The organism is Pseudomonas sp. SED1, assembly GCF_034044025.1.
Lineage (GTDB): Bacteria > Pseudomonadota > Gammaproteobacteria > Pseudomonadales > Pseudomonadaceae > Aquipseudomonas.
The window spans coordinates 1-56,118 of record NZ_JAXCIS010000007.1; the positions used below are offsets into that span (position 1 = coordinate 1).

The 56,118-nt window shown below is 60.0% G+C and carries 55 protein-coding genes (1 of these 55 only partly in view); 33 read left to right on the plus strand and 22 right to left on the minus strand.

Annotated elements, in window-relative coordinates:
- Positions 1–92 precede the first annotated feature (92 nt).
- The 5 genes from SNL23_RS00845 to moaE all read left to right on the plus strand — a co-directional run bounded on the left by SNL23_RS00845 (position 93) and on the right by moaE (position 4,270).
- Entirely contained in the window at positions 93–1,217 is a 1,125-nt protein-coding gene (locus tag SNL23_RS00845) for a polysaccharide deacetylase family protein (protein ID WP_318301345.1), read from the plus strand.
- Positions 1,218–1,566: 349 nt separating this feature from the next.
- Positions 1,567–2,961, plus strand: a complete 1,395-nt coding sequence (locus SNL23_RS00850) for a PhoH family protein (protein WP_318301346.1) — start codon at positions 1,567–1,569, stop codon at positions 2,959–2,961.
- Positions 2,962–3,105: 144 nt separating this feature from the next.
- Positions 3,106–3,579 (plus strand): cyclic pyranopterin monophosphate synthase MoaC, encoded by a 474-nt coding sequence (gene moaC / locus SNL23_RS00855; protein ID WP_010170404.1) that lies wholly within the window; start codon positions 3,106–3,108, stop codon positions 3,577–3,579.
- Positions 3,576–3,818 carry a molybdopterin converting factor subunit 1 gene (moaD, locus tag SNL23_RS00860; RefSeq protein ID WP_076015690.1) on the plus strand — a complete coding sequence of 81 codons (243 nt, stop codon included), beginning with the start codon at positions 3,576–3,578 and terminating at the stop codon, positions 3,816–3,818. Before moaC ends, moaD begins: the two co-directional genes overlap by 4 nt.
- A gap of 2 nt (positions 3,819–3,820) precedes the next feature.
- Complete coding sequence (moaE, locus tag SNL23_RS00865) at positions 3,821–4,270, plus strand: molybdopterin synthase catalytic subunit MoaE (RefSeq protein ID WP_318301347.1); 450 nt, start codon at positions 3,821–3,823, stop codon at positions 4,268–4,270.
- 101 nt (positions 4,271–4,371) lie between these two features.
- Here moaE and SNL23_RS00870 read toward each other — a convergent pair whose 3' ends face one another.
- From SNL23_RS00870 to SNL23_RS00880, 3 genes are all read right to left on the minus strand, one after another.
- Positions 4,372–5,508, minus strand: a complete 1,137-nt coding sequence (locus SNL23_RS00870) for an NAD(P)/FAD-dependent oxidoreductase (RefSeq protein ID WP_318301348.1) — start codon at positions 5,506–5,508, stop codon at positions 4,372–4,374.
- 127 nt (positions 5,509–5,635) lie between these two features.
- Complete coding sequence (rhlB, locus tag SNL23_RS00875) at positions 5,636–7,123, minus strand: ATP-dependent RNA helicase RhlB (protein WP_318301349.1); 1,488 nt, start codon at positions 7,121–7,123, stop codon at positions 5,636–5,638.
- Between the two features lie 96 nt (positions 7,124–7,219).
- Complete coding sequence (locus SNL23_RS00880) at positions 7,220–7,876, minus strand: alpha/beta hydrolase (protein ID WP_318301350.1); 657 nt, start codon at positions 7,874–7,876, stop codon at positions 7,220–7,222.
- Positions 7,877–8,223: 347 nt separating this feature from the next.
- On the opposite strand from SNL23_RS00880, the gene SNL23_RS00885 reads away from it, so the two are divergent.
- From SNL23_RS00885 to SNL23_RS00900, 4 genes are all read left to right on the plus strand, one after another.
- The gene (locus SNL23_RS00885; protein ID WP_076015685.1) at positions 8,224–9,255 is read left to right on the plus strand and encodes an amino acid ABC transporter substrate-binding protein; all 1,032 of its coding nucleotides are present in this window, start codon (positions 8,224–8,226) and stop codon (positions 9,253–9,255) included.
- 72 nt (positions 9,256–9,327) lie between these two features.
- Positions 9,328–10,509: an amino acid ABC transporter permease gene (locus tag SNL23_RS00890; protein WP_167662858.1), complete on the plus strand. Its 1,182-nt coding sequence runs from the start codon at positions 9,328–9,330 to the stop codon at positions 10,507–10,509.
- A 10-nt stretch (positions 10,510–10,519) separates the two neighbouring features.
- Positions 10,520–11,617 carry an amino acid ABC transporter permease gene (locus tag SNL23_RS00895; RefSeq protein WP_318301351.1) on the plus strand — a complete coding sequence of 366 codons (1,098 nt, stop codon included), beginning with the start codon at positions 10,520–10,522 and terminating at the stop codon, positions 11,615–11,617.
- Positions 11,618–11,627: 10 nt separating this feature from the next.
- On the plus strand, positions 11,628–12,392 hold the full coding sequence (locus SNL23_RS00900; protein WP_003171943.1) for an amino acid ABC transporter ATP-binding protein: 765 nt from the start codon (positions 11,628–11,630) through the stop codon (positions 12,390–12,392).
- Between the two features lie 61 nt (positions 12,393–12,453).
- On the opposite strand, the gene SNL23_RS00905 is transcribed toward SNL23_RS00900, so the two are convergent.
- Together SNL23_RS00905 and SNL23_RS00910 are read right to left on the minus strand one after the other, a co-directional pair.
- Positions 12,454–12,936 carry a type II toxin-antitoxin system MqsA family antitoxin gene (locus SNL23_RS00905; RefSeq protein ID WP_318301352.1) on the minus strand — a complete coding sequence of 161 codons (483 nt, stop codon included), beginning with the start codon at positions 12,934–12,936 and terminating at the stop codon, positions 12,454–12,456.
- On the minus strand, positions 12,933–13,244 hold the full coding sequence (locus SNL23_RS00910; protein WP_318301353.1) for a type II toxin-antitoxin system MqsR family toxin: 312 nt from the start codon (positions 13,242–13,244) through the stop codon (positions 12,933–12,935). The genes SNL23_RS00905 and SNL23_RS00910 overlap by 4 nt, the downstream gene beginning before the upstream one ends.
- Positions 13,245–13,403: 159 nt before the next feature.
- On the opposite strand from SNL23_RS00910, the gene SNL23_RS00915 reads away from it, so the two are divergent.
- Complete coding sequence (locus SNL23_RS00915) at positions 13,404–14,063, plus strand: FadR/GntR family transcriptional regulator (RefSeq protein ID WP_076015682.1); 660 nt, start codon at positions 13,404–13,406, stop codon at positions 14,061–14,063.
- Positions 14,053–15,342 (plus strand): CynX/NimT family MFS transporter, encoded by a 1,290-nt coding sequence (locus SNL23_RS00920; protein ID WP_318301354.1) that lies wholly within the window; start codon positions 14,053–14,055, stop codon positions 15,340–15,342. Before SNL23_RS00915 ends, SNL23_RS00920 begins: the two co-directional genes overlap by 11 nt.
- On the opposite strand, the gene SNL23_RS00925 is transcribed toward SNL23_RS00920, so the two are convergent.
- The 8 genes from SNL23_RS00925 to SNL23_RS00960 all read right to left on the minus strand — a co-directional run bounded on the left by SNL23_RS00925 (position 15,329) and on the right by SNL23_RS00960 (position 23,098).
- Complete coding sequence (locus tag SNL23_RS00925) at positions 15,329–15,979, minus strand: DUF1120 domain-containing protein (RefSeq protein ID WP_076015680.1); 651 nt, start codon at positions 15,977–15,979, stop codon at positions 15,329–15,331. The two genes, SNL23_RS00920 and SNL23_RS00925, sit on opposite strands and share 14 nt — an antisense overlap.
- An 11-nt stretch (positions 15,980–15,990) precedes the next feature.
- A complete protein-coding gene (locus SNL23_RS00930; RefSeq protein ID WP_318301355.1) occupies positions 15,991–17,124 on the minus strand; it encodes a DUF1120 domain-containing protein in 1,134 nt (377 codons plus the stop codon).
- Positions 17,125–17,134: 10 nt separating this feature from the next.
- Positions 17,135–19,600 carry a fimbria/pilus outer membrane usher protein gene (locus tag SNL23_RS00935; protein WP_412104132.1) on the minus strand — a complete coding sequence of 822 codons (2,466 nt, stop codon included), beginning with the start codon at positions 19,598–19,600 and terminating at the stop codon, positions 17,135–17,137.
- A 92-nt stretch (positions 19,601–19,692) separates the two neighbouring features.
- On the minus strand, positions 19,693–20,415 hold the full coding sequence (locus SNL23_RS00940) for a fimbria/pilus chaperone family protein (protein ID WP_076015677.1): 723 nt from the start codon (positions 20,413–20,415) through the stop codon (positions 19,693–19,695).
- 29 nt (positions 20,416–20,444) lie between these two features.
- The gene (locus tag SNL23_RS00945; RefSeq protein ID WP_318301357.1) at positions 20,445–21,071 is read right to left on the minus strand and encodes a DUF1120 domain-containing protein; all 627 of its coding nucleotides are present in this window, start codon (positions 21,069–21,071) and stop codon (positions 20,445–20,447) included.
- Positions 21,072–21,152: 81 nt separating this feature from the next.
- Positions 21,153–21,785 carry a DUF1120 domain-containing protein gene (locus SNL23_RS00950; RefSeq protein WP_318301358.1) on the minus strand — a complete coding sequence of 211 codons (633 nt, stop codon included), beginning with the start codon at positions 21,783–21,785 and terminating at the stop codon, positions 21,153–21,155.
- A 40-nt stretch (positions 21,786–21,825) separates the two neighbouring features.
- The gene (locus tag SNL23_RS00955) at positions 21,826–22,443 is read right to left on the minus strand and encodes a DUF1120 domain-containing protein (protein ID WP_318301359.1); all 618 of its coding nucleotides are present in this window, start codon (positions 22,441–22,443) and stop codon (positions 21,826–21,828) included.
- A gap of 43 nt (positions 22,444–22,486) precedes the next feature.
- A complete protein-coding gene (locus SNL23_RS00960) occupies positions 22,487–23,098 on the minus strand; it encodes a DUF1120 domain-containing protein (protein ID WP_318301360.1) in 612 nt (203 codons plus the stop codon).
- Between the two features lie 424 nt (positions 23,099–23,522).
- Between SNL23_RS00960 and SNL23_RS00965 the strand changes: the two genes are divergently transcribed.
- The 7 genes from SNL23_RS00965 (at position 23,523) to dacB (ending at position 31,470) form a co-directional block, all read left to right on the plus strand.
- A complete protein-coding gene (locus tag SNL23_RS00965; RefSeq protein WP_076015672.1) occupies positions 23,523–24,344 on the plus strand; it encodes a response regulator in 822 nt (273 codons plus the stop codon).
- Positions 24,345–24,544: 200 nt separating this feature from the next.
- Positions 24,545–25,180 (plus strand): response regulator transcription factor, encoded by a 636-nt coding sequence (locus SNL23_RS00970; protein ID WP_076015671.1) that lies wholly within the window; start codon positions 24,545–24,547, stop codon positions 25,178–25,180.
- Positions 25,181–25,281: 101 nt separating this feature from the next.
- A complete protein-coding gene (locus SNL23_RS00975; RefSeq protein WP_076015670.1) occupies positions 25,282–25,761 on the plus strand; it encodes a nuclear transport factor 2 family protein in 480 nt (159 codons plus the stop codon).
- Positions 25,762–25,952: 191 nt separating this feature from the next.
- Positions 25,953–26,243 carry a GIY-YIG nuclease family protein gene (locus SNL23_RS00980; protein WP_318301361.1) on the plus strand — a complete coding sequence of 97 codons (291 nt, stop codon included), beginning with the start codon at positions 25,953–25,955 and terminating at the stop codon, positions 26,241–26,243.
- A gap of 75 nt (positions 26,244–26,318) precedes the next feature.
- Positions 26,319–27,260 carry a glutathione S-transferase family protein gene (locus SNL23_RS00985; RefSeq protein ID WP_318301362.1) on the plus strand — a complete coding sequence of 314 codons (942 nt, stop codon included), beginning with the start codon at positions 26,319–26,321 and terminating at the stop codon, positions 27,258–27,260.
- Positions 27,261–27,481: 221 nt separating this feature from the next.
- Positions 27,482–29,908 (plus strand): TonB-dependent siderophore receptor, encoded by a 2,427-nt coding sequence (locus tag SNL23_RS00995; RefSeq protein ID WP_318301363.1) that lies wholly within the window; start codon positions 27,482–27,484, stop codon positions 29,906–29,908.
- Positions 29,909–30,009: 101 nt separating this feature from the next.
- A complete protein-coding gene (gene dacB, locus SNL23_RS01000) occupies positions 30,010–31,470 on the plus strand; it encodes a D-alanyl-D-alanine carboxypeptidase/D-alanyl-D-alanine endopeptidase (protein ID WP_318301364.1) in 1,461 nt (486 codons plus the stop codon).
- Positions 31,471–31,605: 135 nt separating this feature from the next.
- On the opposite strand, the gene SNL23_RS01005 is transcribed toward dacB, so the two are convergent.
- Positions 31,606–32,481: a helix-turn-helix domain-containing protein gene (locus SNL23_RS01005; protein ID WP_167662847.1), complete on the minus strand. Its 876-nt coding sequence runs from the start codon at positions 32,479–32,481 to the stop codon at positions 31,606–31,608.
- A 137-nt stretch (positions 32,482–32,618) separates the two neighbouring features.
- On the opposite strand from SNL23_RS01005, the gene SNL23_RS01010 reads away from it, so the two are divergent.
- Positions 32,619–33,530, plus strand: a complete 912-nt coding sequence (locus SNL23_RS01010; protein ID WP_318301365.1) for a DMT family transporter — start codon at positions 32,619–32,621, stop codon at positions 33,528–33,530.
- A 139-nt stretch (positions 33,531–33,669) separates the two neighbouring features.
- Here SNL23_RS01010 and norR read toward each other — a convergent pair whose 3' ends face one another.
- On the minus strand, positions 33,670–35,214 hold the full coding sequence (norR, locus tag SNL23_RS01015; protein WP_076015663.1) for a nitric oxide reductase transcriptional regulator NorR: 1,545 nt from the start codon (positions 35,212–35,214) through the stop codon (positions 33,670–33,672).
- A 147-nt stretch (positions 35,215–35,361) separates the two neighbouring features.
- Here norR and hmpA point away from each other — a divergent pair, with 147 nt between their 5' ends.
- The 8 genes from hmpA to queC all read left to right on the plus strand — a co-directional run bounded on the left by hmpA (position 35,362) and on the right by queC (position 43,799).
- The gene (gene hmpA, locus SNL23_RS01020) at positions 35,362–36,543 is read left to right on the plus strand and encodes an NO-inducible flavohemoprotein (protein ID WP_318301366.1); all 1,182 of its coding nucleotides are present in this window, start codon (positions 35,362–35,364) and stop codon (positions 36,541–36,543) included.
- Between the two features lie 236 nt (positions 36,544–36,779).
- A complete protein-coding gene (locus SNL23_RS01025) occupies positions 36,780–37,286 on the plus strand; it encodes a disulfide bond formation protein B (protein WP_076015661.1) in 507 nt (168 codons plus the stop codon).
- Between the two features lie 801 nt (positions 37,287–38,087).
- A complete protein-coding gene (gene cyoA, locus SNL23_RS01035; protein ID WP_076015660.1) occupies positions 38,088–39,029 on the plus strand; it encodes a ubiquinol oxidase subunit II in 942 nt (313 codons plus the stop codon).
- Between the two features lie 3 nt (positions 39,030–39,032).
- Complete coding sequence (gene cyoB / locus SNL23_RS01040; RefSeq protein ID WP_318301367.1) at positions 39,033–41,051, plus strand: cytochrome o ubiquinol oxidase subunit I; 2,019 nt, start codon at positions 39,033–39,035, stop codon at positions 41,049–41,051.
- Positions 41,052–41,054: 3 nt separating this feature from the next.
- Complete coding sequence (locus tag SNL23_RS01045; protein WP_008435616.1) at positions 41,055–41,681, plus strand: cytochrome o ubiquinol oxidase subunit III; 627 nt, start codon at positions 41,055–41,057, stop codon at positions 41,679–41,681.
- A complete protein-coding gene (gene cyoD, locus SNL23_RS01050; RefSeq protein WP_003216374.1) occupies positions 41,681–42,016 on the plus strand; it encodes a cytochrome o ubiquinol oxidase subunit IV in 336 nt (111 codons plus the stop codon). The genes SNL23_RS01045 and cyoD overlap by 1 nt, the downstream gene beginning before the upstream one ends.
- An 11-nt stretch (positions 42,017–42,027) precedes the next feature.
- Positions 42,028–42,915 (plus strand): heme o synthase, encoded by an 888-nt coding sequence (gene cyoE / locus SNL23_RS01055; protein WP_017480052.1) that lies wholly within the window; start codon positions 42,028–42,030, stop codon positions 42,913–42,915.
- A 191-nt stretch (positions 42,916–43,106) separates the two neighbouring features.
- Entirely contained in the window at positions 43,107–43,799 is a 693-nt protein-coding gene (gene queC, locus SNL23_RS01060; protein ID WP_076015658.1) for a 7-cyano-7-deazaguanine synthase QueC, read from the plus strand.
- A 112-nt stretch (positions 43,800–43,911) separates the two neighbouring features.
- Here the strand turns inward: queC and SNL23_RS01065 are convergent, their stop codons facing one another.
- On the minus strand, positions 43,912–44,808 hold the full coding sequence (locus tag SNL23_RS01065) for a queuosine precursor transporter (RefSeq protein ID WP_076015657.1): 897 nt from the start codon (positions 44,806–44,808) through the stop codon (positions 43,912–43,914).
- Entirely contained in the window at positions 44,795–45,400 is a 606-nt protein-coding gene (locus tag SNL23_RS01070) for a helix-turn-helix transcriptional regulator (protein ID WP_318301368.1), read from the minus strand. Before SNL23_RS01070 ends, SNL23_RS01065 begins: the two co-directional genes overlap by 14 nt.
- Before the next feature lie 278 nt (positions 45,401–45,678).
- Here SNL23_RS01070 and glyA point away from each other — a divergent pair, with 278 nt between their 5' ends.
- From glyA to ptaA, 5 genes are all read left to right on the plus strand, one after another.
- The gene (gene glyA, locus SNL23_RS01075) at positions 45,679–47,034 is read left to right on the plus strand and encodes a serine hydroxymethyltransferase (protein ID WP_076015656.1); all 1,356 of its coding nucleotides are present in this window, start codon (positions 45,679–45,681) and stop codon (positions 47,032–47,034) included.
- A gap of 256 nt (positions 47,035–47,290) precedes the next feature.
- Positions 47,291–47,827 (plus strand): sugar dehydrogenase complex small subunit, encoded by a 537-nt coding sequence (locus SNL23_RS01080; RefSeq protein ID WP_318301369.1) that lies wholly within the window; start codon positions 47,291–47,293, stop codon positions 47,825–47,827.
- Between the two features lie 14 nt (positions 47,828–47,841).
- Positions 47,842–49,431, plus strand: coding sequence for a GMC family oxidoreductase (locus SNL23_RS01085; protein ID WP_318301370.1), 1,590 nt, complete (start codon positions 47,842–47,844; stop codon positions 49,429–49,431).
- Between the two features lie 3 nt (positions 49,432–49,434).
- Entirely contained in the window at positions 49,435–50,877 is a 1,443-nt protein-coding gene (locus SNL23_RS01090; RefSeq protein ID WP_318301371.1) for a c-type cytochrome, read from the plus strand.
- 149 nt (positions 50,878–51,026) lie between these two features.
- Entirely contained in the window at positions 51,027–52,103 is a 1,077-nt protein-coding gene (ptaA, locus tag SNL23_RS01095) for a pyoverdine biosynthesis transaminase PtaA (RefSeq protein ID WP_076015652.1), read from the plus strand.
- 110 nt (positions 52,104–52,213) lie between these two features.
- On the opposite strand, the gene SNL23_RS01100 is transcribed toward ptaA, so the two are convergent.
- The 5 genes from SNL23_RS01100 to SNL23_RS01120 form a co-directional block, all read right to left on the minus strand.
- Positions 52,214–52,918: a hypothetical protein gene (locus tag SNL23_RS01100; RefSeq protein ID WP_076015651.1), complete on the minus strand. Its 705-nt coding sequence runs from the start codon at positions 52,916–52,918 to the stop codon at positions 52,214–52,216.
- Positions 52,919–53,020: 102 nt separating this feature from the next.
- A complete protein-coding gene (locus SNL23_RS01105) occupies positions 53,021–53,275 on the minus strand; it encodes a Txe/YoeB family addiction module toxin (protein WP_076015650.1) in 255 nt (84 codons plus the stop codon).
- Complete coding sequence (locus SNL23_RS01110) at positions 53,272–53,526, minus strand: type II toxin-antitoxin system prevent-host-death family antitoxin (RefSeq protein WP_076015649.1); 255 nt, start codon at positions 53,524–53,526, stop codon at positions 53,272–53,274. The genes SNL23_RS01105 and SNL23_RS01110 overlap by 4 nt, the downstream gene beginning before the upstream one ends.
- Before the next feature lie 77 nt (positions 53,527–53,603).
- A complete protein-coding gene (locus SNL23_RS01115) occupies positions 53,604–54,089 on the minus strand; it encodes a GNAT family N-acetyltransferase (protein WP_076015648.1) in 486 nt (161 codons plus the stop codon).
- A 39-nt stretch (positions 54,090–54,128) separates the two neighbouring features.
- The gene (locus SNL23_RS01120; RefSeq protein ID WP_318301372.1) at positions 54,129–55,331 is read right to left on the minus strand and encodes a pyridoxal phosphate-dependent aminotransferase; all 1,203 of its coding nucleotides are present in this window, start codon (positions 55,329–55,331) and stop codon (positions 54,129–54,131) included.
- Between the two features lie 223 nt (positions 55,332–55,554).
- Here SNL23_RS01120 and SNL23_RS01125 point away from each other — a divergent pair, with 223 nt between their 5' ends.
- On the plus strand, positions 55,555–56,118 hold the beginning of the coding sequence (locus SNL23_RS01125; protein ID WP_318301373.1) for a c-type cytochrome. Its footprint extends 1,461 nt past the window's final position; 564 of the gene's 2,025 nt are visible here — the first part of the coding sequence; its start codon is at positions 55,555–55,557; the stop codon falls past the right edge of the window.

Sequence of the window (56,118 nt, forward strand, 5' to 3'; positions counted from 1 at the left end):
AAGTGGCCGTTACCGCAGCAACGGATATGCACACAAACCAACCCAATGTGATCGGCTATAGTGCCCGACGACTCTGGAAAGGGAGACCCTCCGTGCGAATTGCGCTTTTACTGTCAGCCTGGCTCATCTGCCTGGGCGCCCAAGCCGCCCCCGTGGACGTCGCAACCCTGGACCGCGGCACCTGGCCCGAACGCCTCAGCAACCCCGCCCTGTTCGACGTCGCCTCACGCGCAGAAATCCTGATGTTCGCCCACACCCTGCTGGCCAGCGAATCCCTCGACGAGCCTGCCCTCAAGCAGCGCCTGGGCCTGAAGATCATCAACCTGGCCGCCATCGACGACCTGCGCCGCCAACTGTGGCAACGGCTATTGGAGAACTACACCTTCGCCCAACAAAGCTGCGAACAGGACGCCTCCTTCTGCTACCTGGTGGAAAACATGGACGACCTGCGCGAACAAGCCGCCAAATTCGAAGTGAACGACGACTCCTTCTATATAGGCTGGGCCGGCCCCAGCCGCACATTCCACGAACGCTACCTGGATGAACAGTTGCGCAAGGCCGCCCTGTTCCCCCAGATCAGCAGCGAAATCGCACGCTTCGGCGATCACGAACGCAACGGCGACGAACTCAACGACCGGATGTTCCTGCTGACCTTCGACAGCGGCCCGTCCCCCGTGAGCGGCAACACCGACTGGCTCACCGACTACCTGCGCAAACAGAAAATGCACGGCCTTTTCTTCGTGCTCGGCAACAGCCTGCAAACCCGCGTCGAGAAAAGCTCGGCCACCGATGTGCAGGCGCTGTACCAGGGCCAGTGCGTCGGTACCCAGGGCTGGCAATACCGCTCCCATAGCCACTGGGTCGACTGGCAGTCGTCCATCACCCGCAGCGCTTCCCTGGCCCAAAACCTGATGCCGGAAAACTACCTGCCGCTGTTCCGCCCACCCTACGGCCAGCGCCGCTCCGACAGCCAAGGCTTCTTCCAGGCACAAGGGCTGCAAGTGGCGTTGTGGGACATCGATTCAGAAGACGAGCCCGGCAAGCTCAAGGCCGATGAGTCGGCCAACCGCGTGCTCACACTGATGCTGCTGTGGCGGCGCGGAGTGATCGTATTCCACGACACCCAGGACAAGGCGCGCATCGCATTACCCTGGCTTTTACACGCTACGGCAGAAAGTGGACTCGGCTGGCAGGATTGCCGCGAAGCGTTTCGCTGAAAAAGCACAAAAAGCCCGGCCCTGTTGGGGCTGAGGTTTTTTAGGAGAGAATTTGCGAGATATTTCGATACAGGCGGACTTCCGACTTTAACGGTGCAATGCCGGCTCGCCTAGTGCTATTCGTCATCCTGAAAAATAAACTTCAAAAAAGCGTCAAAGTGCTTTTTCCTGTCATGTGTTTTGCGGTATTACGAAGACAGACAGCCGAAACCTGCAACACAGGTGGCGTCTTCCAAGACACCTCTTGTGTGCACCGCACTTGACGCCCCTCACGTGCGTTCGACGGTCGAATCGAGGCGCAGCACTGTCGTGGTATTGCGTCGACTGGCTCCCACAAAGGTGACCGAGTATGGATGATCATGGACGTAACCCTTCTTCCGACCAGCCAATCCTTTATGTGCTTGATACCAATGTACTGATTCACGATCCAAACGCACTGCTTAACTTCGAAGAACACCACGTCGCCATCCCGATGATCGTGCTTGAGGAACTCGACAAACTCAAAAGCGGGCACCACAGCGTTGCCGCCGAATGCCGCCAGGCCATCCGCCTGATCGACAAGACCCTCGGCGAAGCCTCCCCCGACGATGTCGAGGTGGGCGTACCGATCCAGCGTGGCAAAAGCGGGCCCAAGGGCTTGCTGTCGATTCTGATGAACAAGCGCGGCGAGCCCAACAGCCTGCTGCCGGAGCATCTGAACGACAACAAAATCATCAACCAATTGATCGACCTGCACGCGCGCGACAAGGACCTGCGCCTGGTGCTGGTGACCAAAGACATCAATATGCGCCTCAAGGCACGAGCGTGTGGGATCGCTGCCGAGGACTACAGTACCGACCAACTGGTCGACGACGTGTCGATGCTGTCTCGTGGTTATCACACCATGACCGGCTCGCTCTGGGATCGCGTCAGCAAGGTTGAAACCCGTCAGGACCATGGCCGCACCTGGCACCAGGTACAGCTGATCGACAACCTGCCGGCTGTGCACATCAACGAATTCATCATCGACGAACAGGGTTTTGTGGGCTGGATCAAAGAGATCCAGGTCGACAAGCTGCTGATCCTCGACCTGCATCAGGAACCGCTGTTGCACCAGGAAGCCTGGGGCCTGAAACCGCGTGATATCTACCAGAGCCTGGCGCTGTATGCCTTGCTTGATCCGGACATCCACCTGGTCAACCTGACCGGCGCCGCAGGCTCGGGGAAAACAATCCTCGCCCTGGCTGCCGCCATCGAACAGACCATGGTTACCAAGCGCTATCGCCGCATCATCGCCACCCGCAGCGTGCAGGGCCTGGACCAGGAAATCGGTTTCCTGCCAGGCACCGAAGCGGAAAAAATGGAGCCGTGGCTGGGGGCGATCACCGACAACCTCGAAGCCTTGCACATGGATGACGAAAATACCCATGGCAGCGTCGACTACATCCTCAGCAAAGTGCCGTTGCAGTTCAAATCCCTCAACTACATTCGAGGTCGCAGCTTCCAGCAAAGCCTGATTTTGATCGATGAATGCCAGAACCTGACGCCGCACCAGATGAAAACCATCATCACCCGTGCGGGCGCCGGTTCCAAAGTGGTGTGCCTGGGTAACCTGGCACAGATCGACACCCCTTACCTGTCCGCGACCAGCTCCGGGCTGACTTACCTGACGGAACGCTTCAAGGACTTCCCGAACGGCGTGCACATCGCGCTGCAAGGGGTACCTCGCTCGATTCTGGCTGAATACGCCGAATCTCACCTGTAACCATTCCTGTAGGAGCGAGCTTGCTCGCGAAGGACGTCAACGAAAACGCGGGGCATCGGGTGCCCCGCGTTGTTCTCTGGTTTTTCGCGAGCAAGCTCGCTCCTGCAGGGTTTACAATCGGGGCTCCTGATCAGGAGTATCCCTGTGCTGACTCATCTCGATTCCCAAGGTCGCGCCCACATGGTCGACGTCACTGAAAAAGCCGTGACGTTCCGTGAAGCCGTGGCCGAAGCGCGGGTGCGCATGTTGCCCGAGACCCTGAAAATGATTGTCGACGGCGCCCACCCCAAGGGCGACGTGTTTGCCGTGGCCCGTATCGCCGGGATCCAGGCCGCGAAAAAAACCAGTGATCTGATTCCCCTGTGCCACCCTTTGATGCTCACCGGGGTCAAGGTTGAACTCAGCGCCGATGGCCTGGACGCGGTGCACATCGTCGCCCGTTGCAAACTCTCCGGCCAGACTGGCGTGGAGATGGAAGCGCTGACCGCGGCCAGTGTCGCCGCCCTGACGATCTACGACATGTGCAAGGCCGTGGACCGTGGCATGACCATCGAAAACATTCGGCTGCTGGAAAAACTCGGCGGCAAGAGCGGGCATTTCAAGGCGGACCAGGCATGAGCATTACCGTACTGTTTTTTGCGCGCTACCGCGAAGCCGTGGACCTGGACTCGCTGGAGGTTGAAGGTGAGTTCGCCACGATCGAAGCCGTACGCCAGGCATTGGCGGGCGACCCCGGTTTTGAAGTACTCAACGAAACTGGCTTGATGTGCGCCCGCAACGAGGAGCTGTGCTCGCTGGACGAGCCCCTCGTTGACGGCGATGAAGTGGCGTTCTTCCCGCCCGTGACCGGAGGCTGATCATGGCGATTCGGGTGCAGGCCGAGGCATTTGACCCCGGTGCTGAAGTCAACGCGATGCATGCGGCCAATGTGGGCGTGGGTGCGGTGGTGAGTTTTATTGGCTATGTGCGCGACTTCAATGATGGCCTGGATGTGGCCGGAATGTTCCTCGAACACTATCCGGGCATGACTGAAAAAGCCCTCGGCAAAATCGCCGTGGAGGCCGAACAACGCTGGCCACTGCTCAAGCTGGAAGTGCTGCACCGCATCGGCGCTCTCGAGCCGGGTGAGCCGATCGTGTTCGTGGCGGCGGCCAGTGCCCATCGCCAGGCGGCGTTCGATGCCTGCGCCTTTGTGATGGACTACCTGAAGACGCGGGCGCCGTTCTGGAAGAAGGAAAACACCAGTGAAGGGCCGCGCTGGGTAGAAGGGCGCGACAGCGATCACGCTGCCGCTGACCGCTGGAAATAACGTGTGGCGAGGGAGCTTGCTCCCGCTGGGCTGCGAAGCGGCCCCAAAAAAAGTGGGAGCGCTGCGCACTCCAGCGGGAGCAAGCTCCCTCGCCACAGAGATTAGGTCGAGGCTTGCAGCCGGTGCGGCGACAGCATCGCTTCGGTCAACCCGAACGCCGCCAATGCATCCGGCAAAGGCTTCCCACGCACCAGCGCAGCACTGGCCTGGCCCATGGCCGGTGAGGTCTGAATCCCATAACCGCCCTGAGCCGCAATCCAGAACAAACCCTCCACCTGTGGATCGAACCCGCAGACCAGATCACCATCGCTGACGAAACTGCGCAGCCCGGCCCAAGTCCGTGCGGGGCGGCGGATGGTCAGGGTGGTGGCTTCCTCGATGTGATAGATCCCCGTGGCAATGTCCAGCTCTTCCGGCTGCACATCGTGGGGCTCTACCGGGTCGGCATTGGCCGGTGAGCCGAGGAACATGCCCGCATCGGGTTTCATATAGAACGAACCGTCGAGGGCGGCCAGCTCCGGCCATGCATGAATGTTCAAGTCGGCAGGCGGGGCGAAGACGAAGGCGCTGCGACGTTTGGGTTGCAGGCCGATTTTCTGTGCGCCGGCCAGCTCACCGATGTGGTCGGCCCACGCGCCGGCGGCGTTGATGATCACCGGGGCGCTGAAATGCTGTTGCGCGGTGCGTACCAGCCACACGCCCTGAACGTCGCGGGTCAGTTTCTGCACGTTGTTGTCGGTGTGGATTTCACCGCCATTGCGCCGAATGCCGCGCAAGTAACCCTGATAGAGCGCATCGGTGTCGATGTCACAGACGGTCGGGTCGTAGATCCCGCCATGGACTTTTTCCCGGCGCAGGATGGGCATCATGGCCATCGACTCTTCGACGTCGAGCAGTCGCGTTTCCGGCACCAGGGCCTTGGCGCTCAGGTACTGGCGCTGCAGCTCATCGGGATCGCCGATCAAGTCCACCAACACTTCACCACGGGGTGTGAGCAACGGGTGTTCGGCAAAGCCTGTGGGCGGGTGATCAAAGAAGGCGCGGCTGCCGAGGGTGAGGGCGCGTACCTGTGGCGTGCCGTAGGCGGCGATGTAGAGGGCGGCGGAGCGGCCGGTGGAGTGGTAGCCCGGCATCGACTCGCGCTCCAGCACAATGACGCGGGCATGTTGTGACAGCCAGTAGCCGGCGGATGCGCCAGCGATGCCACCGCCGATGATGAGGTAGTCCGCCTGGTTCATGTGGGCTCTCCTGTAAAAGCGAGCTTGCTCGCGAAAAACTCTGTGGCACCGCGTTTATCCAGGATGCACGCGTTATCGTTAACGTTTTTCGCGAGCAAGCTCGCTCCTACAGAATGCGGCGTAGTCCTTACGGGCGTTTGCGCTCTACAGGGCGCAACAAATGCGTCGGCGGCGTTTCGCAGCTGATCTTGCGACCCAGCAAGGTTTCGATCGACGGCAACTGATACGAATCGTCTTCACCGGCAAAGCTGATGGACACGCCCGCAGCGCCCGCACGGCCGGTACGGCCAATCCGGTGCACGTAGTCGTCCGGCACTTCCGGCAGGGTGAAGTTGATCACGTGGCTGATGCCATCGATGTGAATCCCGCGCCCGGCCACGTCGGTGGCCACCAGCACGCGAATCTTGCCTTCGCGGAAACCTTCCAGGGTCTTGATGCGCTTGTGCTGCGGCACGTCGCCTGACAGTTGCGCAGCATTCACGCCATCACGCACCAGGCGTTCTTCGATGCGCCGCACTTCGTCCTTGCGGTTGGCAAACACCATGACCCGCTCCCAACCGTTGTCGTTGATCAGGTTGTAGAGCAGCTTGTATTTGTCGGCGCCGGCCACGGCATAGATGTGCTGTTCGACGTTCTCGCTGGCAACGTTGAGTGCCTCGATCTCGACGATGGACGGGTCAGTGGTCCACTGCTTGGCGAGGTTCATCACGTCTTCGGTGAAGGTCGCGGAGAACAGCAGGGTCTGGCGTTCGTTTTTCGGCGGAGTCTGGCGGATGATCTGACGCACTTGCGGGATGAAGCCCATGTCGAGCATGCGGTCGGCTTCGTCCAGCACCATCACTTCGACCATGTCCAGGTGCACGTCGCCGCGCTGGTTGAAGTCCAGCAAGCGGCCCGGTGTGGCCACCAGGATGTCGCAGTGGCGCGCTTCCAGGTGCTTGAGCTGCTTGTCGAAGTCCATGCCACCGACAAACGTCATTACGTTGAGGCCGGTGTATTTGGTCAGGTCGGCGGCGTCCTTGGCGATCTGCACCACCAGCTCCCGGGTCGGGGCGATGATCAGGGCGCGTGGCTCACCCATGTAGCGCTCTTTCGGCGGCGGGGTTTCCAGCAGTTGGGTGATGATCGAGATCAGAAACGCTGCGGTCTTGCCGGTACCGGTCTGTGCGCGACCGATGGCGTCTTTGCCGGCGAGGGTGAAGCCCAATACCTGCGCCTGGATCGGCGTGCAGTACGGGAAACCCAGGTCCTGGATGGCGTGCATCAGTTCCGGGGCGAGCTTGAAATCATGAAAGCGGGTTTTGCCTTCCTGGGGCTCGACGGCGAAGTTTTCCAGTTTCCAGGGAATAACCACAGGTTTCGGCGCGCGTTCGCGACGCGGTTTTTCCTGGCGTGGCTCCTGGCGTGGTTGGTCGGCGGCTGGCTCTTCAGCGACGTTAACCGTGGCGGGTGTGGTCACCGGCTCTTTTTTTGGCGAGGCTACAGGTGCGGTCCGGCCAGGCTGCTGGCCGTCATTGCGGCTGCCTTGAACGTGGGCGGGGGCACTGGAACCTGGCGCGAGCTGCTCAGCCTCGCTTTTACCGAACATCTTTTTGAGTGCTTTGAGCACGGTCATCTCATCAATTGGTTAAGGAATGTACGCCGGCCAGTGTAATGCAAGAATCGGGCGCGGCGTAGTGCGTTGGTCATACGGCTACACAATGGGTGGTTTTCAGCCCAGGCGGGCGGCCAACCAGTCACCAATATCGTGTATCTCCTGGGGTAACACTTCGTGGCCCATTGGGTATTCCTGCCATGCAACGGTGACACCGCGCGACTTCAAATGCTCATAGGCGCTGCGACCCATGGCGTTCTGCACCACGTCGTCGTATTGGCCGTGCAGGCACAGCACCGGAATTCGTTGCTGGCTGGCCGACAATTCAAGTTCGTCGCCAAAGGTGGGAGCGTAGGTGGAGAGGGCAATCACGCCACCCAATGCGCCCTGCCATTTCAGGAAAGCGGTGTGGAACACCACGGCGCCGCCCTGGGAAAAACCGGCGAGGAAAATCCGCGAGGCGTCTATCCCGCTGCTTTTTTGTTCCTTGATCAGGTCAGTGACCATTTTTGCCGAGGCTTCCAGTTCCTCAACGCTGATCGAGCGCGCCGGGCTCATGGCCTTGATGTCGTACCAGCTGGGCATCTCATAGCCGCCATTAATGGTCACGGGGCGTGTCGGCGCCTGGGGCAGGACAAAGCGCGTAGACAGGAGTTTTTCCTGTAGGGCTTCGGCCACCGGCAGGAAGTCGTAGCGATCGGCACCCAGGCCATGCAACCAGATTACGCAGGCGTCTGCGGGCTTGGCGGGCTGAAGAATCAAGGGTTCGGTCATGTCTGCTCCATAAATGTGCGTGCGCTCCGATTGAGTGCGTCGGAACGGTGCGCGACGAGTTGATCTGTTAAGAGAATGTCGCAAGGTTGAATCTTTTGCTCTTGACCATGGGCTGAAACGACTCAGCCACCAGTCTGGTACGGGGCTTGCTATGAGAAACCCGATGTCAAGGCTCACCCCAGGCGGTAACACTATCAGTGACTGACGCCTGGGGGATAGCAACTGGACTTAAAGCAAAAACCTCATGCTGTTTGACCCCAAAAAAAGCCAACACGGGTCGATGTCGCCTCATAAGGGTGCGGTGGGGTTTGAGCTCCGACACAACAAGAGCAAAACTGGAGGTTTGAATGAAGGTATTGAAATCCACCCTGGCCATCGTGACCGCGGCTGCCGTATTGGGTGTCAGTGGTTTCGCCCAGGCTGGCGCCACTCTGGATGCCGTGCAGAAGAAAGGCTTTGTGCAGTGTGGCGTGAGCGACGGTCTGCCAGGCTTCTCGGTGCCGGACGCCAGTGGCAAGATCCTCGGGATCGACGCTGACGTATGCCGTGCTGTTGCCGCTGCCGTATTCGGCGACGCAACCAAGGTCAAATTCAGCCAGTTGAATGCCAAGGAGCGTTTCACCGCGCTTCAGTCTGGCGAAGTCGACATCCTGTCGCGTAACACCACCATGACCAGCTCTCGCGATGCCGGCATGGGCCTGAAATTCCCGGGCTTCATCACCTACTATGACGGTGTTGGCTTCCTGGTTAACAACAAGCTTGGCGTTAAAAGCGCCAAGGAACTGGACGGTGCAACCATCTGCATCCAGGCCGGTACCACCACCGAGCTGAACGTTTCCGACTACTTCCGCGCCAACAACCTGAAGTACACCCCGATCACGTTCGACACCTCCGATGAAAGCGCCAAGTCGCTGGAATCCGGGCGTTGCGACGTACTGACCTCCGACAAGTCCCAACTGTTTGCCCAGCGCAGCAAGTTGGCCTCGCCGAAGGATTACGTGGTGTTGCCGGAAACCATTTCCAAGGAACCTCTGGGTCCTGTCGTGCGTAACGGCGACGACGAGTGGCTGGCCATCGTGCGCTGGGTTGGCTACGCCATGCTCAACGCTGAAGAAGCCGGCATCACTTCGAAAAACGTCGAAGCTGAAGCCAAATCCACCAAGAACCCGGACGTAGCCCGTCTGCTGGGTGCTGATGGCGAATACGGCAAAGACCTGAAAGTGAAGAAGGACTGGGTCGTACAGATCGTCAAGCAAGTGGGTAACTACGGTGAAGTGTTCGAGAAAAACCTCGGCAAAAGCACTCCGCTGGAAATCGACCGTGGCCTGAACGCGCTGTGGAACAACGGCGGCATTCAATACGCACCACCTGTGCGCTGATCGCTGATGGTTCTATCACCCGGTGGGCCAACCGCCGGGTGATGTTCTGTTCCATTATTCCTGGGGCACTTAATGCAAAATCAAATCGGCGCACCAAAACAGAAGCTCAGCTTCAGTGATCCAAAAGTGCGTGCGTGGCTATTCCAGATCATCACGATTGTGGCGGTGGTCTCGTTGGGCTGGTACCTGTTCAACAACACGCAAACCAACCTTCAACACCGGGGCATTACCTCGGGTTTCGACTTTCTTGAGCGCAGTGCCGGCTTCGGCATCGCTCAGCACCTGATCGACTACACCGAATCGGACAGCTATGCCCGGGTCTTTGTGATCGGTCTGCTCAACACGTTGCTGGTGACCGTGATCGGTGTGGTCCTGGCGACCATCCTCGGGTTCATCATCGGCGTGGCGCGCTTGTCGCCCAACTGGATGATCAACAAGCTGGCGACCGTGTATGTGGAAGTGTTCCGCAACATTCCGCCGCTGCTGCAAATCCTGTTCTGGTACTTCGCGGTATTCCTGACGATGCCGGGGCCGCGTAACAGCCACAACTTCGGCGACACCTTCTTCGTCAGCAGCCGTGGCCTGAACATGCCTGCCGCGTTGGCGGCGGACGGCTTCTGGCCGTTTGTGATCAGCGTTGTAGTGGCGATTATCGCCATCGTACTGATGACCCGTTGGGCCAACAAACGCTTTGAAGCCACCGGTGTTCCGTTCCATAAATTCTGGGTCGGCCTGGCACTGTTGGTGGTGATCCCGGCACTGTGCGCACTGGTTTTCGGCGCGCCGCTGCACTGGGAAATGCCGAAGCTGCAAGGCTTCAACTTTGTTGGCGGCTGGGTGTTGATTCCCGAGTTGCTGGCGCTGACCCTGGCCTTGACCGTGTACACCGCGGCGTTCATCGCCGAGATCGTGCGTTCGGGCATCAAGTCCGTCAGCCACGGCCAGACTGAAGCGGCGCGCTCCCTCGGGCTGCGCAACGGTCCGACCCTGCGCAAAGTGATCATCCCGCAAGCCCTGCGCGTGATCATCCCGCCGCTGACCAGCCAATACCTCAACCTGGCGAAAAACTCGTCACTGGCCGCCGGTATCGGTTACCCGGAAATGGTTTCGCTGTTTGCCGGCACGGTGCTCAACCAGACCGGCCAGGCCATCGAAGTCATTGCCATCACCATGAGCGTGTACCTGGCGATCAGCATCAGCATTTCCCTGCTGATGAACTGGTACAACAAGCGCATTGCGCTGATCGAGCGGTGAGGAAACCAGCATGACTTCTCATACTTTCAAACCTGACATGCCACCACCCAACAAGGTCTTCGGGCCGATGGCGTGGATGCGTGCCAACCTGTTTTCCAGCTGGCTCAACACCCTGCTGACGTTGCTGGCGTTCTACCTGATCTACCTGATAGTGCCGCCGATCCTCAGCTGGGCGATCTTCGATGCCAACTGGGTGGGCACTACCCGCGCCGACTGCACCAAGGAAGGCGCCTGCTGGGTGTTTATCCAACAGCGTTTCGGGCAGTTCATGTACGGCTACTACCCCGGCGACCTGCGCTGGCGCGTGGACCTGACCGTGTGGCTGGCCATCGTTGGCGTGGCGCCGTTGTTCATTTCGCGCTTCACCCGCAAGGCGGTCTACGGCCTGAGCTTTTTGGTGGTGTACCCGATCGTTGCCTACTTCCTGCTCCACGGCGGGATCTTCGGCATGACCAACGTGGCCACCAGCCAATGGGGCGGCTTGATGCTGACCCTGGTGATCTCCACCGTCGGCATTGCCGGGGCCTTGCCGCTGGGCATTGTGCTGGCGCTGGGTCGGCGTTCGAACATGCCGGCGATTCGTGTGGTGTGCGTGACCTTCATCGAGTTCTGGCGCGGTGTGCCGTTGATCACGGTGTTGTTCATGTCGTCGGTGATGTTGCCGCTGTTCCTGCCGGAAGGCATGGGCATCGACAAACTGCTGCGGGCCTTGATCGGCGTGATCCTGTTCCAGTCGGCCTACGTGGCCGAAGTGGTGCGCGGTGGTTTGCAGGCGATTCCCAAGGGGCAGTACGAAGCCGCCGCCGCGATGGGCCTGGGTTACTGGCGCAGCATGGGCCTGGTGATTTTGCCCCAGGCGCTGAAGATGGTGATCCCGGGCATCGTCAACACGTTTATCGCGTTGTTCAAGGACACCAGCCTTGTGATCATCATCGGCCTGTTCGACCTGCTCAACAGCGTCAAGCAAGCCGCCGCCGACCCGAAATGGTTGGGCATGGCCACTGAAGGCTACGTGTTCGCCGCCCTGGTGTTCTGGATTTTCTGTTTTGGTATGTCCCGCTATTCCATTCATTTGGAACACAAGCTGGACACAGGCCACAAGCGTTAGGAGTTTTGTGATGAGTGAAGCGATCAAACAGCCTGTGAGCCCTGAAGGCATTATTCAGATGCAGGGCGTCAACAAGTGGTACGGCCAGTTCCACGTGTTGAAAGACATCAACCTGAACGTCAAGCAGGGCGAGCGTATCGTGCTGTGCGGCCCGTCGGGTTCCGGCAAGTCCACCACCATCCGCTGCCTCAACCGTCTGGAAGAGCACCAGCAGGGCCGCATCGTGGTCGATGGTGTGGAACTGACCAATGACCTCAAGCAGATCGAAGCGATCCGCCGTGAAGTCGGCATGGTGTTCCAGCACTTCAATCTGTTCCCGCACCTGACCATCCTGCAGAACTGCACGCTGGCACCGATGTGGGTCCGCAAGATGCCCAAGCGCAAGGCTGAAGAAATTGCCATGCACTACCTGGAGCGCGTGCGTATTCCGGAGCAGGCCCACAAGTTTCCGGGCCAACTCTCCGGCGGTCAGCAACAGCGCGTGGCGATTGCCCGTGCGTTGTGCATGAAGCCGAAAATCATGTTGTTCGATGAGCCGACCTCGGCACTCGATCCGGAGATGGTGAAAGAGGTGCTGGACACCATGATCGGCCTGGCGGAAGACGGCATGACCATGCTCTGCGTAACCCACGAAATGGGCTTTGCGCGCACCGTGGCCAACCGTGTGATCTTTATGGACAAGGGCGAGATCGTTGAACAGGCGGCGCCGAATGACTTCTTCGACAACCCGCAGAATGATCGGACCAAGTTGTTCTTGAGCCAGATTCTGCATTGATCCATGGGTAATGCTTGAAACAATAAACCCGGCCTGGTGCCGGGTTTATTTTTGCCCTCAATCAAGTTGTGGTCAGGGTCTCGTGTTCTTTATGTACCGTATGCACGGAGTTACGAAGATCTGCGCCTTCACTCAGGATTTTTGCTTCGACCAGCAAGTGGGGGTGACGCTCAAGCAAACGCATCAGGACTACCAGGGACTTGGGGGGCAATACCTCACCGCGCTCGTAACGAGATAAGGCGTTGTGGCCGCCACCCGATAGCAGTTGTACCGTTTCTTTTTGTGAAAGGTGCAGTTTGCGGCGTATGCGCTTCATCTCGGTGCCGACCATCTGCCTGAAACTGTGGACTATTTCATCGCAGTGGTCTGAATAGCGTTCCGCGTCTTCGGGGTCCAGGATCACCTCTCCACATGCCTGGCACTCCCATCCAGACAGATCGTCTATACGGCGATGCAAACCTTTGTCTTCCGATGTTTCGCTACGTCCTGAGAAGTGATGCATTCCGTCATGCCTGCCGCAGCTGAAGCATTGCTCTGTTTTCATGGGTTTTTCTCCTTGAAGGAGATCACCGGAGGTTTACTATCCGTGCGGTAGGTCACCTTGATGTAGATCTCCAGATCATGTGAGTGAATGTGATACACATCTTGCCAAACTCGATGGTCGTCATGAGTGGTCATCGACTTGTACAACATCGTGTTTTTCAACTCGAAAATGACCGCCTGCATTTGTTCGATGCTTAAATCAAGATCCTCGCCGCAACGGCGTGCGCTTTGAGTAAATGCTTGCTTTCCAAGCCGCCTGACATCCGCCTTTATCACCGCCAAATCGTAATGAGGTGTGTACTTTTCCATAAGACACCTGAGTCCAATAATTACCCTCTGAGGGTAATTTTACCAATCGAAAATACTGCTCCTTTTCCTCCTCAAGAACCCTAGTGCGTTGCCTTTGTAGGCAACTCCGAATAGGCTGTAGGAAAATTCATCCTATGATTGGATGAAAGGACGAAACCCATGACAGACATCGCTCCTCTGATCAAACGCTCCCTGGTCGACCAAGCCCTCGAACAGTTGCGCCAGCGCATCACCCAAGGCGTGTGGGCCATTGGCGAACGCCTGCCCACCGAGCCCGAGTTGTCTGCCGAGTTGGGGATCAGCCGTAACACTGTGCGCGAAGCCATGCGCGTATTGGCGTTCTCCGGATTGATCGAGATCCGCCAAGGCGACGGCAGCTATTTGCGTTCCATGACCGACCCGTTGGGCGCGATGAAAGCCTTGTCCCATTGCACCCTGGTCCAGGCCCAGGAGACGCGGCAGATTCTTGAAGTCGAGGCCATTGGCCTGGCTGCCTTGCGCCGCACCGATGAAGACCTGATCGCCTTGCGCGCGGCACTGAAATCCAGCGGCGACCATTACCACGGTGATCTTGAGCACTACATCAGCTGCGACCTGGTGTTCCACAAACGCCTGGTGGATGCGGCTCACAACCCGGCCTTGAGCGAGCTTTACCAGTACTTTTCCAGCATCGTCGGCGCGCAGTTGCGCCAGACCCTGAACATCCAGCCGCGCCGGCAAGCGGTGTTCGACCTGCACGGCGCCTTGCTCGATGCCGTGGAACAACAGGACCCGGAACGTGCCAAGGCGCTTTCCCGGCAGTTGATCAATGAACCTTGAATCCGAGATCCCCATGTCCCGTTCAGAAAACGCCCTTGAAGAACTGCTGATCGACGCCGAAGCCGATGACGATGAAGTCCAGCACAGCCCACCGGTGGTGCGTCGTCCGTGGCTGTTGTTGCTGGGCCTGATCCTGGTTGCGTTGAACTTGCGTCCGGCGCTTTCGAGCATGGCGCCGCTGCTGGCGGAGGTGTCCAATAGCCTCGGCTTGTCGGCTGCCAAGGCCGGTTTGCTCACCACGTTGCCCGTGTTGTGCTTGGGCCTGTTTGCTCCGCTGGCTCCGATCCTGGCCCGGCGCTTTGGCGCCGAGCGCGTGGTGTTGGGGATTCTGCTGACGCTGGCCTGCGGGATCATTCTGCGCAGTTCATTCGGTGAAGCCGGGCTGTTCGCCGGCAGCCTGCTGGCGGGCGCGAGCATCGGCATCATCGGTGTGCTGTTGCCCGGTATCGTCAAACGCGACTTCGCCAAACAGGCCGGTACCATGACCGGCGTGTACACCATGGCGTTGTGCCTGGGCGCCGCGCTGGCGGCCGGCGCCACGGTGCCGCTCAGCCATTACTTCGGCGACAGCTGGAACATCGGCCTGGGTTTCTGGATTCTCCCGGCGTTGGTCGCGGCGCTGTTCTGGCTGCCGCAAGTCGGCCAGAAGCACGGTGCCCACCAGGTTGCCTATCGGGTGAAAGGTCTGCTGCGTGACCCGCTGGCCTGGCAGGTGACCTTGTACATGGGCCTGCAATCGTCACTGGCCTACATCGTGTTTGGCTGGTTGCCGTCGATCCTGATCGGCCGTGGCCTGACCGCGACCCAGGCGGGCCTGGTACTTTCTGGTTCGGTGATTGTGCAGTTGGCCAGTTCCCTGGCTGCTCCCTGGCTGGCTACCCGCGGTAAGGACCAGCGCCTGGCCATTGTGGTGGTGATGGTGCTGACGCTGGGTGGGCTGTTCGGTTGCCTCTATGCACCGCTGGACGGTTTGTGGGGCTGGGCGATTCTGCTGGGCCTGGGCCAGGGCGGCACGTTCAGCCTGGCGCTGACCTTGATCGTGCTGCGTTCACGGGACTCCCATGTGGCCGCCAACCTGTCGAGCATGGCCCAGGGTATCGGCTATACCCTGGCGTCCATGGGGCCGTTCGCGGTAGGGCTGGTGCATGACTGGACAGGCGGCTGGAACGCCACCGGCTGGATTTTCGCGGTGATCGGCCTGGGCGCGATCATTGCCGGCCTGGGCGCAGGGCGTGCCCTGTATGTCGGCGTCACCAGTGAAAAATCTAGAGGTAGATGACCTCCAGGGTACTGGAGCCATCCATGGTGATCTCGCTGCTCAGGTCCAGGTTCTGCTTGGCGGCGATGACCGTCTCAATCTTCACCCGACTGCTGAGAAACTTGATTGCCGCCGGCCCTGTGGTGCTCCCGGCTTGATCAGTAAACCCCAGGTAGCTGCGCGCGCCGATATCAATCGGGTTGCTGTTGGCGCTGCGCCAGGCCAATCCGCCAGTGGTGGATTCGGTGCCATAGACTTCCAGCAAAGGGCTGGCCTCGGTTTGCGTCGGGTCGAAGCTCAGGGAATAGAGCCCGATCTTGTTGCCACTTTTATCCAGGCCCAGGCCGTAGAAAATCTCGCTGTTGACGTTCGCCGTGCCGTCTCGGTTATCGCGCATGCGCAGGGCAAAGCGACTGTTGCCGTTGCAGTCGACGGTCACGTCCAGGTACTGGATCGGCAGGCGGGTGCCGCGATCAAGGTTCAAGTCTTTCTGGGAAATCTTGCCGTAGTCGATCAGGCCATTACTCGATAGCAGCGGTGTGCAGGCGGTCGGGGAGAGCAAGCCCTCGACGGTCAGGTTGATGGTGGAGGCACCCAGTGCCACGGTGCTCAAACCCAGTGTCGATACTGTCGCGAGCGGGATCAGGAAGCGCTTCATGGAAAAGTCCTCTAGAGGTATTTGATTTCGATCGTGCCTGAGCCGTCGAGCAGTACGTCGGTGCTCAGGTCCAGGTTATTGGTGGGCGCAAGAATCGCCCTGACACTCACTTGGCCACTCAAATGGGTAATGGCCGAAGGCCCCGTGTGGCTGCCCGGGATGTCTGTGAAGCCCAGCCAGCTGTTTTGGCCAATGGGGATCGGGTACGCGTTGGAACTGCTCCAGGCCACACCGCCGGTGGTGGAGTCGGTGCGATAGAGGGTGGGCAGGGTATCGGCCTGCATATCGAAAGGGTCGAAATACAGAAAGTAGCGGCCGATCTTGTTGCGGCTGTTGTCCACGCCCAGGCCGTAGGCTGTCTCGTCGGTGCCGCCCGTGGCGGAGCCTTTGCGGTTGTCGTGCATCAGCAGGGCGAATTGCGTGGGGCCGTCACAGCCAATGCCCAGGGTCAGGTTGCGGGAAGCCAGCGCCGTGTCGCGGTCGGCATTCAGGCTTTTGGCCCACATGCGGCCATAGTCGATTACGCCGCCGTTGGACAGGTTGATTTCGCAGGCCGCCGGGGCGAAATGGGCGTTCAGGGTCATCTCCCGTGCGCGGCCGGTGGCCACCGCGTCAAACAATCCGGAAGCTTCCCAGGTCACGGCGTCGCGCACTTGGGTGGCATCTCCCAACGCCCAGGCACTGACCCGCAGTTGTACCGAAAAGCTGCTGCCACGAGCCGGCAAGCCGTCGCGTAACGGCGCGATCGCCTGGTCCGCGAGCCAGTCCAGCAGGTTGGCGCGGGTGCCAGGTGGTTGCCCCGGGCCGGAGATCAAACCCAACTCCACCGCCTGCCCGTCGAGCACGCCATCGCTTGCCTGCACGGCATAGCTGCCACGGTCACTGAAACGAAAACGTTCGCTGCCGACGGCGGCCAGTGCTCGGTAAAAAATGCTCATGTCCGTGGGCTGCGCGCAGTTGAGATTCAGGCTCAGGTACCGCTCCCCTAACTGGATTTCACGGCTGGCAGGACTGTGGATGACCCGGTTCATCAGGCCGAAGTCCAGGTGTGACTCGCTCAGGGTCAACTGGCAATCGTCCGCCAGTGCCTGGGCCTGGTGGGAGGCAAGCAAGGCCAGCACGCAGATACGTGGTAAGTGCTTCATCGCAGGTTCCTCATGGCGTCAGGCACTGAGCCGCAACGGTCTCGAAATACACTTGGGGATCGGTTTTTTGTTCCAGGCTGAAGTGCAGTTCACAGCGCTTGATACCGAGGCCCTTGACCCACAGGCGGCGCGGATCCGATACGTTGGGCAGGAACACTTGGCTGCCTTCCTGCACCAGCGTTACAAACTCGCCATCGGCCGTGCTCACCGTGGCTCCACGCGGCAGTGGTTGCCCCTGTGGCGTAGTAACTGTCAACAATGCCCGGCGGGTAACGGCCACGCCGAACTCAACCCTGTCCACGGCGCCTCGCCCAGCGGAAATGACCGCCAGACCATTGCTGATGTCGGCATTGCGCGGCAGCGAACGGGTTTGCACCTCCACTGCGCTACGCCCGTAGGCGGCTACTTGCGAGACCACCGCCTGGCCCAGCCCGTCGGTCCACACCGGGCCACTGGGTGTGCTGAGCTTGATCCCGGCCATGTCCCCCACCGATACCAGTGCGAAGGTGTCGCGTACCGGATAAGGTGAAAAGGTCAGGCCGTCGCCGTGGGCGACGATGGCGCCACGGGCACCGCCCTGGTAACTCGAGCGCTCGGCGTCGGAGCGGCTGTAGTTGAGGTCGAGCTGGCTGTAGCGCGGCAGATAGGACACTCCCAGCGTGGACTCCACTTGCTGGTCGCGGCTGTCATGTTCGGCGCTGACCCGGTAACTCAGTTGGTCGTTGACCTGTTCACTCAAGCCCACGCCGATGCGGTGTTCACCCCCGGAATTACGCATCCAGGTCCGGCCCCTGCGGGTTTCTCCCAGGGGCACGCTGAGGGTCAGGTACACCGCGTTGTCGTCATTTTGACGGCCGCTGACTTGCCATTCCGCACTGGCCGACACCGACACGCCCCGTACACTGGTGCCCCAGGAGGCCAGGGCCCGGCTACTGTTATCGCCGTTGAAAGTGCTGGTGCGTGAAACTCCCGCGTTGAATGCGCCGAGCCACGGGTGCGCCCATCCCAGGGACAGGCTTTGCTGGTCGCGGTAGCGCGAGCGCCGACCGTTGTCGTCCTCACGGTAGTCATAGGCAGTGTCTTCCAACTCGCGGTAACCCGGCGTGCGGTGGGAGGTACCCGCGGTGATCGACCATTGCTGGCCCAGGCGTTGGGACAACGACAGGTCGGTCTGTAGCCCACGCACGTTTTCCCGGCCGCTGGCGTCGGCCAGTTGAGTGGCCAGTTGCAGTTGGCCGTCCGCCCACGGCAACCAGCCCAGGCTGGCGCCGGTGGAGCGGTAATCCTCCGCCATCAAGGCGCCGGCACCCACGCTGACCAGCGGGTTCAACGCGCCGCTCCACCCGGCACTGACCACCCATGGATCGTCACCTTCAGTTTGGCCGATATTGCGCACACGCCCGGCGCCTACCGAGTAACCCGGAGCCGCCAGCCCGCTGCCGAGCATCGCGGCGGGCACCGTGAACCGGCGCTGTTCGCCGGTGCTTTCCTTGACGGTTACCTCGACATCCGAGCGCGTATTCAGGCGCCGCACATCCGTCAGTGAGAACGGCCCCGCAGGCACGACGGTTGAATGAATCAACGCGCCGTTCTGCCGAACCTCAACCTGGGCCGGGCTGTTGGCGATGCCGGCGATGGTCGCGCCTTGTGCCTGATCCTGCAGGGCCTGTTCGGTGAACACTTGAACCCCGGTGATCTGAGCAGTGGACAGCACCGGGTTGTAGAGCGTCACTTGCCCGGCCTGCAACACCGCCTGCTGCGCAGCAAAGGTGCGCTGGGCGTAGGCTTCCAGGTGGGTGGTACGCGAGCGCTGTTCTTGCCAGGTTTGCACTTGGCGGCTGCGCACGATCCAGTCGCCGGCGTTAAAGCCGACTTCCGTATTGGCCGAACCGAAACGGCTGCTGTCGTCACCGTAGCGGTTGTAGAGCCCGGTCACGTCGTAGTTGAGCAGGCCGGCAAAACCACCCGTTTGGTAGCCAGACAGCTCGCGTTGTCGCGGGCGCAATGCCTCGGTGGGTACTAATAATGAAACGCTGAGGCTCGCCGGGTCCTGTTCGATGACGGTTTGCGGGTATTCGCCAAGAAAGTCATGGCAGCCCGTGCTTGCCAGCGGTGCAGGCACCACCAGGTTCGCGGTGTCCAGCAATGGCCGATCAAAGCACAGCGTGCCCTGGCTGTCGAAGCGCACATCCACCCGGCCGCGCCGTTGACCATTGACGGTCAGGCTCACGGCATGAACGCCGCTGGTATAACGCGGCGCATCCAGCAGCAAGTACGCCAGTTCAGGGTCGATGCCTCGCTGCTGCAGAGTTTGCGGGTCAAAGGATTGTCCGGCGGGCGCAGCCTCGGCCCACGAGGACGTAAACAATAGGACCAACGCTGGTTTCAGGGCGATCCAGGCCAATTGTCTGGGACGCAGGTGTGGAGAAAAACCGCCCACGGCTTTGCCGTCACGGTCGGGAGTTACTGTGTTCACGAGAAGGCACTCGGGTTATGGAAGATGGCCTGTGCAGGCGGTCTTCCCGGTGACGGTCTGGGCAGTCACTTCGTTATAGGTGCGTGGTGGTTTCAGCGTTGGGTAGCGGTATTGATCGGCGCTTCGAATGCCGCCACCGCAAAGCCATAAACCGTCGCCGGTTGCATGCGTACCGAGGTGGCGACCTTGTCCGGAGCTGGCACGCTCAGGGTTTCACCAGGCAGGATGTAGGTTCGAGGCAGTACGGCCTTGTCATTGCCCGGCAACAATTGCAGTTCCTGCGCCATGCGCACCACGTATTTGCTGTCGTTCAATACCCGTAACTGGCCATTGTCCAGGGACCAGGTCAGGCCCTTCCACGGGGTGCGATTTGGCGCCAAGCCCTTGGGATGAAGAATCACCGGCAGGTTCTGGCGTACCGTCACGCCTACTCGTGCATGCCCGGCCTCGGCAGGCGTGCGGTCCTTGGGCATGCCTTCGAAGATCACCCGTTTCAGGCGCTGGGTTTGCAGGGGTTTCTGGTTCTGCAGGATAAACCGCACCAGCTGGCTTTTATCCGCTTCGACCCGCGCCAGGGGAGGGGTCACAAACAGCAGCGGCTCGAGGTCTTCGGGCAGGTCTTCGAGGGTGACGTGCAGCAGCGCGAGCTTGTTGTCGGTGTTGGTCACCGACACCGACGCTTCACCTTCTTCTTCATAGACAATCACCACCGAGGTGTCGGGCACCATGCCATCGGCTCGGGCCTGGGTGCTCAACAGCCAGGCAAGAGCGCCGAGGCTGCCGAGGATCCGGCATAAGGTTGAGTACGTTTTCATGAGGTGCATCCTGATTGAGTGCAGGGCGGTTACAGGTAACGCAAATCCAGGACCAATGAGCCATCGAGCGGCACCTCGTGTTTGAGGGTCAAACGGTGTGCCGGGTTGATAACGGTGTTGGCGCGGATGCGGGTGTTCAGTTCCACGATGTGTTCGGGCAGCGGGCGACCTGGCCGGGAAAAAGCCATCAAGGCCCTGGGGTGAATCGCCTCTTGCGCGGTCCAGGTGGCGCCCTGGTTGGTCGAGGCCATTGATTGCATCGGCTGGGTGTCGGCCAGGGCATTTTCGAACGCCAGCGAGACCGAGCCCAGGTGCTCGTCGGGAGCGTGGGTGTTCTTGCCCAAGCCAAACGCAGTGCCGGGCGCAGGTGATGAGTCTGCTCGATCGTCGATGCCCACCAAGGCAAACAGCATGGGGGCAGTGCAGTGGATTTCCAGGTCCAGCCATTGAGTAGGTAGGGCAGTGGGCGTGCCTGGGTTCAGGCCATGGGCGGCGATCTTGCCGTGGTCGATCACACCGTTGCCGGACAGGGTGGCAGTGCAGGAACTGGGAGTGACCAGGCCCGAGACGGTCATGTCGGTGGCGGTGTCGGCGAATACTGTGGAGCCGGTGTTGAGCAATAACAGCGTCGCGAAAAGGCGTAGGTGTTTGTTCATCATTCGGTCTTCAGTGCGGTCGGTATGAAGGGCGACGTCGCCTGGATGCGACGTCGCCGTGATGCACGTCCATGGCTTGGGTTACAGGTACTTGACTTCGAACGTGGCGGAGCCGTCGATTTTATGTTCGTCGCTCAAGTCCAGGCTGTCGGCGCGGGCGATAAAACCCCAGATATTCACGTCAGTGGTCACCTTGGCGATCGGGATCGGTAGCCAGACGCCCGATGAGCGATCACCAAAGGCTGCTAGCGAAGACGGGGGGATTCCGGTGGACCCGTCTCGCCATGTGGCGCCGTTGTCGATCGATTCCAGAACTTGAGTCGCGCCGGCCTCGGTGACGGGGTTTGCCAGTGCAACCATGTAATTGCCCAGCTTCTGGTCGTTGTTGATCAACCCCAGGCCGTACGTACGAGCGGAGGGTCCGGAGGCGGAGCCTGCACGATTGTCGGTGCCTTTGATTGCAAACAGCGTGGCACCGTCGCACTCGATAACCATCTGCAAGGTGGTCATCGGCAAGGGGGTCTGTGTGGTCAGGTTCAGGTCCTTGGCCGACAGCTTGCCGTAGTCGACCACTCCGCTTCCAGACAGGCTCGGCGTACAGGCATTGGGGGTGATTGTCCCGGTGACGGTGAGGTCTACCGTGGATGCTGCGAGAGCTTGCGCGCAAGTGCCCAGCAGTAGCGTGGCGATCAAGGCGTTAAGCGTGTTGTTCATGGCTGCAAGGTTCCTTTGGATTGAATCCGGATGACGTGGATTACAGGTACTTCATTTGCAAGGTGGCGTGGCCGTCCAGAGGGATCTCATCCAGTACAGTCAGGCGGTCGGCACTGTCGATCATGGTGTACAGACTCAGGTCGGCGGTGAACCGGGTCACGGCAATCGGTACCAGGCTGTTGCCGGCAGCGCCGATGGCGGTAAGGGACGTGTGGCCGAGGAATACCGAAGGGTGCCAGGTGACGCCACCATCGCCTGAGACCAGTGTCTTGGCGGGGACGCCGTCGGCCACGGCGTTGTAGAGACCGAACCCGGTACTGCCCAGTTTTTCGTCGTCGGGCGTCGTGCCCAAGCCGTGCCAGTTCTCGTTGATCGCTGCAGTTCCGGCGCGGTTATCGATGGTGCTGAACGCCAGCAGCGTCTCGTGGTTGCACTCGATGCGCAGTTGCAGTGTCTGGCGCGGCAGCGAGGTGGGTTTGTCAGCGGATAAATCCTTGGCCGTCATCTTTCCGTAATCCACTACACCTCCACCGGAGATCGTGGGGTCGCAGGCATTGGGCGTGATGGTGCCCTTGACGGCGAGGTCGGTACTGCTGGCGGCGAATACGGCCGGGACAAGCAGCAGGGTGGCGAGAAAGACAACGGGCGAGGAATTCATCAGCTGTTTGACCTATGCATTTTCAAGAGCGGGTGGGGAGTGTTTACAGGTAAACCACTTCAATGGTGGCCGAGCCGTCGATGTCGACTTGTCCGCTCAGGTCCAGGCCGTCGGTGCGGTTGATGTAGCCGCTGTACTGGATGTCGGTGATCAGCTCTGCGGTCGGGCGTGGGGTGGTGTCGCCTACTGTGGACACGGAGAGCATCAGTTGGTCTTCAAAGCTGGTGTAACGCTCCCAGGTGGTACCGCCATCGAACGACGCAATGGCTTGCACGGTCTCGTTGTCGGCCACCGGGGCAATCATGTTCAGGCTGTAGGCGCCCAGGGATTTGCCATTGTTGGTGCCGAGGCCGAAGTAACTACCTGTTCCCGACTCACGTCGGTTGTCGGTGGCCTTCAGGGCGAAAGGAGTCGCTGCATCGCAGTTCACGATCAGTTGCAGCGTTTGCTGCGGGAGCGGGGTGATCTTGTCGGTGTTCAGATCCTTGGCCGACATCTTGCCGTGGTCGATGATGCCGCCGCTGGACAGGGTCGGGTTACAGGCATTCGGCGTAATGATGCCCTTGACGGTGAGGTCGACGGTGCTGGCGGCAAAAACCGATGAAGTGCCAGTGATCAACAGCGCGCCGGTCAGTGCAATCAGGTGCTTGTTCATGTTGTGTTGTCTCGGTGTGGTAACTGACGGATGCGACTCACCGCAGCGACCCAGCGAATAAAGGCTGGCGCGGTTCGGGTTCAGTCAGTGTCGATGTGTGACCGCCAGGTGAAGTGGCGGGGTTGCCCTCTTGGGGTGGGGCGCAATTTAGCGCTGGTGGGGAGGAGGGGAAATACAAGAATTACGACAATCCAGTTGTGTTCGGGCTGACATACGTCAAGTGGGAATTGGCGTACTGTGGTGTAGGAAAAACTGCCTTTTTCGTAGTTCTTGTATCGTAAACATGACACTCATATGGGTAGTTTGAATCGGTAATGGGCGCCACTTAGGTGGGTTGAAAATTCCCGCTGTGCGCGCCCTCAACTGACGACCTGCCAGGGTCAGCCGATAAACCTGGTAAGTCGGCACCGATATCGAGGTGGCCATGACGCCAAGCGTATTTGCTGACGACGGCCCAAAGCAGCAAACGGTGCCATGGCGCAGCCCCCCTGCTCATTGGAAGCATTTGAGCGTACTGATCGTCGAGGACCATCAGGCCTACCGCGCCCTCATGGGCTGGTTCCTGCAAAAATTCGAAGTCGATCACGAGTTGGTGTGCAACGGACAGGCCGCGTTGACGGCCATCGCCATTCGGCATTTCGATCTGGTGATCAGCGATTGCCGCATGCCGCTGCTGGACGGCTACAGCATGACCCGCGAGATCAGGCGTCGCGAGGCCGCGCACAATCGCCCGCGTGTGCCAATCATTGCCTTGACCGCCAAGCTCTCAACAGATGATGCCCGGCGATGCCTGGAAGCCGGCATGGATGCCTGGCTGCTCAAGCCGCTGACCCTGGAGCAATTGCGCGAGGTGCTCGAGCAGTGGCTGCCTAAGCCGCTGGGCGCATGTGCGAGCCCGCGCTCCGGCTCACTCCCTGGGGCGGCGTGGCCCACCCGCGCCGAGCTGGTCAAGACATTTGGTGATGAACAGGTGCTGAACCAGATGTTAGGCACCCTGGTGCTGGAGGCCGAGGCAGATTACGCAGGCCTGGTGAATGCCTGCCGTATCCTCGACCGCCACGCGATGATCGATTGCCTGCACCGCCTGACGGGAAGCCTGGCATTTTTTGGCAGCACAGACCTTGATCGCCGGGCTGCGCGACTGATCGAGCAGGTGCGTGATCAAGGCATTCGGCGCAACTGGCGGGCGCTGAAACAGTTCGACCAGGACCTGATGGTGTATCTGCGCTATTTGACAGATTTATGACACTTCCAGCGATCTTGTAGGAGGTGTTACTTATTTGAGTAGTGTTAGTTTGTAAGTTGTTTCCTTTTTTATTGTGGGCAAAAAATCATCTACTTAATAACACGGGGCTCAAGTAAAAACCGCTCTCCGGTGGGCAGTTGTTGCACAGGGCTTACGGGGTTATTTTGCGAAGATCATTTTGCCATCACTCATGGGTTTATATGCTTCGCGTAATAATTGCTGACGATCATCCTATTGTGCGTATAGGGCAAAAGGTGGTTATCGAGGCCAACGGCAAGTGCAAAGTAGTTGGGGAGGCCAATGGGCCCGATGAGCTGCTAAGGGTACTGGGCAGCACTCCCTGCGACGTGCTGGTGACGGATTTCGCCATGCCGGGCGGGCAGCAGGCAGACGGCTATGTACTACTGGGTTTGTTGCGGCGCCAGTATCCCGGGTTACCGGTCATCCTGGTGACGATGTTTGCCAATATCGCAACGCTGCGCGCCTCGTTCGCCGAGGGCGCCAAAGCCATTGTCGCCAAGAGCGCCTCCGCCCGTGAGCTGCCCACGGCGATCAAGGTGGTCAGTGAGGGCAAGACCTTTGTCAGTGAGTGCTTGCGGGCGCAGCTGGTTCAGGCCGGCACGGGTGACCAGTCACAAACCCCGCAACTGTCCGGCAAGGAGCGGGAAGTGGTGCGGATGCTGGCCAGCGGGATGACGGTCAGCCAGATTGCCGCCCGGGTCAATCGCAGCATATCGACCATCAGCAAGCAGAAGAGCACCGCGATGAATCGGCTGTGCATCTCCACCGATGTCGACTTGTTCGCCTATGCTCGCAGCAGCGGAATGGTTCCCTGAAACCTGTGGGGTGAGATATTCCTGGCGTTGATGCCAGTAGTGTTCCCGGGCCTTGGGGATTATCGTACCGGCCATCCCAACCCCTTTTGTGGAACCTGCCCATGAGCGACGCCCATAACGCCCTGATCACCGAGTTCTACAGCGCCTTCCAGCGCCTGGATGCCGAGGCGATGAGCGCCTGCTACACCGACGACGTGGTGTTCAGCGACCCGGCGTTCGGCGAGCTGCGTGGCCGTGATGCCGGCGACATGTGGCGCATGCTGACCACCCGGGCCAAGGACTTTTCCCTGACCTTCGACAGTGTGCGCAGCGATGAAATCACCGGCAGCGCCCATTGGGTAGCGACCTACCTGTTCAGCGCCACCGGCAACACCGTGGTCAACGATATCCGGGCGCGCTTTGTGTTTCGTGACGGCAAGATCTGCGAGCATCACGACCACTTTGACCTGTGGCGCTGGTCGCGCCAGGCGTTGGGCACCAAAGGGCTGTTGCTGGGCTGGACGCCGCTGGTGAGAAACGCCGTACGCGCCCAGGCCTTGAAAGGGCTCAAAGCGTTCCAGGCCCGTGGCGAGGGGGCTTGACCTGTGGCGAGGGGGCTTGTCCCCCGTTGGGCTGCGAAGCAGCCCCAGAAAGACAATTGAGGTCTTTCAGAAATACCGCGATTGCTGATTTATGGCCGCTTCGCGGCCCAACGGGGGACAAGCCCACTCGCCACAGGACGTGGAGGCATTGATAAGATGCGTGTTCTTCTCTTGTGGTGTCGGAACGGATTGTGAATAGCGCTTCTGAATGTGTGCCTGTCGAAGTCAAACCGTGGTTTGTCTACCTGGTACGTGCCGCCAATGGCTCGCTCTATTGCGGGATCAGCAACGACCCGGTGCGCCGCTTCGCCATGCACCAGAGCGGCAAAGGTGCACGGTTTTTTCTCTCAAGCCCCGCCGTGGAGCTGGTGTATACCGAAGCGTGTGCGAGCAAGGGCGAGGCGCTGCGCCAGGAACGGCTGATCAAGAAACTCAAGAAAAGCGCCAAGGAATGCCTGGCGGCTACGGGCCCATCACGCTGACTGATGGGTTCCCATCACGCCAATCAGCGGTTGGGCGCGCTAAGCTGAGCATCCACTTGTTTAGCGGAGTCCAGCATGTCCGAGTTGATTCTTCACCATTACCCGACATCCCCGTTCGCCGAAAAAGCGCGCCTGCTGCTGGGCTTCAAAGGCTTGTCCTGGCGCTCGGTGCACATCTCGCCAGTGATGCCCAAGCCTGACCTGACCGCGCTCACCGGCGGCTATCGCAAGACGCCGGTTTTGCAGGTGGGCGCGGACATCTATTGCGATACCGCGTTGATTGCCCGGCGCCTTGAGCAGGAGAAATCCACGCCGGCACTGTTCCCGCTCGGCCAGGAAGCGATCACCCGCACCTTCGCCGCCTGGGCCGACTCGGTGGTGTTCGCCCATGCCGTCAGCCTGGTGTTTCAGCCGGAGTCGGTGGCCGTGCGTTTTGCCAAGCTGCCGCCGGAAGCGATCAAGGCGTTCATCGCTGACCGCACTGCCTTGTTCAGCGGTGGTTCAGCGACCCGCATTCCGGCGGAACTGGCACGCCACCAATGGCCGGCGATCATGGCGCGGCTGGAGCAACAGTTGCAGCGCGAATCGGGGGATTTCCTGTTTGGCGAGCCGTCGATTGCCGACTTCTCCCTGGCCCATCCACTCTGGTTCCTCAAGGCCACGCCGGTGACGGCGCCGTTGGTGGACGCTTATCCGGCCGTTTCGGCCTGGCTGGGCCGGGTGTTCGGTTTTGGCCATGGCACCTCCAGCGACATGAGTTCGGAACAGGCGTTGGAGGTGGCCCGCAACGCGGCACCGGCCGCCTTGCCTGAAGAGTTGTTCGTCGACCCGAACGGCTTCAAGGCGGGCCAGCAAGTGACTATCTCTGCGACCGATTACGGCGTTGACCCAGTGGCCGGGGAACTGCTGTTTACCGGGAGTGAAGAGCTGATTCTGCGGCGCACCGACGAACGCGGCGGCAGCGTGCATGTGCACTTCCCACGCTTCGGGTTCCGCATCCAACCCCAAATCCTGTAGGAGCGAGCTTGCTCGCGAAAAACCAGAGAGCGCAGTTGGGTGTCAGGTTCCCAGCGTTATCGTTAACGATCTTCGCGAGCAAGCTCGCTCCTACAGGGGGCGGTGTGTTTTCCAGAAATATTTTCAGTTATAGGTGAGGTAAACCTGTCGGCGATCCGTGTAGTGCTTGAAACTGCGATTAATTCGCATTAACAGCGCTTTTTACACACGGGTTCTCAAGCATGAAGTCCAGGGCAACGTCGGCGGGTTCGGTTAAACATTGGCTGGGAGCCTCGGTATTGGCGGTTTCGGGGCTGGCGCTGCTGCCCCTGGGCGTGGCGCAGGCGGCTGAGGCGCAGCAGCAGAGCACGTTGTTCAACTTTGCCCTGGCCGCCAAGCCGCTGCCCCAGGCCTTGAGTGATTTCACCCGGGTGACTGGCATCAGCGTGGTCTACACCGACGAAGCGCCCTATGCGATCAAGGCTCCGGCGATCACCGGGCAGATGAGTGCAAACCAGGCCATGCAGCGCTTGCTGGGTAATTCCGGCTTCACCTTCCGCCAGATCGACGCCCGTACCCTGGCCCTGGAACCGTTGCCCACCGACGGCGCGCTGAACCTCGGCGCCACCACCATCAACGGTGCCGCCCAGGTTTCGGACACCACCAGCTATCAGCCGCCGCCCACCAGTTCGGTGATGCGTTCCCACGGCCTGCTGCTGGAAACCCCACAAACCGTCAACGTCGTGCCGGCCCAGGTGATTCGCGATCAACAGCCGCGCAACCTCGACGATGCCCTGGCTAACGTCAGCGGCATTACCCAGGCCAACACGTTGGGCAGCACCCAGGACGCGGTGATGTTGCGTGGTTTTGGTGACAACCGAAACGGTTCGATCATGCAGGACGGCATGCCGCTGGTGCAGGGCCGCGCGATGAACTCCACCGCCGAGCGCGTCGAAGTGCTCAAGGGCCCGTCGTCGTTGCTGTACGGCATCCAGGATCCGGGTGGCGTGGTCAACATCGTCAGCAAGAAACCCGAGCTGATTCAATCCACCTCGCTGACGGCGCGCGGCTCGACCTTTGGTGATGGCAAGAACGGCAGCGGCGGCAACCTCGACACCACGGGCCCGATCGGTGACAGCGGGTTGGCGTATCGCCTGATCGTTGACCATGAAGACGAAGATTACTGGCGCAACTACGGTACCCACCGCGAGAGCCTGATCGCCCCGTCGCTGGCGTGGTACGGCGAGAACACCAAGCTGTTGTTTGCCTACGAGCATCGCGAGTTTCTCTCGCCGTTTGACCGAGGGACAGCGATCGATCCCAAGACCAACCACCCGCTTAATATCCCGTCGACTCGCCGCCTGGACGAGCCCTTCAACAATATGGAAGGCCGCTCCGACCTGTACCGCTTCGAGGCCGACCACGACCTGAATGACGACTGGAAGGCCCACTTCGGCTACAGCTGGAACCGCGAGACCTACGACGCCAGCCAGGTGCGTGTGGTCAAGGTCAACACCAACGGCACCCTGACCCGCAGCATGGACGGCACCCAGGGCGCGCTGACCACGGACCGTTTCGCCACCGCCAGCCTTGAAGGCAAGGTAAACGTCGCCGGCATGCAGCACGACCTGACCTTTGGCCTGGACGACGAGTACCGCAAGATCTACCGGGCCGACCTGATCCGCCAGTCGCCCCGTGGCACCTTCAACTACAACGATCCGGTCTATGGCAATGAAGTGGCGGGCAGCAAAGTCAGCGCGCCGGACAGTAACCAGACCGACCTGCTGCGCAGCGATTCGCTGTTTATGCAGGATGCAATTCACCTCACCGACCAGTGGATCCTGGTGGGCGGCGCGCGTTATCAGATGTACGACCAATACGCCGGCAAAGGCGTCCCGTTCACCGCCAACACCGACGGCAATGGCCAGAAATGGGTACCACGGGTCGGCCTGGTGTACCGCTACACCGACGAGCTGTCGTTCTATGGCAGCTACACCGAGTCGTTCAAGCCTAACTCCACCATCGCGCCACTGGCTAACAAAAGCGTGTTGGATGGCAGCCTGGAGCCGGAGCAGTCGAAGTCCTGGGAACTGGGCACCAAACTCGATATGCCGGGACGCATTACAGCCAGCGCCGCTGTGTTCAACATCGAAAAACGCAACGTGCTGGTTCAGGTGGGTGACGGGCTGGCTGCGGTTTACAGCGTTGCCGGGAAGGTGCGCTCCCGCGGGCTGGAACTGGATGCCAGCGGTCAACTGACGGACAACTGGAGCGTGATCGGCAGCTATGCCTACACCGATGCTGTCGTCACCGAAGACCCGGACCTGAAGGGCAACCGCCTGCAAAACGTCGCGAAGAACACCGGCTCGCTTTCGGCGGTGTATGACTTCGGTAGCATCTTGGGCGGTGACCAGCTGCGGGTCGGCGCCGGAGCAAGGTATGTCGGCGAGCGCTCGGGCGATGCGGCCAACAGTTTCGACTTGCCGGGCTATACCGTGGCCGATGCGTTTGCCACCTATGACACCAAAATCGAGGGGCAGAAGGTCAAGTTCCAGCTCAACGTGAAGAACCTGTTTGACCGTACCTATTACACCTCCGCCGTGAACACCCAGTTCGTGTCCATCGGCGATGCGCGGCAGGTGTCGGTGTCCAGCACCCTGACGTTCTAAATTCGGCTACACCGTAGGGTGCGGTAGCCGGCTACCTCGCCATACGGTTGTCGAGCTGCTAGCGTGGCCGCCATTAATGACTTTGCGGGAACACGATACCGATGCAGTTGGGACGATGGATACACACCGGCGGACTGCTGCTGGGCTTGAGCGTGTTGCTGGGCGGTTGCGCCACGGCGCCGAAAAATTCCACCAGCGACACCCTCGACCAGTTGCTGGCCGACCCGGCGCTGCACGGTGCCAGCGTGTCGCTGATGGTGCGCGATGCCCGCAGCGGCAACACGCTCTATCAACACAACCCACGCACACGGCTGACTCCGGCTTCCAGCCTCAAGTTGCTGACCACCGCGGCGGCGATGGATGTGCTGGGGCCGCAGTATCGGTTTTCCACGCAACTGTTGAGCGACGGCACCCGCCAGGGCGCGGTGCTTAACGGCAATCTCTACCTGCGCGGCCTGGGCGACCCGACGATCCAGTGGGCGGATTACCAGGCGTTGGCGGCCAGCCTGGCGCAGCAGGGCATCCAGCAAGTGCAGGGCGACCTGGTGTTCGATGACACATTCTTCGACGCCGAGCGTCTGGGCACCGATTGGTCCCAGGACGATGAGAGCACCTACTACGGCGCGCAGATTTCGGCACTGACGGTGTCGCCCAATGACGACTTTGATGCGGGCTCCCTGCTGGTCACGGCCAAGGCGCCGGTTACGGCAGGGCGTCCGGTAACGGTGGATATCAGCCCGGCGACCGATTACGTGCAGATCGGCAACCGTGCCATCAGCGGCGCGGGCAACAGCTACGGGATCAATCGCCAGCATGGCACCAACCTGTTGCGCCTCAGTGGCGCATTGGCGCCGGGCAAGCAGAGTCGGCAATTGGTCAGCGTCTGGGAGCCGACGCAACTGGTGGCCAATCTGTTTGGGCAGGCATTGGCGCAGCAGGGAATTAGCGTGCAGGGGCGTCGGATGATCGGAGGTGTGACGCCGCCCACGGCGACAGTGCTCGCGATGCATGAGTCAGCGCCGTTGCAGGAATTGATCACGCCGCTGCTCAAGCTTTCCAACAACAACATGTCTGAAGCACTGCTCAAGACCATGGGCCGCAAGACGGTGAATGCCGGTACGGCACCTGCTGGTGTGGCCGCAGTAGCGGGTTTTTTGACGCGCCAGGGGATTGATACGAGCACGTTGAACCAAGTGGACGGATCGGGGTTGTCCCGACGTAACCTGGTGTCGTCGCAGAACCTGACGGACGTGCTGCTGGCCGCAAGCAAACAGCCCTGGTTCGACGCCTGGTACAACGCCTTGCCGGTTGCCGGTAATCCGGTTCGGATGGCGGGCGGGAGCCTGCGCTATCGCCTGCGGGGCACGGCGGCGGAAAACAACCTGCACGGCAAGACCGGCTCCATGAGCGGCGTGTCGTCGTTGACCGGTTATGTCACCGATGCCAAGGGACGCAAGTTGGTGTTTTCGATGGTGACCAACAATTACGTGGTCGCAGGTGCGCGGGTCAAGGCATTGGAAAACCGTCTGGCCACGGCGCTGGCCAACAGCACGGACTATTGAGCACCGAAGATCAAATGTGGGAGCGGGCTTGCTCGCGAAAGCGGTAGATCAGTCAGTACATGTGTTGACTGTCACACCGCCTTCGCGAGCAAGCCCGCTCCCACATTGGTCCCGTGCAGTCAGGCTGATTGCATTTCAAGGCAGGAACGCTTGCCGGTATTCCCCGGGCGTCGCGCCCATCGCCTGGCGGAACCGGTTGGTAAAGTGGCTGGCACTGGAAAAACCGCACGCCAGCGCAATCTCTCCCAGGGGCAATGACCCGCCACGCAGCAACTCCCGGGCGCGGGCCAGGCGCCGCGCCAGTAGGTACTGGTGGGGCGGCAGGCCAAAACTCTCGCGAAACATTCGCGCAAAGTGGTACTCCGACAACGCGCACAAGCCCGCCAGTTGCCCCAGGCTGATCGGCTCGGCCAACTGCTGATCGATGTACTCCACCAATTGCCGACGCTGATGGGCGGCCAGCCCGCCTTTCAAGCGCAAACCCTCACGCATTCCCACCTGGCTGAGCAAGGTATGGCTGAGCATTTCATGGGCCAGGCTGCTGGTCAGCAGGCGCTCGCCGGGCTCTTTCCAGTTCAGGCTGATCAACTGGTGAAAGCGCCGGGCCTGCTGCGCGTCGTCGAGAAACGTGCTCTCACGCAACTGCAACTCGCGGGGTTCACGGTCCAGCAATGTCACGCAGCCCAGGGCGAATTGCTCCGGGCTGAAATACACATGGGCCAGGCGGATCTCGCCGTTGATCACCCACGCCGACTGATGATCGGCCGGCAGGATGCACAGCTTGTCCGGGCCGCCCTTGGTGCCGGGCTGGTCGCGGCGAAAGGTGCCGGTGCCGCCGCCGATGTAGCAGGACAGGGTGTGATGGTCGGGAGCTTCGTAATCCTGGGCGTCGTGATGGTTGCTCCACAAGGCTGCAGACAAGCCGTCACCGAGCTCGGCACACAGCTCGAGGCGAGCGTTGGGCGAGCGGTTGAGGGATTGAAAGACTTGCAGGGTTTCCAGTGGCGGCATATTCGTACTCTCTGACAGCTTGCATCCTACGCCCAGCGGCGATTCCTGTGATCCCTGCAGCCGACAAAAGCGCAAGAATGTGCAAGAGGCTTTGTGCCGCCCGGGGCGAAACTGTGGCTCAACCTTCGGAGCCCGCCATGAACCTTTTCCTGTATTTACTCACCGTACTGATCTGGGGCACCACCTGGATTGCCCTCAAATGGCAACTGGGCGTGGTAGCGATTCCGGTGTCCATCGTCTATCGCTTTGGCCTGGCGGCGCTGGTGCTGTTCGTGATGCTGCTGCTCAGTCGCAAGCTGCAGGTGATGAACCGCCGTGGGCATTTGATCTGCCTGGCCCAGGGGCTGTGCCTGTTTTGCGTCAACTTCATGTGCTTCCTGACGGCCAGCCAGTGGATTCCCAGCGGCCTGGTTGCGGTGGTGTTCTCCACCGCGACGTTGTGGAACGCGCTGAACGCCCGGGTGTTTTTCGGCCAGAAGGTCGCACGCAATGTGTTGATGGGCGGCGGCCTCGGTTTGCTGGGCCTGGGGCTGTTGTTCTGGCCGGAGCTGGTGGGGCACACCGCCAGCCCGCAAACCTTGCTCGGCCTGGGTTTGGCGCTGCTCGGCACCCTGTGTTTTTCGGCAGGCAACATGCTCTCGAGCTTGCAACAGAAGGCTGGGCTCAAGCCGCTGACCACCAATGCCTGGGGCATGGCCTATGGTGCGTCGATGCTGGCGATGTACTGCGCGGTGCAGGGCATTCCGTTCGACATGGAATGGAACAGCCGCTACGTCGGTTCGTTGCTGTACCTGGTGATCCCGGGTTCGGTGATTGGGTTTACCGCCTACCTGACCCTGGTCGGCCGCATGGGGCCGGAGCGGGCGGCATATTGCACCGTGCTGTTCCCGGTGGTGGCGTTGAACGTCTCGGCGTTTGCCGAGGGCTATCAGTGGACAGCGCCGGCGTTGGTGGGGTTGGTGCTGGTGATGCTGGGGAATGTGTTGGTGTTTCGCAAACCCAAGGCTGGCGCGCCAATCAATCCAATCTACAAGGCGAAGCAGGTCTAGTGTGGGAGCTGTCGAGCCCAAGCGAGGCTGCGATGCAGGCGCTGCGGTTTTGCAGGTGCACTGCGGTGATGCCATCGCAGCCTCGCTAAAGCTCGACAGCTCCCACATTTGATCTCCTTTGCCTGGGAATCACCGTTCGCTACTTCAGGCCCAGGCGCTTGGCCATCCGTCCCAGGTTGGCCCGGTCCAGGCCCAGCTCGCGAGCGGCGCTGGCCCAGTTGTGCTGGTGGCGTTCCAGACAGGCGCTGATGACCTGGCGCTGGTAGTTCTCGGTGGCCAGGCGCAGGTCGCCGGTGACGTCCGGCACGGGGTCGGGCTGCTCTTCGAGCGGTGGCACGGTGGCGTTCGGCAAGTCCAGGTCCGCCGCGCTAAGGCTGAGAATCTTTGGCCGTTCCCGGCAGTTGCCCAGCGCTTTCAAGGCGCTGCGGCCGATCAAGTGTTCCAGTTCGCGCACATTCCCCGGCCATGTATAAGCCAGCAGTGCCGCCTGGGCATCGCTGGTCAGGCGCAGGCTGCCCAGGCCCATGCGTGAACGGTTCTGTTCAAGGAAAAATCCCGCCAGCAACAGCACATCGCGACCGCGCTCGCGCAAGGCAGGGACTTGCAGCGGGTACACACTCAAGCGGTGATAGAAGTCGGCACGATAACGACCGCTGCGCACTTCTTCGGCCAAATCGCGGTTTGTTGCGGCGATCAGGCGCACATCCACCTGATGCTCCTTGTCAGACCCGAGGCGCTGCAACTGGCCGCTTTGCAGCACCCGCAGCAGCTTGGCCTGCACGGTGAGGGACAACTCACCCACCTCATCGAGAAACAGCGTGCCGCCATTCGCCAGCTCGAACTTGCCCCTGCGTTCGTTCAGCGCGCCGGTAAACGCCCCGCGTACATGCCCGAACAGCTCGCTTTCCACCAGGGTTTCCGGCAGGGCGGCGCAGTTGAGGCTGATCAGCGGTTTCTCGGCGCGGGATGAGGCGGCGTGGATCGCCTGGGCGACCAGCTCTTTGCCGACGCCGGTCTCGCCGGTGATCAACACCGTCAGGTCGCTGCCGCCTACCAGGTTGATTTCCTCCACCAGGCGTTTGTGGGTCTTGCTCTGGCCGATCATCTCCTTGTGCTGCTGGCCGCTGGCCTGGCGGTAGATTTCGGCCCGCTGGTGTTCGTCTTCGGCCCGCAGGGCCAGGCGTTCGATGCGTTCGGCAACATTCACCGTTGCGGCGGCGAGGCTGGCGAAGGCTTGCAGGGCGTCCAGTTCCACCCGTTCGAAACGCTCGGTGTCGAGGGCGTCGAGGGTCAGCAGGCCCCAGGGCTGGTCGTCGACGAACAGCGGGCAGCCCATGCAGTCGTGGACTTCCAGGTGCCCGTGCAGGCCGTCTACCAAACCGTCATAGGGGTCGGGCAGTTCGCTGTCGCTGTCAAAGCGGGTGGGGCCGGGGCTGCTGAGCAGCACACCAAAGCGTGGATGTTCGCTGACCTTGAAGCGCCGGCCGAGGGTGTCGGTGCTCAAGCCATCCACCGCCAGCGGCACCAGCCATTCGCCGTCGAGGCGCAGCAGGGCGGCCGCGTCGCAGGGCAACAGGGCGCGCATGGCCTGGAGCAGGCGCCGATAGCGCTCGCCTTCGGGCAGTTCGCGGGACAGGTCGGCGACCAGGGGCAGCAGGGTGGTGAGCAGCGGCTTCGCAGTCATAATGACTCCTTGTAGTCATAGTGACTATAGTGTGTAGGAGGTCATACTGACTACATTAAATTCAAATTACTGATTTATAAGGTTTTATTAGTTGGCATGAATACTGAGTAACAAAGGGTAATCAGTAAGAAGACTCAGGAGTCTGCCATGCTTAGTGCCCAAGACCGTGCCATCGTCAAATCCACCGTGCCCCTGCTGGAAAGTGGCGGCGAAGCCCTGATCACTCATTTCTACCGCATGATGCTGTCCGAGTACCCGGAAGTTCGCCCGCTGTTCAACCAGGCCCACCAGGCCAGTGGCGACCAGCCTCGGGCCCTGGCCAATGGCGTGCTGATGTATGCCCGGCATATCGACCAGCTGGATCAGTTGGGCGACCTGGTGGCGAAGATCATCAACAAGCACGTTGCTTTGCAGATCCTGCCGGAGCACTACCCGATTGTGGGCGCCTGCCTGCTGCGGGCGATTTCCGAAGTGCTGGGCAGCGAAATCGCCACCCCTGAAGTGATCAGCGCCTGGGGCGCCGCCTATGGCCAACTGGCCGACATCCTGATCGGTGCCGAAGCGGCTATCTATAAAGAGAAGGAAGAGGCGCCGGGTGGCTGGCGTGGTGCGCGGCCTTTCACCTTGGTCAAGCGGGTGGAGGAGAGCGCGGAAATCATCTCGTTCTACTTCGCCCCTGTGGATAAAGGTCCGATCCTGGCCGCCGAGCCTGGGCAATACATCGGCATGAAACTGGTGCTGGAGGGCGAAGAAGTACGCCGCAACTATTCCCTGTCGGCGCGTGGCGACTCTGGCCAGTACCGCATCAGCGTCAAGCGCGAGGCCGGTGGCCGGGTGTCGAACTACCTGCATGACCAGTTCCAGGTCGGCGCGACCATCGATCTGTTTCCGCCATCGGGGGAGTTCACGTTGGCGGCCAGCGAAAAGCCATTGGTGTTGATCAGTGGTGGCGTAGGTATCACTCCAACCCTGCCGATGCTCGAAGCGGCCCTGGCCACCGAGCGTCCGATTCACTTTATCCACTGCGCGCGTAATGGTGGCGTGCATGCGTTCCGTGAGTGGGTGGATGGCTTGGCCGCGCAGCACCCGCAGCTCAAGCGCTTCTATTGCTACGCCGAAGATGATGGCGTGAGCCCGGCGGCAGACAAGGTCGGGATGCTGAGCCAGGAACAACTGGCGGCGTGGTTGCCGCAAGAGCGTGATGTGGATGCGTACTTCCTGGGGCCTAAAGGTTTCATGGCGGCGATCAAGCGTCACTTGAAGGCTTTGGGTGTGCCGGAGCAGCAGAGCCGGTATGAGTTCTTTGGGCCGGCGTCGGCTCTGGAATAACCCACCCTCCCTGTAGGAGCGAGCTTGCTCGCGAAGAACGCAAGGGCATCGCGTATATCCAGAATGTACGCGTTATCGTTGACGTTTTTCGCGAGCAAGCTCGCTCCTACAGGGGGCATTAATCCCCTGTTAACCCTCCTTGTTTAAACCTCCTCACGCCAACTGCTCAACTTTCACCGTCCGCGTGTAAACTTGCGGCCATTGGCACAACCAACATTGGCTAAAGGGAAACGGGGATGATCGACGAATTGCGTTTGGGCAGGGAGCGACGCTTTCTGGTACTGCTGGGCATTATCTGCCTGGCGCTGATCGGCGGGGCGCTGTACATGCAGGTGGTGTTGGGCGAGGCGCCGTGCCCGCTGTGCATCCTGCAACGTTATGCCTTGCTGCTGATCGCGATCTTCGCCTTCATCGGTGCCGCCATGCGCACCACCCGCAGCGTCACGCTGTTTGAAGCACTGGTGACACTCAGCGCCCTCGGGGGTGTCGCCGCCGCCGGCTATCACGTGTACATCCAGTTCTTTCCGAAGGTCAGCTGCGGCATCGATGTGCTGCAACCGATTGTCGATGGCTTGCCGCTGGCTTCAGTGTTCCCCCTGGGTTTCCAGGTCGACGGTTTCTGTGAGACGCCTTACCCGCCAATCCTCGGCCTGTCCCTGGCGCAGTGGGCGCTGGTGGCCTTTGTGCTGACGGTGATCCTGGTGCCACTGGGCATTTACCGGAATCGCCAGAACAAAGCCTGAGCCGTAAACAATCAAACGCCCGGGCCTTCCTAATAAAGAAGGCCGGGGCGTTTTTGTTTGTAGGCATTTTGTGAAGGGACCGTGACGCGGGGCAAGTTTGGGTGCGCGCAGCGTGCGACATGTTGTCACACGGAGGCTGTCGCAGGACGTTTCTCACGCCCGTAAACGCGGCATAAATTTGCACAAGGCGGCGTTTTGTGGCTGTCAGTTCGTCGTTTGGCCGGCGCCGCGAGCAGCGTGAGGTACGCGACATTGCCTGATGTCCGAATGCCTTGTTTTTAGGGGACTTGGATCAGTTTTCGATGCCCTTACAGCCTGTAGGGAATGTGGCAAAACGCCCAATAACACGGCAATTTTTGTGGTTTTTGTCGAGAATCAAACGCGATACGATCGCGGACCTTTGCAATAATGGTGAAGGATTATTGCTGGAAACGATAAAAATTATTTCTGGATAAGACATGGTTTATACATCGCTAGCTAACTACAATCGCCCGCACTGAATGTCCGGTGCTGCTCACCCCTGAGCAAACTAGGGCGGTCGAGAAGCGGATGTAACGTTTCATGCGACCCCAGGTGCCGGCAGCCTTTCAACTATCCGCACCAAATGGAATTGGTCTGTAACAAGGCCTTTGACCAACGAATTCGAATAAGAACTCACCGCTAGCCCGGGACGTGTCGATTCGCGCAAGGTGCGACGGGCAGGCCCTTATTCAATCGAAGAGAAATGCCAACCCTTGGCAGGGTGAAGTGTTGGCGATCAAAACCCAACTGCATTGCGCAAGCTGCTTTAGAGGTCGTGAGATGAGTAAAAACAGGTACCCCCGATTACTAGGCTTTTTGCCGCTGCTCGGCATGATGTTAATGCTGGGAGGCTGCAAGTGGACCTTGCTCGACCCTAAAGGTCAGGTCGGTCTGGATCAACGCAACCTGATCATCACCGCCACCCTGCTGATGCTGTTGGTCGTGGTGCCCGTGATCATCATGACGTTCGCTTTCGCCTGGAAATACCGCGCGTCGAACACCAGCGCGACCTACGCGCCGAAGTGGTCGCACTCCACCAAGATCGAAATCGCGGTGTGGCTGGTTCCGATCCTCATCATCATCGCCCTGGGTTACATCACCTATAAGTCGACCCATGAGCTGGACCCTTACCGTCCGCTGGACTCCGACGTCAAGCCGATCAACATCGAAGTGGTCGCGCTGGACTGGAAGTGGCTGTTCATCTACCCGGACCTGGGTATCGCCACTGTGAACCAGATCCGGTTCCCGGAGAACACCCCGCTTAACTTCCGGATCACCTCCGACGCCGTGATGAACTCGTTCTTCATCCCTGCACTGGGTGGCCAGATCTACGCGATGGCAGGCATGCAGACTCGCCTGCACCTGATCGCGAACGAGAAAGCTGAAATGGAAGGCATCTCCGCTAACTACAGCGGTGCTGGCTTCACCGGCATGAAATTCAAAGCGATCTCGACGAGCCAGGAAGATTTCAACGCCTGGGTAGCCGAAGTCAAGGCCGCACCTAAACAGCTTGATCAAGCTGAATACGATGCCCTTGCCAAACCAAGCCAGAACAACCCAGTCGCCCTGTACTCCACGTACGAGCCGGACCTGTTTCAGAAAATCGTCGACAAGTACGAAGGTATGAAGCCAGGCAAGCCGGTCAAGCACGAGAAGAAAGAAGTGGCCGCGGTTGAAGGTTCTGACACGGGCTCGCATTCAACTGCTGGGGCAGAGGAGTAAACGATGTTTGGTAAATTAAGTTGGGATGCGGTCCCGTTCCACGAGCCGATCGTGATGGTGACCATCGCCATGATCGCGCTGGGTGGTCTGGCACTGTTTGCAGGTATCACTTACTTCAAGAAGTGGACCTACCTGTGGACCGAGTGGCTGACTTCGGTCGACCACAAGAAAATCGGTGTCATGTACGTCATCGTTGCCATGGTCATGCTGCTGCGTGGTTTTGCCGACGCCATCATGATGCGTACCCAGTTGGCCATGGCCACCGAGGGTTCGCCTGGCTACCTGCCCCCTGAACACTATGACCAGATCTTCACCGCTCACGGTGTGATCATGATCATCTTCATGGCGATGCCTTTCTTCACCGGCCTGATGAACCTTGCCTTGCCGCTGCAGATCGGTGCGCGTGACGTTGCGTTCCCGTTCCTGAACTCCCTGAGCTTCTGGCTGCTGGTGTCCGGCGTAGTGCTGATCAACCTGTCCCTGGGCGTCGGCGAATTCGCCAAGACCGGTTGGGTTGCGTATCCGCCGTTGTCGGGCCTGGCCTACAGTCCGGGCGTGGGTGTGGATTACTACATCTGGGCGCTACAGTTATCAGGACTCGGGACGACACTGACGGGGGTCAACTTCCTGGCCACCGTCTTGAAAATGCGCGCCCCTGGCATGAAGCTGATGGACATGCCGATCTTCACCTGGACCTGCACCTGGGCCAACGTACTGATCGTTGCATCGTTCCCGATCCTGGCTGCAACCATGGCGTTGCTGTCGCTTGACCGTTACCTGGATTTCCACATTTTCACCAATGAACTTGGTGGCAATCCAATGATGTACGTGAACCTGTTCTGGGCATGGGGTCACCCTGAGGTGTACATCCTGATCCTGCCAGCGTTCGGTATCTTCTCTGAAGTGATCTCGACCTTCTCGGGCAAGCGCCTGTTCGGTCACCACTCGATGATCTACGCCTCGGGCGCGATCTCGGTACTGGGCTTCATGGTTTGGCTGCACCACTTTTTCACCATGGGTTCGGGGGCCAGCGTCAACGCGTTCTTCGGACTGGCGACGATGCTGATTTCTATCCCGACGGGGGTGAAGCTATTTAACTGGCTATTCACCATCTATCACGGTCGTCTGCGTATCACCAGCCAGGTTCTGTGGACCCTGGGCTTCATGGTGACCTTCGCGATCGGCGGCATGACCGGCGTACTGCTGGCCATCCCGGGTGCTGACTTCGTACTGCACAACAGCCTGTTCGTAATTGCTCACTTCCATAACGTGATCATCGGCGGCGCAGTATTCGGCTACATCGCAGGTTTCAGCTTCTACTTCCCGAAAGCGTTCGGCTTCAAGCTGCACGAAGGCTGGGGCAAGGCTGCATTCTGGTTCTGGATCTCGGGCTTCTTCGTCGCATTCATGCCGCTCTATGCTCTGGGCTTCATGGGCATGACCCGTCGTCTGAACGCCACCACCAACCCTGAGTGGGTACCGTACCTGTACGTTGCCATGTTCGGTGCGGTGATGATCGCTGTCGGTATCGCCTGCCAGTTGATTCAGCTGTATGTCAGCGTGCGTGATCGCAAGCAGAACATGTGCGAATCCGGCGACCCATGGAATGCTCACACCCTGGAATGGTCGACCTCGTCGCCACCGCCGTTCTACAACTTTGCCGTACTGCCGAAGGCCGACAGCATCGATCCGTTCACTGAAGCCAAGGAAGACGGTACTGCGTACCAGAAGCCTGCGCGTTACGAACCGATCCACATGCCTAACAACACCGCTACCGGCGTTGTGATGGGCGCGCTGTTGACCGTGTTCGGTTTCGCGATGATCTGGCACATCTGGTGGCTGGCCATCGTCAGCCTGGTGGGCACCATCGGCTACTTCATCGTTCACGCTGCCCGTGATGACCAAGGCTACATGGTGCCGGTCGACGTGATCGAACGCATCGAAGCCGAGCAACACGCTCGCCTGGTTGCCGAGAAGAAGATCCCGGCCAACCGTGTTGAAACCTCGTTGGAACAGGCTTAAACCATGTCGAACTTAGTGACCAATGCTGGACACGCCCATGTCGATGACCATGGGCACGATGACCATCACCACGACTCGGGGCCAATGACCGTCTTCGGTTTCTGGCTCTACCTGATGACCGACTGCATCTTGTTTGCGTCGATCTTCGCGGTGTACGCGGTACTGGTAAACAACGTAGCGGGTGGCCCGTCGGGCCACGACATCTTCGAACTGCCCTACGTGCTCGGCGAAACCGCCTTGCTGTTGTTCAGCTCGATCACCTACGGCTTCGCCATGCTGGCCTTCTACAAGGGCAGCAAGAAAGGCGTCCTGAGCTGGTTGGCACTGACCTTCCTGTTCGGCCTGGGCTTCATCGGCATGGAGGTCAACGAGTTCCACCTGCTGATCTCCGAAGGTTACGGCCCGCACCGTAGCGGCTTCCTGTCGGCGTTCTTCACGCTGGTAGGGACCCACGGCCTGCACGTGACTGCCGGTCTGATCTGGATGGCGACCATGATGTATCAGGTCAACAAGCATGGCCTGACCAACACCAACAAGACTCGCCTGAGCTGCCTGAGCCTGTTCTGGCACTTCCTGGACGTGGTCTGGATCTGCGTCTTCACCGTTGTCTACCTGATGGGGACTCTGTAATGGCTAATGCACATTCCCATGACAGCCACGATGACAGCCACGGCAGCGTCAAGTCGTACGCCATCGGCTTCATCCTGTCGGTCATCCTGACGCTGATCCCGTTCGGCCTGGTGATGTACCCGACCTTGCCGAAGTCGATCACCTTGATGATCGTCCTGGCGTTCGCGGTGATTCAGGTTCTGGTTCACCTGGTGTACTTCCTGCACCTGGACCGCTCGAAGGCTCAGCGCGATAACGTGATTGCGTTCGTGTTCGCAGGTTTGGTGATCCTCCTGCTGGTTGGCCTGTCGGTATGGATCATGTTCAGCATCCATACGTTCATGATGGCGAAGTGAGGTAAGACCCGATGTCGCTTAAGCACTTTATCCAAATCACCAAACCGGGGATCATTTTCGGTAACGTGCTTTCTGTGGCAGGCGGTTTCTTCCTGGCCTCCAAGGGGCATGTCGATCTGGCCATTTTCCTGGCAGCGATGATCGGCACGTCCCTGGTGGTAGCTTCCGGTTGTGTATTCAACAACTGCATCGACCGCGATATCGACATCAAGATGGAACGCACCAAGAATCGTGTGCTGGTCCAGGGCCTTATCTCCCTGAAGCTGGCACTGATCTTCGCGACCGTTTTGGGTATCGCCGGCGTGGTGTTGTTGTACAAGGTGGCCAACCCGCTGGCGGCGCTGTTTGCCGTGATCGGTTTTGTCATCTACGTCGGCTTCTACAGCCTGTACCTCAAGCGCAAGTCGGTTCACGGCACGCTGGTGGGCAGTCTGTCGGGGGCGATGCCGCCGGTGATTGGTTATGTGGCTGTGACCAATAGCTTCGACATGGCCGCGCTGGTGCTACTGGTGATGTTCAGCCTGTGGCAGATGCCGCACTCCTATGCCATCGCGATCTTCCGCTTCAATGACTACCTGGCTGCCTCGATTCCGGTTCTGCCGGTCAAGCGTGGCATCAAGGTCGCCAAGAAACACATCCTGCTCTACATCCTGGCCTTCCTCGTGGCGACCTTGATGTTGACCTTCAGTGGCTACGCCGGCATGAGCTACCTCGCCGTTGCCGCCGCCATGGGCATGTACTGGTTGTACATGGCCTGGACCGGCTACAAGGCGGTGGATGACACCGTCTGGGCACGCAAGCTGTTCGTCTTCTCGATCTTCACCATCACCGCCTTGAGCGTGATGATGTCCCTGGATTTCCAGGTGCCGAAAGAGTTGCTGCTGACGTACGCCCACTGAGTGGATGAAGTAGAAAAAGCCCCGCCTTCGTGAGAAGCGCGGGGCTTTTTTGTAGGCGCGAGCTTGCTCGCGAAAAACCAGAAGGCGCCGCGTTAAACCAGATACGCTGCGTTATCATTGACGTTTTTCGCGAGCAAGAACTAGGCGTCCCCCTTGCTCCTACACATGTGATAAATGCAGGAAGCAGAATGATGAAGAAAAAAGCCGTTATCGTATTCAGTGGTGGGCAGGACTCGACAACCTGCCTGATCCAGGCACTGCCGCTGTATGACGAGGTGCACTGCATTACCTTCGATTATGGCCAGCGGCATGTGGCGGAAATCGAAGTCGCACAGAAGCTCGCAAAACAGCTGGGTGCCACCGTTCACAAGGTGATGGATGTCTCGTTGTTGAACGAGCTGGCCATCAGCAGCCTGACCCGCGACAACATCCCGGTACCTACGGTGAACAGCTCAGGCGAGAGTTTGCCGAGCACCTTCGTGCCGGGCAGGAACATTCTGTTCTTAACCTTGGCGGCGATCTACGCCTATCAGGTCAAGGCGGAAACCGTGATCACCGGCGTGTGTGAAACCGACTTCTCCGGCTATCCCGATTGCCGTGACGAGTTCGTCAAGGCACTGAATAAAGCGTTGCAGCTGGGCATGGAATACGACGTGCGCCTGGAAACCCCGCTGATGTGGCTGAACAAGGCCGAGACCTGGGCCCTGGCGGACCATCACAACCAGCTGGACTTGATCCGCAACCAGACCCTGACCTGCTACAACGGCATTATCGGCACGGGCTGTGGCAACTGCGACGCGTGCAACCTTCGCGCACGTGGTCTGAACGACTACCTGGAGAACAAGGCAGCCGTCATGCAGAGCCTGAAAAGCAAACTGGCGTGATGTTGATCGTTCCCGCGCTCCGCGTGGGAATGCATCCCGTGACGCTCCGCGTCACAAAGGCGGACGCGGAGCGTCCAAAGTGGCATTCCCACGCAGAGCGTGGGAACGATCATCAGCTGGCGTGTGGTTGGGTCTGGGTATCGCCCGTGATGTAGCGCTTGAACAGCGAGCGGGCGCCATAGGCCGGCAGGATGTTGATGAAGGCAAAGCAGACCTTGATCGCGATCTGCACGTAGATCATGTTCAGGATGTCGCTGGTCTGCATGGCGCCGTAGAACGCGATGAAGCAGAACAGGAAACTGTCGATAATCACCGCGAAGAACGTACTCAGGAAAATGCGCAGGAACAGGTACTTGGAGTTGGTCAGCTCTTTGATCTTGCACAGCAAGTACGAGTTGATGTTCTCCGACACCAGAAACGAAACCGAGGAGGCGATCAGCACCGACGACACCTGGATGATCACGTCGTTATACGGCCCATCGAGTTTCCAGCCTGGCAAGCCGGGGAGGAAGGTCGAGCCGTAGAGCAGGATGATGATCATCGCGTTACTGGCAAACGCAAACAGGATGGCCCTTCTCGCCAGCCGGAGGCCGAATTGTTCGTTGAGCAAGTCCACGATCAGAAACGTCAGCGGGTAGAGAAACGTGCCGGGTGTGACGATGATGCCCAGCGATTCCAGGTAAATAGGTTTGGTCGCTGCAATGCTGGTGAAGATATAGAACGTAAAGAGCAGCAGGTTCAGGATGATATAAATCATCCATGAGTTCTCGTTGCGGTCGTTGATGTCGTACGCGGTGAGCGCTCCGCCTTGCGAATAGAACTTCTTGTACATGTTCTTGACTTCCATTTTATTTAAATTGTCCATGATTTCGCTGTTCAGCACTTCGCTCAGCTTTATCCGAATGATCTTGCCCGTGGCGATCACCATGATCACCGCCAGGCTCTTGTCATTCTCAAAACCCAGTAATTTATATTTACTGTTCTCGACTTCGTTCTCATACGTTGTCATTGAAGCGCTCCTCGATGATATCTCCCACCACACAGATACGATCCGAGCTGATACACGCTTCATCCGTGATAAATAGTTTTTTGCTGACTCTGTCGTAGACCAACTTTTCCTTGTCGTCGCTCGACGTGCCTTTCTGCACGATCAACAAATCCCCCGGCTCGTTGACGCCGGCAATTTCATGCTCCAGCAGCACAGCGATCAAGTTATAGGAAGTGCCGAAGTAGTAAGTCAGCGGGTACAGCGTGGCCAGTTCGCCAATGCGCTTGTCCATGCTTGCCATGACCTGGCTTTGCTTGATGATCGGCACGGCGGCGGGGTTCATATTTCCCTGGGGGGAAATACTGCTGTCGATGATCTCTTTTTCTTCAAAGTCGAGGGTCTCGATTTCTTCATAGGACACGCCGAAGAAATCCGAGATCTTGCGGACGGTGGACTGCTGAACGTTGACGACCTTGCCTTCCAGAATGTTGTAGATCGTGGTTCTGGTCAGGCCGGCCGAGTTGCACAACGACAGCTGCGTTTCTCCGCGGCTTTTGATCAGGTATTTGATATTGCTCTTCAAATACTCGGTGCGTTCTTTTCTGTGAATCAAATGCCCACCACTTCCTTATGTTTTACACAGAGCGTCCATGTTGCGCTGGGTCGCGTGCTTCGCCGCGGCGCGAAGTGTTGCATGCGCCCGCTACAAGAATAAAGACCGTGATCAGTTTTTTGGCTATTGGCCATCATCCAGCCAGGAAATACCGCCTCTTGTCCCCCTGCGTGCAGCCAAAAAGAATCATTTAATTTGGAAAATGTTCATTTTTCTGCTTAATTGCCCTGCGCTGAATGGAAAGGCGAAGTCGATTTTCAGGGAAGGAACCCAAGACTATGACAGTCAACACGCAACCACTTACCCACCAGGCCGGCCTGCTGCAACGAGGGCTGGCGGATCTACGTGCAGAGGACGCGGAGCTGGCGGGGCTGCTGGATGCGGAAGTCATGCGCCAACACCAAACCTTGTCATTGGCCGCTTCGTCCTGTGCAGTGAAACCGCACATCCTGGCGGCGTCCGCCTCACTGCTGGTCAATGTGACCGCCGAGGGCGCCCTTGGCTGGCGCCATCACGCCGGGTGCGAGAACGCCGACCGGGTCGAAGCCCTGGCTGTCCGCCGAGCGTGTGAGCTGTTCGGTGCGCACTACGCCGGCGTGCAATCACACTCGGGGTCGACTGCGATCTACCAGGTGCTGGCGGCCTTGCTGGAGCCGGGAGACACGGTGCTCGGCATGGCCACCGATCACGGCGGGCACCTGAGCCATGGCAGCCCTGTCGCGTTCACCGGGGCGTACTACAAGGCGCTCAGATACGGCACCACCTCCAAAGGCGTTATCGACTACGAACAGGTGCGCACACTGGCGCTGGCCCATCGCCCGCGCGTGATCATCTGCGGGGCGACGGCTTACTCGCACGTCATCGATTTCGAGCGGTTCCGCGGGATTGCCGACGAAGCCGGGGCGATCCTGCTGGCGGACATTTCGAGCATCGCCGGCCTGGTCGCTACCGGGCGTCATCCGAGCCCGATCGACGCGGCTCATGTCACCACGCTGTGCACCCACCAGCAGCTTGGCGGCCCTCGCGGCGGTCTGATTCTTTCCGGTCGCGACGCTGAAACCAAGGTCCCCGGCCTTAAAGCCACCTTCAGTCGTCTCCTCGACCAAGCCGTATTTCCACGAATGCAGGGCGCACCGGCCTTCAACATGATCGCGGCAAAGGCAGCGGCGTTCGGCTACGCCATGTCAGCGGATTTCGACGCCTGGATGGCGCGGGTGCGCACGACTGCCGACGAACTGGCCAATGCGTTTCAGGCCTGCGACTACGAGGTGGTGGGCGGACGCAGTGAAAATCACTCGGTGCTGATCCGCTTGCGTGGTGGCATCACCGGCTCCATCGCCCAGGCGGCCCTGGAGCAGTGCGGCATCATCGTGGATAAACATCGCGCACCGGGGGAGACGCGACCGTCATTCGTCGCTGGCGGGTTGTGTATCGGCACCGGCTCAATGGCGCAACGCTACATCGACGCTCCCGGATGCCGTCAGGTCGTCGAGCTGGTGTGCCGGGTACTCGATGCCGTCACGCCCCTCAACGAGCACAAGTTCACCCTTGATCCCAATGCTCAGGAATCCCTGCGTTTGCAGGCCCAAACCTTGTGCGCGAAGTATCCTCTCGCGGATTACCTGCACAACTGAGCGAATATCCGAGGGGATGTTTCATATTATTGCGGGATAAATTGCTGTACGGTGTTTAAGCGGCTGTTATAGACGGTCGCGTTATTGCTCATATCCATAATTAACAAGCTGCATGACAGCTTGGCGTTCTCCTGGCAGTTATAAAAAGGGCTCTTAAAGTCCGTTCAACCTCCGTGAACGAAGTACTCAGCCTTTTGCAGTGAAGTCGAACTTGGCCTCTGCGCCGATAGTTGTTCGACTCATGAGGAGATACCCCGTGATAACCCGAAGAAAACTCCTGTATTCAGGCGCAGCCTTGACCGGTGCCGGCCTGTTTGCCCCGCTGTGGGCCGGTGTTGCGTTGGCGCAGGAAGTCAGCAGTGCCGCCAGCGACGACATCGAATCCTTCCGCCAATTGTCGATGTTCCTCCTCGAACGCCCGAGCCTGGATGCCGCCTTGTCCTTGCGCATCCTGGCCCAGTGCACCCAGAACGACCCCGAGTTCCCCGAGAAGATGAAAGCTTTGTGGGGGAAGGTTGGCCAGCATCACCTGCGCAGCGTCGGCCAGTTGTCCGGCAGCCCGTTCTACCGCGACCCGGTGATCAAGGATACGACGCAGAAAATCGTTTCGGCCTGGTACCTGGGCTACACCGGCACGCCGGTGTCCCTGCGCGCCACCGACGGCACGCGGCTGGTGACCTTCACCGGCGCGCTGGCCTACCAGCCGACCGCGGACGCCACGGTGATCCCGACGTACTCCCGGGGAAAAACCAATTACTGGGTTAATCCCCCGGCCACGCTGGCCAACGACTAAGACAAGGCACTTATATGAATCAGGATTTTGACGCCGATGTCATTGTGGTTGGCTCCGGCGCATTAGGCAGTAACGCAGCATTTGAATTGGCCAAACTCGGCAAGTCGGTGATTATTCTGGAAGCGGGTGAACATATTCCCCGCTGGAAGATAGTCGAGAACTTCCGTAATTCGTCGAACAAGGGCAATTACAACTCACCGTATCCGAATGAGCCGTGGGCCCATCATTCTTATGATGAGAAATACATCGAGAACACCGGTTCTTTCGAGTTTCGCCCCGGCATGTTGAAACTGGTGGGCGGCACTACCTGGCACTGGGCGGCGGCGTGCTGGCGTTACTTGCCCAACGATATGAAGCTCAAGACGCTCTACGGCGTAGGTCGTGACTGGCCGCTGGAATACAGCGAACTGGAACCCTATTACGTACGTGCGGAAATTGCCCTGGGCGTGTGCGGCAGTGACACCCAGGACCAGAGCGGGCAGGGCGGCGGCGCTTTCCCGCCGCGCTCAAGCCCCTATCCGATGGCGCCTGAAGGCGATACCTACCTGTTCCAGCGCCTGCGTGAACGCATGGCCCCGGCCGGTTATCACTTTATCCATGAGCCCAACGGCCGTGCCACCGAACCCTACGACGGGCGCCCGGCGTGCAGCGGCAACAACAACTGCATGCCGGTCTGCCCCATCGGTGCGATGTACAGCGGCGACGTGCACGCCCGCCATGCGGAACAGGCCGGCGCCAAGCTGATCACCGACGCCACCGCCTACAAGCTGGAAAAAGGCGCGGACGACAAGATCGTCGCCATCCATTACCGCAGCTCCACCGGCGCCGATGTGCGGCTCACCGCCAAGTACTTCATCGTTGCCGCCCACGGTCTGGAAACCCCCAAGCTGCTGCTGATTTCCGAGGTGGCCAACTCCTCCGACCAGGTCGGTCGCAACCTGATGGACCACACTGGCCAAGGCCTGCAATTTATCGCCGACGAGCCGTTGTGGCCAGGACGCGGGGCGGTGCAGCAAGGCGGGATTTTCAATCGCCGCGATGGCGAGTTCCGCAAGGAACGGGCTTCGGTCAAACACTCGATTTCCAACAACGTACCGAACATTGCCGTGGCCAAGCGCCTGATCGCCCAAGGCGTGTACGGCAAGGAACTGGACGAGCGCATCCGCCACGACGCGGCGCGCTGGGTTGATGTCTCCACCGTCTACGAAACCCTGCCGCTTTCGACCAACACCGTGCGCCCGAGTCGCACGCGCAAGGACGCCCTGGGCATTCCGATGCTGGTGGTCAACTACGAGGTGGGCGATTACGTGAAGGCGGCCAAGGCCGGTGTCACCGAAGACTATGCGCACTTTGTGCAGCTGATGGGTGGCACGGTGGTGGAAGACAACACCGGCTACCAGAACCGCGACCACCTGATGGGCACCGTGATCATGGGCGCCAACCCCAAGGACTCGGTGGTTAACCACGAGTGCCGCACCCACGACCACGCCAACCTGTTCCTCGCCACCACCGGGGTGATCCCGGCTTCCGGCACCATCAACCCGACCCTGGCCGGCGTGGCGCTGAGTATCCGTATGGCCGACATCATTGCGCGGGAGGTCTAGGTCATGGGATTGCTTAAATTTCCGCTGCTGGCCTTGCTGCTCACCGCGTTGCCGGTGTTTGCCGCTGAAGATACGGATGCGCTGATCGAGAAGGGCGCCTATGTCGCCCGTGCCGGCGATTGCGAAGCCTGTCACCGCACCGCCGAGCATGGCGGCGCGCCGCTGGCCGGCGGGTATGTGATCGACTCGCCCATGGGCAAGATCATCTCCAGCAACATCACCCCGTCCAAGGCCTACGGCATCGGCGACTACACCGAGCAGCAACTGGCGGACGCCTTGCGCAAAGGCATCAACGCCAAGGGCCAGCACCTGTACCCGGCGATGCCTTACACCTCGTACCAGGGCATGAGTGATGACGACATCCACGCCTTGTACGTGTACCTGCAACAGGGCGTCAAAGCCGTGGACCAGCCGGTGCCGGAAACCCACCTGGCGTTCCCGTTCAACATCCGCCAACTGATGTTCGGCTGGAACCTGGTGTTCCTCGACAGCCAGGGTTTTGTGCCCAAGCCCGGCGCCACCGAACAGACCAGCCGCGGCCAGTACCTGGTGGACAACCTGGCCCACTGCGGCGCCTGCCACACCCCGCGTAATGCCCTGATGGCCGAGGACAACAGCCAGTACCTGGCCGGCGCCAAACTGGGGGGCTGGGTTGCGCCCAACATCACCTCCGACAAGGTCAGTGGCCTCGGCGACTGGAGCGAGGACGACCTGGTCAACTTCCTGAAAAACGGTCACCTCGCCGACAAGGCCCAAGCGGCAGGCGGTATGGCCGAAGCGGTGGAAAACAGCTTCCGTTTCCTCAGCGACAGCGACCTGCACGCCATGGCCGCCTACCTGCGCAGCGTGCCGCCGATCCGCGATCCCGGGCAGACCGAGCGGGTGGTGCGCGACGTCAAGCCGGTGGACATGAGCGCTTTGGAAACCGGCCAGGGCGATCAAGCCTCACTGGCCGATGCCACTGGCCTGGATGGCGCACGCCTCTACAACTCGGCCTGCTCCAGCTGCCACGGTCGCGATGGGCAGGGCTCGGCTGACAAGTTCTACCCGTCCCTGAGCCTCAACACCGCGCTCAACGGCAACCAGGCCAACAACCTGGTGATGGCAATCATTGCGGGCATCGACCGTAAAGGTGCCGATGGCGCAGTGAACATGCCGGCCCTGGGCGGCGACCTGAACGATGCGCAAATCGCCGCCATCGCCAACTACAGCCTGCAAACCTTCGGCAACCCGGCGCTGAGCGTCAGTTCCGAAGGAGTGACCAGCTTGCGTCGCGGTGGGGACGCGCCGTTGTTGATCACGGCGATGCCGTATTTGCTGTGGGGCGGTGGCCTGGCGTTGCTGGTGCTGATCATCGTGCTGGTGTTGTGGCGGCGTCACCACCAACACCTGCGGGCAGTGGAGGCCAAGCGGATTGCGTTGAACCGGCGTTTTCATTCCAACTAGCCAGAAACGCAAAAGCCCCGCCTTCGGTAAGAAGTGCGGGGCTTTTTGTTGGGCGGGTAAATCACCGGATGTTTTCCTCGTCATACCCAACTGTAGGAACGGGCGCGAATTCCGCACCTGAAGCTGCGAGCCGACAAGGAGAAGTCATCATGGTCAACGTGAGTCGTCGTTCCCTGATCGCACTGGGCGCGGCCTTGCCGTTGCTGGGGCGCCTGGACTGGGCTGAAGCAAGCCCCGCGGTGGCGGCGCCCGAGGTGCTGCTCAACTACAACGAAAGCCCCTACGGTCCTTCGCCGGCCGCGCGGCAGGCGATGCAGCGCGGTATTGCGGCCTCGGGGCGCTACCCTTATCCGGACATGTACGCCCTGGCCGAAGCGTTTGCCCAACAGCAAGGGATTTCGGACGAGCATGTGGCGGTGTTCGCTGGCTCCATGGCCGCGTTGCGTTACGCGGTGCTGGCGTTTACCAGCGAAACCCGCAGCCTGGTGATGGCCACGCCATCCTACGAAGTACCGCGCCAAGCCGCCGAGTCGCGTAAGGCCCCGGTGCACGAAGTAGACCTCACCGCCGACCACGCCCATGACCTCCCCGCGATGCTCGCCGTTGACCGTCAGCCTGGCCTGATCTACCTCTGCAACCCGAACAATCCCACCGGTACCCTCACACCCACCAAGGCCATCGAGCAGGCGCTGGCGAACAAACCCAAAGGCAGCATTTTGCTGGTGGACGAGGCTTACATCGAGTTCAGCGATGCCCCCAGTTGCGTGGCGTGGGTCAAGGAGCATGACGACTTGCTGGTGCTGCGTACGTTCTCGAAAATCTATGGCTTGGCCGGTGCGCGCCTGGGGCTGGCGATCGGTCATCCGGCGCTGCTGGAGCAACTGGCGGTGTTTGGTGGGGATAACGTGCCGGCGGCCGCCAGCTTGCTCGCCGGCCGCGCCAGCCTTGCGGATGCGCAACTGGTGCCGGCGCGCAAGGCGCTTAATACCAGGTTGCGGGATGAAACGGTGGCCTGGTTGAGCGCACGGGGATTCACGTGCACGGCGTCTCACAGCAACTGCTTCATGATTGATGTGGGGCGGCCGGCGGAGCAGGTCATCGAACGGTTGGGCGGGCAGGGCGTGAAGATCGGGCGGGTGTGGCAAAACTGGCCGCAGTGGGTGCGGGTCACCGTGGGGAATGCTGATGAGATGCAGCGGTTTCGCGAGGTGTTCAGTTCCTTGTAGGAGCGAGCTTGCTCGCGAAAAACTTGAGAGCGCCGCGTTAAACCAGACGCGCTGCGTTTTCGTTGACGTTTTTCGCGAGCAAGCTCGCTCCTACAGGGGGCCACCCGATTTTACTGCTGGGCGATGCTGTAGCCATCAAATGCAGTCTGCTGCTGCAGCGCAGTGATGATGCTTTTACGCGTCAGCGGCTGTTCGGCGCCCGAGTTATCCACAAAGGTTTCAACTTCCAATTCAGCCTCATCACCTTCACCGACAAAGCTGAAACCAAGGAACTCAAACGCTTCACGGTCGACGCTCGGCTTGGAACGCGGCGAACGCATCGGCAGGGTGACGCTGATGCCGTCCTTGCTGATGGCGAACACTTCCGCTTCCTTCTTCGGCCGTGAAGCCTTGCCTTTGCCGGCGCTCGGGTTGCTGATGGCCTGGTGGGTCTGGTTCAGCACCTTGAGGGCCAGGCCGTAGACCAGCTCCTGGAACTCCGGGTCGTCCTTGAAGCTGGACAGGATGCGGCTGATGGAGAACTTGGTGTTGAGGTCTTCCAGGGCGGCGTTGTCGGCGGCTTCGGCGTCCTTGAGCTGCTTGAGCTCGCCCATCAGGTCGTAGGCCTTGTCATCGTCGAAGGCATCGTGGGCCTGGCGGATGGCCACGCGCAGCTCGCGGATTTGGTCGCTTTCCTTGGAGGTGTGGAACGCGTCCAGCACCATTTCACTGATGGTCTTGGCCGCCGGCACGTGCTGTGAAAGATTGATGGCGTTTTCGTATTCAGCTTTGGACTGCAAGGCGACTACGGATTCTTCGGTACGGGAATCAGACATTGAAATTTCACTACTTCAGTAAACGGGGAGACGGGAAAAGCGTCGCGCATTTTCAGCGGGGAGGGGGATCAGGTCAAGGCAGGATCCTGACGGTAAATGGCGTCAATAGTGATAGCGACACATGAGGATCTGTATTTCACCATCCTCAATCCCGTACACCAGACGATGTTCCGCTGTGATTCGCCGGGACCAGAAACCACTGAGGTTATGTTTGAGTGGTTCTGGTTTGCCAACGCCGTCAAAAGGATCACGCTGGATCGATTTGATCAGTAAGTTGATGCGTTTGAGCCCAGCCTTGTCGTTTTGTTGAAACCAGAGGTAGTCGTCCCAGCCTTCAGGCGTAAAGAGTATTTTCATTCTTCAATCAACTGCCTCGGCTTGGCCTTTCCGGCTCGCAGGCTGTTGATCGATTTGATCAAGCGTTCCGCGTTGTTGGGAGAGCGCAGCAGATAGGCCGTCTCTTCAAGAGCGTTGAACTCTGAGAGAGAGATCATGACCACCGGTTCACCTTTTTGCCGGGTCACCAACAGAGGGGCACGATCTTCGTTTACCCGATCCATCGTGTCCGAGAGATGGGCGCGTGCATTGGTGTAGTTGATAGTTTCCATAATTGAGTCCTCGCTTAATGGCTGAAACGTACAGAAATACGTACAGGTCATCAAGGGGCATCTTACCAACGGTTGATTTAACCGAGGCGCTTGCCCATTTCGAAGGCGCGTTTTTCGTAGCCCAATTCCTCGTACAGCCGCTGCGCCGGTTCGTTGAAGGCCCAGACGGTCAGGCGCAGATCACCGGCGCCCTGGCGGATGGCCCAGCGCTCGGCGAGCGCCATCAGTTCACGGCCAATGCCCTGGCCACGCTGGGCCTCCAGCACGCAGATCGAGCCGATCCTGGCAACACGTAGCGGCTGCAACAACGGGCTGGCGGTCTCGATGATTTGCGCGGTGATAAATCCAACACCAACGCCGTGCTGCTCGGCAAGAAATACCGCCTGAACCCGGCTGGTCAGGCAGGGCCGCCAATGGGACTGGTCGCGCTCCACCTGATCGGTGGCGTCACGGTAGATATCGGGCCGCTCCTGGTGGTGCAGGCGGTTCAGCGGCTGGCCCAGCACGCACAGGGTGTGCAGGTCGTCCAGGTGGGCCTGGCGATAGGTCAATCCTTGAGACATGGCAGTCCTTCGAACGGGGCAAAAGGCGTTTTATGCCCGTTATCGGCGATCACGTAAAGGCACGGCGTTGGCCCCAAGCCCCTCGACGAAGCCGGCAATGCGCCGGCAAGCTTCCTTGAGGGTGTCATCGGCGACGGTAAACGAAACCCTTACAAACCCTTCGGCGCTGGCGCCAAAGGCCTGGGCATCAAGCACCGATACGCCGGTCTGGCGATACAGTTGCCAGGCGAATTCCCGGCCGGTGAGCCCGGTGCGGCGTACGTCCACCAGCATGAACATGCCCGCCTGGGGGATTCGGCAGTCCAGCTCGCTGATTGCACTCAACTCGTTCACCACCAGATCACGCCGGCGCCGATACACCGCGCGGGCATCGCTGACCACGGCCTCATCCAGTTCCAGTGCCTTGATCGCCGCCGCCTGGATAAACCCTGGCAGGCCATAAATCATGCACAGCAGCAAGTTTTCCAGATGGCTGATCAAGGTGGGCGGGCCCGCCACCCAGCCTACCCGCCAGCCGGTCATGGCGTGGCTTTTCGACAGGCTGTTGAGCACCACCGTCCGTTCGGCCATGCCCGGCAAAGCGCTGATGCTCAGGTGTTGATCGTCATAAATGAGCTGCCCATACACCTCATCGCAAATCACCCAAAGGTTGTGCTCGCGTGCCACTTCGGCGACGGCTTCCAGCTCTTCGCGGCAGTAGACGTTGCCGGTGGGGTTGCACGGTGTAGCGAGGGCGATGCCCCGGGTCTTGTCGGTAATCGCGGCTTGGAGCGCGGTGCGGGTCAGGCGAAAGCCGTTGGCGGCTGGTTGTTCGACGGTGGTAATGCGTGCCCCCGACGCATGGACACAGGCTTCGTAGGTCAGGTACATCGGCTCCGGCACCAGCACTTCATCGCCGTGGCTGAACAGGCACAAGCAGGCCGCGAACAGGCCATTCTGCGCGCCGGCGACCAGGGCGATATTGTCGGCGTGCACCGCAATCCCTTGCAGCAGGCTCTGCCGTGCGGCGATGGCCTCCCGCAGTTTTGGGCGGCCGAGCACATGGGTGTAGTGGGTGTCGCCAGCGCGCAGGGCGTCCACGGCGGTTTCACAGATCGCGCGGTGTGTGGCGAAGTCCGGGTCGCCGACACTGAGCACAATCACGTCTTCGCCACGCAGTTGAGCTTCGGCGGCGGCGTAGTGAATATCCCAGGCACTGACGGATTCGCCGCCAATGCGCCCCACAAAGGGTGAATAACGCATCCTTGCTCTCCTCGCCGACATCGATGCCCGCGTCAATTAGTCAATTTCAGTTCCACTGTAGAACATGCCGTCTGATCTACATCAAGGGCCACGCGCAAAAAATCCGCTACAACGAAGCTGGGGCTGACCATGCCCCGGTTATCTGCCTGATGACCCAATAAAAACGATTGCAGACCTGCGCCGAGGGGACCGCCCCAGGCCGGGTTATTAAAGGAATAGTGCGATGATTTTTCCCCTGTCACGTCTGGGCCTTGTGGGGGTGGTGCTGTGTCTGTCCCTTCCCCTGCACGCCAACGAAGCCGACCCCACGCTGATCGAACAGGGCAAATACGTTGCCCAACTGGGTGACTGCATCGCCTGCCACACCGCCAAGCAAGGCGCGCAAATGGCCGGCGGGCTTGAGTTGAGCACGCCAATGGGCACGATCTATTCGAGCAACATCACCCCGGACCGCGACACCGGCATCGGCCAGTACACCTTTGAGCAGTTCGACCGGGTGATGCGAGAAGGTGTGACGCCCGCGGGGCAGAACCTGTACCCGGCGATGCCGTACCCGTCGTACGCGAAGATGAGCGAGGTCGACATGCGCGCCTTGTTCGCTTACCTGATACAGGGCGTGGAAGCGGTGAACAAACCCAATCTGGATGCGGAGATGGGCTTCCCGTTCAACCAGCGTTGGGGCCTGGCGTTGTGGAACTTTGCGTTCCTCGACAAGCAGCCGTTTGCGCCTGACCCGGCAAAGGATGAAGTGCTTAACCGCGGCGCCTACCTGGTCCAGGGCCTGGGC

Excerpts from the sequence above, each read along its gene's own strand:
- SNL23_RS00850 (WP_318301346.1), top strand. The coding sequence starts at position 1,567 with ATGGATGATCATGGACGTAACCCTTCTTCCGACCAGCCAATCCTTTAT.
- cyoA (WP_076015660.1), top strand. The coding sequence starts at position 38,088 with ATGAGTAAAAACAGGTACCCCCGATTACTAGGCTTTTTGCCGCTGCTC.
- SNL23_RS00960 (WP_318301360.1), bottom strand. The coding sequence starts at position 23,098 with ATGAACAAGCACCTGATTGCACTGACCGGCGCGCTGTTGATCACTGGC.
- SNL23_RS00880 (WP_318301350.1), bottom strand. The coding sequence starts at position 7,876 with ATGACCGAACCCTTGATTCTTCAGCCCGCCAAGCCCGCAGACGCCTGC.
- SNL23_RS00975 (WP_076015670.1), top strand. The coding sequence starts at position 25,282 with ATGAGCGACGCCCATAACGCCCTGATCACCGAGTTCTACAGCGCCTTC.
- SNL23_RS00940 (WP_076015677.1), bottom strand. The coding sequence starts at position 20,415 with ATGAAAACGTACTCAACCTTATGCCGGATCCTCGGCAGCCTCGGCGCT.
- hmpA (WP_318301366.1), top strand. The coding sequence starts at position 35,362 with ATGCTTAGTGCCCAAGACCGTGCCATCGTCAAATCCACCGTGCCCCTG.
- SNL23_RS00915 (WP_076015682.1), top strand. The coding sequence starts at position 13,404 with ATGACAGACATCGCTCCTCTGATCAAACGCTCCCTGGTCGACCAAGCC.
- SNL23_RS00995 (WP_318301363.1), top strand. The coding sequence starts at position 27,482 with ATGAAGTCCAGGGCAACGTCGGCGGGTTCGGTTAAACATTGGCTGGGA.
- SNL23_RS00950 (WP_318301358.1), bottom strand. The coding sequence starts at position 21,785 with ATGAACAACACGCTTAACGCCTTGATCGCCACGCTACTGCTGGGCACT.
- SNL23_RS00985 (WP_318301362.1), top strand. The coding sequence starts at position 26,319 with ATGTCCGAGTTGATTCTTCACCATTACCCGACATCCCCGTTCGCCGAA.
- SNL23_RS01120 (WP_318301372.1), bottom strand. The coding sequence starts at position 55,331 with ATGCGTTATTCACCCTTTGTGGGGCGCATTGGCGGCGAATCCGTCAGT.
- dacB (WP_318301364.1), top strand. The coding sequence starts at position 30,010 with ATGCAGTTGGGACGATGGATACACACCGGCGGACTGCTGCTGGGCTTG.
- cyoD (WP_003216374.1), top strand. The coding sequence starts at position 41,681 with ATGGCTAATGCACATTCCCATGACAGCCACGATGACAGCCACGGCAGC.
- SNL23_RS00925 (WP_076015680.1), bottom strand. The coding sequence starts at position 15,979 with ATGAAGCGCTTCCTGATCCCGCTCGCGACAGTATCGACACTGGGTTTG.
- SNL23_RS00920 (WP_318301354.1), top strand. The coding sequence starts at position 14,053 with ATGAACCTTGAATCCGAGATCCCCATGTCCCGTTCAGAAAACGCCCTT.
- SNL23_RS00900 (WP_003171943.1), top strand. The coding sequence starts at position 11,628 with ATGAGTGAAGCGATCAAACAGCCTGTGAGCCCTGAAGGCATTATTCAG.
- SNL23_RS00910 (WP_318301353.1), bottom strand. The coding sequence starts at position 13,244 with ATGGAAAAGTACACACCTCATTACGATTTGGCGGTGATAAAGGCGGAT.
- SNL23_RS00895 (WP_318301351.1), top strand. The coding sequence starts at position 10,520 with ATGACTTCTCATACTTTCAAACCTGACATGCCACCACCCAACAAGGTC.
- queC (WP_076015658.1), top strand. The coding sequence starts at position 43,107 with ATGAAGAAAAAAGCCGTTATCGTATTCAGTGGTGGGCAGGACTCGACA.
- rhlB (WP_318301349.1), bottom strand. The coding sequence starts at position 7,123 with ATGACCGTGCTCAAAGCACTCAAAAAGATGTTCGGTAAAAGCGAGGCT.
- SNL23_RS01090 (WP_318301371.1), top strand. The coding sequence starts at position 49,435 with ATGGGATTGCTTAAATTTCCGCTGCTGGCCTTGCTGCTCACCGCGTTG.
- SNL23_RS00945 (WP_318301357.1), bottom strand. The coding sequence starts at position 21,071 with ATGAACAAACACCTACGCCTTTTCGCGACGCTGTTATTGCTCAACACC.
- ptaA (WP_076015652.1), top strand. The coding sequence starts at position 51,027 with ATGGTCAACGTGAGTCGTCGTTCCCTGATCGCACTGGGCGCGGCCTTG.
- SNL23_RS01110 (WP_076015649.1), bottom strand. The coding sequence starts at position 53,526 with ATGGAAACTATCAACTACACCAATGCACGCGCCCATCTCTCGGACACG.
- SNL23_RS01105 (WP_076015650.1), bottom strand. The coding sequence starts at position 53,275 with ATGAAAATACTCTTTACGCCTGAAGGCTGGGACGACTACCTCTGGTTT.
- SNL23_RS01065 (WP_076015657.1), bottom strand. The coding sequence starts at position 44,808 with ATGACAACGTATGAGAACGAAGTCGAGAACAGTAAATATAAATTACTG.
- SNL23_RS00885 (WP_076015685.1), top strand. The coding sequence starts at position 8,224 with ATGAAGGTATTGAAATCCACCCTGGCCATCGTGACCGCGGCTGCCGTA.
- moaD (WP_076015690.1), top strand. The coding sequence starts at position 3,576 with ATGAGCATTACCGTACTGTTTTTTGCGCGCTACCGCGAAGCCGTGGAC.
- SNL23_RS00955 (WP_318301359.1), bottom strand. The coding sequence starts at position 22,443 with ATGAATTCCTCGCCCGTTGTCTTTCTCGCCACCCTGCTGCTTGTCCCG.
- SNL23_RS00970 (WP_076015671.1), top strand. The coding sequence starts at position 24,545 with ATGCTTCGCGTAATAATTGCTGACGATCATCCTATTGTGCGTATAGGG.
- cyoB (WP_318301367.1), top strand. The coding sequence starts at position 39,033 with ATGTTTGGTAAATTAAGTTGGGATGCGGTCCCGTTCCACGAGCCGATC.
- SNL23_RS00890 (WP_167662858.1), top strand. The coding sequence starts at position 9,328 with ATGCAAAATCAAATCGGCGCACCAAAACAGAAGCTCAGCTTCAGTGAT.
- SNL23_RS01085 (WP_318301370.1), top strand. The coding sequence starts at position 47,842 with ATGAATCAGGATTTTGACGCCGATGTCATTGTGGTTGGCTCCGGCGCA.
- cyoE (WP_017480052.1), top strand. The coding sequence starts at position 42,028 with ATGTCGCTTAAGCACTTTATCCAAATCACCAAACCGGGGATCATTTTC.
- SNL23_RS00965 (WP_076015672.1), top strand. The coding sequence starts at position 23,523 with ATGACGCCAAGCGTATTTGCTGACGACGGCCCAAAGCAGCAAACGGTG.
- SNL23_RS01045 (WP_008435616.1), top strand. The coding sequence starts at position 41,055 with ATGTCGAACTTAGTGACCAATGCTGGACACGCCCATGTCGATGACCAT.
- SNL23_RS00930 (WP_318301355.1), bottom strand. The coding sequence starts at position 17,124 with ATGAAGCACTTACCACGTATCTGCGTGCTGGCCTTGCTTGCCTCCCAC.
- SNL23_RS00905 (WP_318301352.1), bottom strand. The coding sequence starts at position 12,936 with ATGAAAACAGAGCAATGCTTCAGCTGCGGCAGGCATGACGGAATGCAT.
- SNL23_RS00870 (WP_318301348.1), bottom strand. The coding sequence starts at position 5,508 with ATGAACCAGGCGGACTACCTCATCATCGGCGGTGGCATCGCTGGCGCA.
- SNL23_RS01005 (WP_167662847.1), bottom strand. The coding sequence starts at position 32,481 with ATGCCGCCACTGGAAACCCTGCAAGTCTTTCAATCCCTCAACCGCTCG.
- SNL23_RS01100 (WP_076015651.1), bottom strand. The coding sequence starts at position 52,918 with ATGTCTGATTCCCGTACCGAAGAATCCGTAGTCGCCTTGCAGTCCAAA.
- glyA (WP_076015656.1), top strand. The coding sequence starts at position 45,679 with ATGACAGTCAACACGCAACCACTTACCCACCAGGCCGGCCTGCTGCAA.
- moaE (WP_318301347.1), top strand. The coding sequence starts at position 3,821 with ATGGCGATTCGGGTGCAGGCCGAGGCATTTGACCCCGGTGCTGAAGTC.
- SNL23_RS01010 (WP_318301365.1), top strand. The coding sequence starts at position 32,619 with ATGAACCTTTTCCTGTATTTACTCACCGTACTGATCTGGGGCACCACC.
- norR (WP_076015663.1), bottom strand. The coding sequence starts at position 35,214 with ATGACTGCGAAGCCGCTGCTCACCACCCTGCTGCCCCTGGTCGCCGAC.
- SNL23_RS01025 (WP_076015661.1), top strand. The coding sequence starts at position 36,780 with ATGATCGACGAATTGCGTTTGGGCAGGGAGCGACGCTTTCTGGTACTG.
- SNL23_RS01115 (WP_076015648.1), bottom strand. The coding sequence starts at position 54,089 with ATGTCTCAAGGATTGACCTATCGCCAGGCCCACCTGGACGACCTGCAC.